Annotated in this window: 38 protein-coding genes and 1 pseudogene; 14 read left to right on the top strand and 25 right to left on the bottom strand. The window is 73.8% G+C overall.

Features of this window, described 5'->3' with window-relative positions; translation table 11 throughout:
* The 4 genes from IG64_RS32590 to IG64_RS32575 form a co-directional block, all read right to left on the bottom strand.
* A partial coding sequence (locus IG64_RS32590) for a flavodoxin-dependent (E)-4-hydroxy-3-methylbut-2-enyl-diphosphate synthase (RefSeq protein WP_037862892.1) occupies nucleotides 1-213 on the bottom strand: 213 nt, incomplete at its 3' end.
* Nucleotides 214-383: 170 nt separating this feature from the next.
* The gene (locus tag IG64_RS32585; protein ID WP_199811696.1) at nucleotides 384-1,676 is read right to left on the bottom strand and encodes a M50 family metallopeptidase; all 1,293 of its coding nucleotides are present in this window, start codon (nucleotides 1,674-1,676) and stop codon (nucleotides 384-386) included.
* Between the two features lie 8 nt (nucleotides 1,677-1,684).
* Complete coding sequence (dxr, locus tag IG64_RS32580) at nucleotides 1,685-2,947, bottom strand: 1-deoxy-D-xylulose-5-phosphate reductoisomerase (RefSeq protein WP_037862886.1); 1,263 nt, start codon at nucleotides 2,945-2,947, stop codon at nucleotides 1,685-1,687.
* 272 nt (nucleotides 2,948-3,219) lie between these two features.
* Entirely contained in the window at nucleotides 3,220-5,163 is a 1,944-nt protein-coding gene (locus tag IG64_RS32575; RefSeq protein WP_037862884.1) for an acyl-CoA dehydrogenase family protein, read from the bottom strand.
* Between the two features lie 389 nt (nucleotides 5,164-5,552).
* Here IG64_RS32575 and IG64_RS32570 point away from each other — a divergent pair, with 389 nt between their 5' ends.
* On the top strand, nucleotides 5,553-6,566 hold the full coding sequence (locus IG64_RS32570) for a LacI family DNA-binding transcriptional regulator (protein ID WP_037862881.1): 1,014 nt from the start codon (nucleotides 5,553-5,555) through the stop codon (nucleotides 6,564-6,566).
* A gap of 22 nt (nucleotides 6,567-6,588) precedes the next feature.
* Nucleotides 6,589-7,077, top strand: a pseudogene (locus IG64_RS43375) (sugar hydrolase); the annotation flags it as partial.
* Between the two features lie 556 nt (nucleotides 7,078-7,633).
* Here the strand turns inward: IG64_RS43375 and IG64_RS32565 are convergent.
* The 3 genes from IG64_RS32565 to IG64_RS32555 form a co-directional block, all read right to left on the bottom strand.
* On the bottom strand, nucleotides 7,634-9,079 hold the full coding sequence (locus IG64_RS32565) for an aldehyde dehydrogenase family protein (protein ID WP_037862873.1): 1,446 nt from the start codon (nucleotides 9,077-9,079) through the stop codon (nucleotides 7,634-7,636).
* Between the two features lie 581 nt (nucleotides 9,080-9,660).
* On the bottom strand, nucleotides 9,661-11,328 hold the full coding sequence (locus IG64_RS32560) for a PucR family transcriptional regulator (protein WP_037862870.1): 1,668 nt from the start codon (nucleotides 11,326-11,328) through the stop codon (nucleotides 9,661-9,663).
* Between the two features lie 269 nt (nucleotides 11,329-11,597).
* On the bottom strand, nucleotides 11,598-14,114 hold the full coding sequence (locus tag IG64_RS32555) for a hypothetical protein (protein WP_037862867.1): 2,517 nt from the start codon (nucleotides 14,112-14,114) through the stop codon (nucleotides 11,598-11,600).
* Nucleotides 14,115-14,426: 312 nt separating this feature from the next.
* Between IG64_RS32555 and gabT the strand changes: the two genes are divergently transcribed.
* On the top strand, nucleotides 14,427-15,761 hold the full coding sequence (gene gabT, locus IG64_RS32550; protein WP_037862865.1) for a 4-aminobutyrate--2-oxoglutarate transaminase: 1,335 nt from the start codon (nucleotides 14,427-14,429) through the stop codon (nucleotides 15,759-15,761).
* 506 nt (nucleotides 15,762-16,267) lie between these two features.
* On the top strand, nucleotides 16,268-16,849 hold the full coding sequence (locus IG64_RS32545) for a phosphatase PAP2 family protein (protein ID WP_051813574.1): 582 nt from the start codon (nucleotides 16,268-16,270) through the stop codon (nucleotides 16,847-16,849).
* Here IG64_RS32545 and IG64_RS32540 read toward each other — a convergent pair.
* The 8 genes from IG64_RS32540 to IG64_RS32505 form a co-directional block, all read right to left on the bottom strand.
* Nucleotides 16,788-18,623 carry a chitinase gene (locus IG64_RS32540; RefSeq protein WP_037862862.1) on the bottom strand — a complete coding sequence of 612 codons (1,836 nt, stop codon included), beginning with the start codon at nucleotides 18,621-18,623 and terminating at the stop codon, nucleotides 16,788-16,790. The two genes, IG64_RS32545 and IG64_RS32540, sit on opposite strands and share 62 nt — an antisense overlap.
* 104 nt (nucleotides 18,624-18,727) lie before the next feature.
* Nucleotides 18,728-19,180, bottom strand: a complete 453-nt coding sequence (locus tag IG64_RS32535) for a hypothetical protein (RefSeq protein ID WP_037862860.1) — start codon at nucleotides 19,178-19,180, stop codon at nucleotides 18,728-18,730.
* 165 nt (nucleotides 19,181-19,345) lie between these two features.
* Nucleotides 19,346-20,764 (bottom strand): NAD(P)/FAD-dependent oxidoreductase, encoded by a 1,419-nt coding sequence (locus tag IG64_RS32530; RefSeq protein WP_037862858.1) that lies wholly within the window; start codon nucleotides 20,762-20,764, stop codon nucleotides 19,346-19,348.
* Between the two features lie 29 nt (nucleotides 20,765-20,793).
* Nucleotides 20,794-21,594 (bottom strand): ABC transporter permease, encoded by an 801-nt coding sequence (locus tag IG64_RS32525; RefSeq protein WP_037862856.1) that lies wholly within the window; start codon nucleotides 21,592-21,594, stop codon nucleotides 20,794-20,796.
* Nucleotides 21,595-22,524 (bottom strand): ABC transporter permease, encoded by a 930-nt coding sequence (locus IG64_RS32520; protein ID WP_037862854.1) that lies wholly within the window; start codon nucleotides 22,522-22,524, stop codon nucleotides 21,595-21,597.
* The gene (locus tag IG64_RS32515; protein WP_037862853.1) at nucleotides 22,524-23,690 is read right to left on the bottom strand and encodes an ABC transporter ATP-binding protein; all 1,167 of its coding nucleotides are present in this window, start codon (nucleotides 23,688-23,690) and stop codon (nucleotides 22,524-22,526) included. The genes IG64_RS32520 and IG64_RS32515 overlap by 1 nt, the downstream gene beginning before the upstream one ends.
* 2 nt (nucleotides 23,691-23,692) lie before the next feature.
* Nucleotides 23,693-24,940, bottom strand: a complete 1,248-nt coding sequence (locus IG64_RS32510; RefSeq protein WP_037862852.1) for an ABC transporter substrate-binding protein — start codon at nucleotides 24,938-24,940, stop codon at nucleotides 23,693-23,695.
* 51 nt (nucleotides 24,941-24,991) lie between these two features.
* Nucleotides 24,992-26,527, bottom strand: coding sequence for a gamma-aminobutyraldehyde dehydrogenase (locus IG64_RS32505; protein ID WP_037862850.1), 1,536 nt, complete (start codon nucleotides 26,525-26,527; stop codon nucleotides 24,992-24,994).
* Nucleotides 26,528-26,734: 207 nt separating this feature from the next.
* On the opposite strand from IG64_RS32505, the gene IG64_RS32500 reads away from it, so the two are divergent.
* Nucleotides 26,735-27,295 carry an NADAR family protein gene (locus IG64_RS32500; protein WP_037862849.1) on the top strand — a complete coding sequence of 187 codons (561 nt, stop codon included), beginning with the start codon at nucleotides 26,735-26,737 and terminating at the stop codon, nucleotides 27,293-27,295.
* Nucleotides 27,296-27,509: 214 nt separating this feature from the next.
* On the opposite strand, the gene IG64_RS32495 is transcribed toward IG64_RS32500, so the two are convergent.
* Nucleotides 27,510-27,968 carry a DUF4190 domain-containing protein gene (locus IG64_RS32495; protein WP_037862846.1) on the bottom strand — a complete coding sequence of 153 codons (459 nt, stop codon included), beginning with the start codon at nucleotides 27,966-27,968 and terminating at the stop codon, nucleotides 27,510-27,512.
* 328 nt (nucleotides 27,969-28,296) lie between these two features.
* On the bottom strand, nucleotides 28,297-29,028 hold the full coding sequence (locus IG64_RS32490) for a DUF4190 domain-containing protein (protein WP_037862844.1): 732 nt from the start codon (nucleotides 29,026-29,028) through the stop codon (nucleotides 28,297-28,299).
* A 401-nt stretch (nucleotides 29,029-29,429) separates the two neighbouring features.
* Here IG64_RS32490 and IG64_RS32485 point away from each other — a divergent pair, with 401 nt between their 5' ends.
* Nucleotides 29,430-30,479 carry an adenosine deaminase gene (locus tag IG64_RS32485; RefSeq protein WP_037862842.1) on the top strand — a complete coding sequence of 350 codons (1,050 nt, stop codon included), beginning with the start codon at nucleotides 29,430-29,432 and terminating at the stop codon, nucleotides 30,477-30,479.
* Nucleotides 30,480-30,540: 61 nt separating this feature from the next.
* Nucleotides 30,541-31,224 carry a glycerophosphodiester phosphodiesterase gene (locus IG64_RS32480; RefSeq protein ID WP_199811695.1) on the top strand — a complete coding sequence of 228 codons (684 nt, stop codon included), beginning with the start codon at nucleotides 30,541-30,543 and terminating at the stop codon, nucleotides 31,222-31,224.
* A gap of 18 nt (nucleotides 31,225-31,242) precedes the next feature.
* On the opposite strand, the gene IG64_RS32475 is transcribed toward IG64_RS32480, so the two are convergent.
* The 4 genes from IG64_RS32475 to IG64_RS32465 form a co-directional block, all read right to left on the bottom strand.
* Nucleotides 31,243-32,292: a cytochrome P450 gene (locus tag IG64_RS32475; protein WP_037862837.1), complete on the bottom strand. Its 1,050-nt coding sequence runs from the start codon at nucleotides 32,290-32,292 to the stop codon at nucleotides 31,243-31,245.
* A gap of 148 nt (nucleotides 32,293-32,440) precedes the next feature.
* Entirely contained in the window at nucleotides 32,441-32,521 is an 81-nt protein-coding gene (locus tag IG64_RS43370; RefSeq protein ID WP_366727432.1) for a tryptorubin family RiPP precursor, read from the bottom strand.
* Nucleotides 32,522-32,699: 178 nt separating this feature from the next.
* The gene (locus IG64_RS32470; protein ID WP_037862835.1) at nucleotides 32,700-33,230 is read right to left on the bottom strand and encodes a hypothetical protein; all 531 of its coding nucleotides are present in this window, start codon (nucleotides 33,228-33,230) and stop codon (nucleotides 32,700-32,702) included.
* A 627-nt stretch (nucleotides 33,231-33,857) separates the two neighbouring features.
* Nucleotides 33,858-37,046, bottom strand: coding sequence for an AAA family ATPase (locus tag IG64_RS32465; RefSeq protein ID WP_234438685.1), 3,189 nt, complete (start codon nucleotides 37,044-37,046; stop codon nucleotides 33,858-33,860).
* A 269-nt stretch (nucleotides 37,047-37,315) separates the two neighbouring features.
* Between IG64_RS32465 and IG64_RS32460 the strand changes: the two genes are divergently transcribed.
* The 3 genes from IG64_RS32460 to IG64_RS32450 all read left to right on the top strand — a co-directional run bounded on the left by IG64_RS32460 (nucleotide 37,316) and on the right by IG64_RS32450 (nucleotide 41,135).
* Nucleotides 37,316-37,984: a helix-turn-helix transcriptional regulator gene (locus tag IG64_RS32460; RefSeq protein ID WP_037862833.1), complete on the top strand. Its 669-nt coding sequence runs from the start codon at nucleotides 37,316-37,318 to the stop codon at nucleotides 37,982-37,984.
* Nucleotides 37,985-38,283: 299 nt separating this feature from the next.
* Nucleotides 38,284-38,973 (top strand): DUF4255 domain-containing protein, encoded by a 690-nt coding sequence (locus tag IG64_RS32455; protein WP_037862831.1) that lies wholly within the window; start codon nucleotides 38,284-38,286, stop codon nucleotides 38,971-38,973.
* Nucleotides 38,970-41,135 (top strand): ATP-binding protein, encoded by a 2,166-nt coding sequence (locus tag IG64_RS32450; RefSeq protein ID WP_037862828.1) that lies wholly within the window; start codon nucleotides 38,970-38,972, stop codon nucleotides 41,133-41,135. The genes IG64_RS32455 and IG64_RS32450 overlap by 4 nt, the downstream gene beginning before the upstream one ends.
* 99 nt (nucleotides 41,136-41,234) lie before the next feature.
* Here IG64_RS32450 and IG64_RS32445 read toward each other — a convergent pair whose 3' ends face one another.
* Nucleotides 41,235-42,686, bottom strand: coding sequence for an RICIN domain-containing protein (locus IG64_RS32445; RefSeq protein ID WP_037862826.1), 1,452 nt, complete (start codon nucleotides 42,684-42,686; stop codon nucleotides 41,235-41,237).
* 8 nt (nucleotides 42,687-42,694) lie between these two features.
* Nucleotides 42,695-42,832, bottom strand: coding sequence for a hypothetical protein (locus IG64_RS41325; RefSeq protein ID WP_158771698.1), 138 nt, complete (start codon nucleotides 42,830-42,832; stop codon nucleotides 42,695-42,697).
* Between the two features lie 306 nt (nucleotides 42,833-43,138).
* Between IG64_RS41325 and IG64_RS32440 the strand changes: the two genes are divergently transcribed.
* The 4 genes from IG64_RS32440 (at nucleotide 43,139) to IG64_RS41735 (ending at nucleotide 45,933) form a co-directional block, all read left to right on the top strand.
* Nucleotides 43,139-44,749 carry a phage tail sheath subtilisin-like domain-containing protein gene (locus tag IG64_RS32440; RefSeq protein WP_037862825.1) on the top strand — a complete coding sequence of 537 codons (1,611 nt, stop codon included), beginning with the start codon at nucleotides 43,139-43,141 and terminating at the stop codon, nucleotides 44,747-44,749.
* A gap of 64 nt (nucleotides 44,750-44,813) precedes the next feature.
* Nucleotides 44,814-45,257: a phage tail protein gene (locus IG64_RS32435; protein ID WP_037862822.1), complete on the top strand. Its 444-nt coding sequence runs from the start codon at nucleotides 44,814-44,816 to the stop codon at nucleotides 45,255-45,257.
* The gene (locus tag IG64_RS32430) at nucleotides 45,257-45,778 is read left to right on the top strand and encodes a hypothetical protein (RefSeq protein WP_037862821.1); all 522 of its coding nucleotides are present in this window, start codon (nucleotides 45,257-45,259) and stop codon (nucleotides 45,776-45,778) included. Before IG64_RS32435 ends, IG64_RS32430 begins: the two co-directional genes overlap by 1 nt.
* Entirely contained in the window at nucleotides 45,775-45,933 is a 159-nt protein-coding gene (locus IG64_RS41735; RefSeq protein ID WP_018568006.1) for a DUF6760 family protein, read from the top strand. The genes IG64_RS32430 and IG64_RS41735 overlap by 4 nt, the downstream gene beginning before the upstream one ends.
* Here the strand turns inward: IG64_RS41735 and IG64_RS32425 are convergent.
* Nucleotides 45,882-47,114 (bottom strand): hypothetical protein, encoded by a 1,233-nt coding sequence (locus IG64_RS32425; protein ID WP_037862820.1) that lies wholly within the window; start codon nucleotides 47,112-47,114, stop codon nucleotides 45,882-45,884. The genes IG64_RS41735 and IG64_RS32425 overlap by 52 nt on opposite strands.
* Before the next feature lie 111 nt (nucleotides 47,115-47,225).
* A complete protein-coding gene (locus tag IG64_RS42945) occupies nucleotides 47,226-48,641 on the bottom strand; it encodes a hypothetical protein (protein WP_158771697.1) in 1,416 nt (471 codons plus the stop codon).
* Between the last annotated feature and the right edge of the window lie 730 nt (nucleotides 48,642-49,371).

The following is a 49,371-nucleotide window of genomic DNA, read 5'->3' as shown; positions in this document are numbered from 1 at the left end:
CGCGACGCGGACGATCTGGCAGCCCGACGCGGTCAGCTCCGCGATCTGCTGCAACGTCGCACCGATGTCCGACGTACGCGTCGTCGTCATCGACTGCACGGAGACCGGCGCGTCCCCACCGACCGCCACGGATCCGACCTGGATCTGCCGGCTCCTGCGGCGCTCGGCGAGCTTGGTCGGAACGGACGGCATGCCGAGAGAAATCGCAGTCATCTGCTGTGCAACCCCAAGTCGTGGATCAAGGTCCGGCCCCGTTCTGCGGCGGGCTCCAGGCTTCGAGATTACGGCACCGCCCCGATCATCGGCACATCCCACCCGGCAAACCCACTCAATGGGAGGCGGCCGGACAGGACACCTGCCCGGCCGCCTCGAACAGCGGGTTGCTACGTGATTTTGACGGGGTTAACGACGTCCGCGATGAGGACGAGGATGGTGAAGCAGATGAAGACGCTGGCCACGACGTAGGCCACCGGCATCAGCTTCGCCACGTCGAACGGGCCCGGGTCCGGGCGGCGCAGCACCTTGGCCAGGTGGCGGCGCAGCGACTCCCACAGGGCGCCGGCGATGTGCCCGCCGTCCAGCGGCAGCAGCGGCAGCATGTTGAAGAGGAACAGGGAGAGGTTGAAGCCGGCGACCAGCATCATGGCCATGGCCAGCTGCTGGGTGGGCGGGATGTCCAGGGTGAAGATGTCGCCGCCGACGCGGGCCGCGCCGACCACGCCCATCGGGGAGTCGGGCTGGCGGGGGGCGCCGTCGAAGGCCGCGTCCCACAGGGCCGGGATCTTGCCGGGCAGGCTCGCGATGGAGTCGACGGCCTCGCCGAGCCGGTCGCCCATCCAGGTCACGGACTGGCCGAAGTCCTGGCGGACGATGCCGGTGGCCGCGCTGAAGCCGAGGAACCCGGCGGTGACGTACTGGCCCTGGACGATCTGACCGTGGGAGTCCTTCTTGGCGACCTGGTTGGTGGCGATCTTCGCGTGCAGGGTGACGTCATGGCCGCCCCGGTCGACGACGATCGGCACCTGCTTGCCGGGGTTGGCGCGGATGAGGTCGGACAGGCGGTCCCAGTCGTCGGTCCTGACGCCGTCGAAGGCGACGATCCGGTCCCCGGCCCGCATCCCCGCGGCGGCGGCCGGGGAGAGCGCGTCGCCCTTCTTGCACGTGTCGCGGTTCTCGCTCTGCGCGATGACGCACTGCGAGACGGAGCTGACGGAGGTCGTCTGCTGCGAGATGCCGAAGCCCATCAGCACGATGAGGAACAGGGCCACCGCGAGGACGAGGTTCATGAAGGGGCCGGCGAACATGACGATGACCCGCTTCCACGGGGCGCGCGTGTAGAACATGCGCTTCTCGTCGCCGGGCTCCAGCTCCTCGTACGCGGCCGAGCGGGCGTCCTCGATCATGCCGCGCCAGGGTGAGGTGGAGCGGGCGGTGACCCGGCCGTCGTCGCCCGGCGGGAACATGCCGATCATGCGGATGTAGCCGCCGAACGGGATGGCCTTGATGCCGTACTCCGTCTCGCCCTTCTTGCGCGAGAAGATCGTCGGGCCGAAGCCGACCATGTACTGCGGCACGCGGATGCCGAAGAGCTTGGCGGTGGACAGATGTCCCAGCTCGTGCCACGCGATGGAGACCAGCAGGCCGATCACGAAGACGACTATGCCGAGGATCATCATCAGGGACGTCATGCACGCGCCTCCGCGGTCGCCGTCTGCGCTGTCAGTTCCCGGGCGCGGGAGCGGGCCCAGGTCTCCGCTTCGAGGACGTCCGGCAGGGTCAGCGTAGTTCCCGTGCGGGGTGTGCCGTGCTCCTCGACCACTTGTGTCACGGTCTCCATGATCCCGTTGAAGGGCAGTGCGCCGCGCAGGAACGCGTCGACGCACTCCTCGTTGGCCGCATTGAACACGGCCGGGGCGGTGCCCGCGAGCCGGCCGACGTGCCGGGCGAGGCCGACGGAGGGGAAGGCTTCGGTGTCGAGGGGGAAGAACTCCCAGGTGGAGGCCTTGCTCCAGTCGAAGGCGGGGGCGGCGTCGGGAACCCGTTCGGGCCAGCCGAGGCCGATGGCGATGGGCCCGCGCATGTCGGGGGGCGTCGCCTGCGCGAGGGTGGACCCGTCGGTGAACTCGACCATCGAGTGGACGTACGACTGCGGGTGGACGACGACCTCGATGCGGTCGAAGGGGATGTCGTACAGCAGGTGGGCCTCGATGACCTCCAGGCCCTTGTTGACGAGGGTCGCGGAGTTCACCGTGATCACCGGACCCATCGCCCAGGTGGGGTGGGCGAGGGCGTCCTCGACGCCGACGTCGGCGAGTTCTTCCTTGGTACGGCCGCGGAAGGGGCCGCCGGAGGCGGTGACGACGAGCTTGCGCACATCCGCCCGGGTCCCGCCGGCCAGGGCCTGGAAGAGCGCGGCGTGCTCGGAGTCCACCGGGATGATCTGACCCGGCTCGGCCACTGCCTTGACCAGCGGGCCGCCGACGATGAGCGACTCCTTGTTGGCGAGCGCGAGGGTGCGGCCCGCCTCAAGGGCGGCGAGGGTCGGGGCCAGGCCGATGGATCCGGTGATGCCGTTGAGGACGGTGTGGCACTCGGAGGCGGCGACGTGGGTGGCCGCGTCGGGCCCGGCCAGGATCTCGGGGAGCGGCCCGGCGCTCCCGTACTGCGCGGCCAGCGCCTCGCGCAGGGCGGGTACGACGTCCTCGCGGGCCACGGCCACGGTCCGCGCCCGCAGCCGGAACGCCTGCTCGGCGAGGAGACCGACCCGGCCGCCGTTGGCGGAGAGCGCGGTGACCCGGAAGCGGTCCGGGTGGCGCAGCACGAGGTCGACGGCCTGGGTGCCGATGGACCCGGTGGACCCGAGGACGACCACGTCCTTGGGTCCGTCCCCGCTGACGGGGTCGAAGACGAGATGCGGATCGGCGAGAGGGGCTGGACTGTCGCTCATCCCCCCATTGTGGCCGCACCGCCTGTGTCTCAGGACAGCGCGTCCGCCGGGCGGGTTCGGGGCGCCCCGGATCGCGCGCCGGCGCATGCGCGCCGGCGCGCGCCGCGGGGGCGCCCGTCCCGCCCGTGCGGGGCCAGGCACGGGACCGCCCCGGGACAGGCCCGCCTGACGGCAGGCCCGGCGCGGGACCGCCGCGCCGCGGGGCAGGCGGCGGTCGCCGTGGGGCGGGGCGGGGGCCTGCAGGGCCGCCGCTGGACCGGCGGGGCGGGTGGTCAGCGGATCGGGCGGTGCACGTTCTCCTGTGCGCTGGGGCCCGGTTCCGGCTCGGCGATCCACGGGCCGTCGTCCGAGGGGTCGATGATTCCTTGCTCCAGCCACTCGTAGGCCCCGCCGAGGACGCCCTTGACGACCTTGCGGTCCAGGTCGTCGGTGTTGTTCCACAGGCGGTCGAAGAGTTCGCCCACGCGGATGCGGGCCTGGCGGCAGAAGGCGTCGGCCAGTTGGTAGGCCTCGCGGCCGTTCTCCCCGCGGGTGCGCAGGAGTTCGGCGCGCACGCAGGCCGCGCTCATCGCGAACAGTTCGGCGCCGATGTCCACGACGCGGCCCAGGAAGCCCTGCTTGGTCTCCATCCGGCCCTGCCAGCGGGACATGGCGTAGAAGGTGGAGCGGGCGAGCTTGCGGGCGTGGCGTTCGACGAAGCGCAGGTGCCCGGAGAGGTCGGCGTGCCCGCGCGGGTGGAACTCGGCGTACGAGCGCGGCAGTTGCCCGGGGCCCGCGACCAGCTTCGGCAGCCACTTCGCGTAGAAGACGCCCGCGTTCGCGCCCGCCCTCGCCTTGTCCTGGAGGGACTTGCCGGGGTCGATGAGATCGCCGGCGACCGAGAGGTGGGCGTCGACGGCCTCGCGGGCGATCAGGAGGTGCATGATCTCGGTGGAGCCCTCGAAGATGCGGTTGATGCGCAGGTCGCGCAGCATCTGCTCGGCGGGGACGGCGCGTTCGCCGCGGGCGGCGAGGGAGGCGGCCGTCTCGAAGCCGCGTCCGCCGCGGATCTGGACCAGTTCGTCGGCCATCTTCCAGGCCATCTCCGAGCCGTAGAGCTTGGCGAGGGCGGCCTCGATGCGGATGTCGTTGCGGTCCTCGTCGGCCATCTGGGAGGACAGTTCGAGCACGGCCTCCAGGGCGAAGGTGGTGGCGGCGATGAAGGACATCTTCGAGCCGACCGCCTCGTGCAGCGCGACCGGCTTGCCCCACTGCTCGCGGACGGCGGACCACTCGCGGGCGATCTTCAGGCACCACTTGCCCGCGCCCGCGCACATGGCCGGCAGGGAGAGCCGGCCGGTGTTGAGCGTGGTCAGGGCGATCTTGAGGCCCTGGCCCTCCTCGCCGATGCGCTGGGCGGCCGGGACGCGGACCCGGTGGAAGCGGGTGACGCCGTTCTCGATGCCGCGCAGGCCCATGAAGGCGTTGCGGTGTTCCACCGTGACGCCCTCGGCGGCGGCCTCGACGACGAAGGCGGTGATGCCGCCCCGGTGCCCCTCCGACCTCGGTACGCGCGCCATGACGACGAGCAGGTCGGCCACCACGCCGTTGGTGGTCCACAGCTTCACGCCGTCCAGGACGTAGTCGCCCCGCTCGTCGGGCACGGCCGTGGTCGCCAGGCGGGCCGGGTCGGAGCCGACGTCCGGCTCGGTGAGCAGGAAGGCGGAGATGTCGGTGCGGGCGCAGCGGGGCAGGAACGTGTCCTTCTGCTCCTGGGTGCCGAAGAGTTTGAGCGGTTGCGGTACGCCGATCGACTGATGCGCGGAGAGCAGGGCCCCGATGGCGGGGCTGGCGGAGCCGGCCAGGGCGAGGGCCTTGTTGTAGTACACCTGGGTGAGTCCGAGACCGCCGTACCTGGTGTCGATCTTCATGCCGAGGGCGCCCAGCTCCTTGAGCCCGGTGACGACCTCGTCGGGGATCCGCGCGTCGCGCTCGATCCGGGCGGAGTCGACCTTCGTCTCGCAGAAGTCGCGCAGCTTGGCCAGGAACTCCTCGCCGCGCTGCACGTCGTCGTCGGCCGGGAGCGGGTGGGGGTGGATGAGGTCGAGCCGGAAGCGGCCCAGGAACAGTTCCTTGGCGAAGCTGGGTTTGCGCCAGTGCTGCTCCCGGGCGTCCTCCGCCACCTGCCGGGCTTCGCGCTCGCTCACGGTGGGTCTGCTGGTCGCTGGTGCGGACATGAGGCTCACCTCACCGCGGGAACGCGCCCCGCGAATAGGGATCTTGGGTGTTTTCTTCACCGACCGGTGCCACTGGTTCGTATGTACCCGATACCGGACGGTGCCACCACCCCTGGCGTGCGGGCCGCCGAGCGTGCGGGCGGCCGGTGCGGCCGCGGGTGTCCCGGTGTGGTGTCATGCGGGGGGAGCATGTGCGCAGGGGTCCGCCGGGGCGGGGGCGCAAGGGGGCGTCCGGGTCCAACGGGGATTGCCGGGCGGGAAACCTGTCGAAGCGCTTCGACAGGCTATGGACACCTACTGGGAACTGGGGATACTGTCGAAACCAACCTCACAATCAACCCTACCGGTCAGGCGCACTGTCGAAGCGCTTCACCCAGCTTGGAGAGCTGATGGTCACCCTCGCCGAGGTCGCGCGGCACGCCGGAGTCTCGGCGAGCACGGTGAGCTATGTCCTCAGCGGCAAGCGGTCCATCTCCGCGAGCACCCGGGAGCGGGTCGAGCACAGCATCCGCGAACTGGGCTACCACCCGAACGCGGGCGCCCGCGCGCTGGCCAGCAGCAGGTCGAACATCATCGCCCTGATGATCCCGCTGCGTACGGACATGTACGTGCCGGTGATGATGGAGATCGCCATCGCCGTGGCGACCGCCGCCCGCGCCCACGGGTACGACGTCCTGCTGCTCACCGGCGAGGAAGGCCCCGACGCCGTGCGCCGGGTGACGGGCAGCGGGCTCGCCGACGCGATGATCCTGATGGACGTCGAGCTGGAGGACGAGCGGCTGCCCCTGCTGCGCGGCACCCACCAGCCCTGCGTCCTCATCGGACTGCCCGCCGACGCCACCGGACTGACCTGCGTCGACCTCGACTGGGGCGCGACCGGCGCGCTGTGCGCGGAACACCTGGCGAAGCTCGGCCACCGCGACATCGCTGTCATCGGTGAGGCGCCCGCCGTCTACGAACGGCACACCGGCTTCGCCGAACGCACCCTGGACGGGCTGCGCTCCCGGGCGCGCGAGCTGGGCCTGAAGGTACTGCACCGCCCCTGCGAGGGCGGCTACGACGCGATGGCGGCGACCCTGGCCCGGATCTTCGACGAGCGGCCGGGCACCACGGGCTTCGTCGTGCAGAACGAGTCCGCGGTCGAGCCGCTGCTCGCCCTGCTGCGCCAGCAGGGCCGGGCCGTGCCCGAGGACGTGTCGGTGGCCGCCATCTGCCCCGAGCAGGTGGCCGTCCAGGCCTCCGTCCGGCTCACCTCGGTCGCCGTCCCCGCCCAGGAGATGGGCCGGCACGCCGTCGAGCGCCTGGTGGCCAAGCTCGACGGGCGCGAGGGTGCCGAGGTGGTCCTCATCGCGCCCGAGCTGACCGTGCGCGCCAGTTCCGGACCGGCGCCGACGGCCCCCTGACGGACGCCCTCCCCCGCGCCCGGCGGGGGTGTCCACCGCGGTGCGCCGCCAGTTCTCGGTCCGCTTCCGGCTCGGCGGGTTCGGCCCGGACCGCGACCCGCGGAGCCGGCGGCCCCGGCGCCCCCCGCGCCCCGGCCCGCGAAGCCGCCGAGCAGGGGGCCGTCCCGCTCAAGAACGACGGTCTGCTCCCGCTCGACCCCACCGCCCGGACCGCGGTGGCCGGCCCGCCGGCCGACGAGTGCGGACTCGACCGGTACAGCGGCACGTCGATGCACCGCTCCACCCCGCTGGACGGCCTGCACGAGCGGTTCGGCGCGGACCGGGTCGACTTCGCCGAGGGCGTGGACCGGGTGCTGCTGCGCACCGCGTCCGGCGCCTTCCCGCGCGTCCCGCCCGCCGGCGCGGCCGGCGAGGAGGCGCGGCGCCGGAGGCGCCCTCGACCCGGCCCTGCCTGCCGGCCGGCCGGCCGCACCGGCCTCCCCCGCTCACCACCGGCGCCGAGGGCACCGAACGCTTCGACCGGGAACCGGGAGCGTACGAACTCCTCGCGGGCGCCTCCAGCGAGGACATGGGCCTGCGCACCACCCTCGCCCTGGACGGCGAGCCCGCGGCCCCGCGTCCCGTGCGCGAACACGGCCTGGACGCCGCCGGCTTCGACGAGCAGACGGGCGCCGGGACCGCCGGCCGCACGAAGCAGGCGGGCGACGCGGTGACCCCCGTCCCGGGCGGCACCGACGGACTCCCCTACCGTTCCCGCGACTTCGGGGACGCGGTCGCCGAGGTGACCGCCGAGCCGGCGGGCGAGGGCACCGTCGGGATCCTGTCGGACGACGACGCGGCGGCCGTGCTCACCCTGGCCGCGCCCGCCTCGGGTCCGTACGACCGCACGGCGGTCCGGGCGGCGTTCGCCGCCGACGGCGTGCACGGCGTCCGCCCCCGGCGGCACGGCCCGGTGCGGCTCGCGCACGTCGGCTTCGTCGGCCGAGGCCCGCGGGGGACGGCGAACGGCGACGGCCGGAGCCCCCGCACAGTGGGCTCCGGCCGCCGCCGGTGGAGGACCGTCCCGCCTACAGGGCCAGACCGGTCAGCACGAGGACGCGCTCGTAGGTGTAGTCGTCCATCGCGTAGCGCACGCCCTCACGGCCGACGCCGGACTGCTTGGCGCCGCCGTAGGGCATCTGGTCGGCACGGTAGGACGGCACGTCGCCGACGACCACGCCGCCGACCTCGAGGGCCCGGTGGGCGCGGAAGGCGGTCTGCACGTCGTGGGTGAACACGCCTGCCTGAAGGCCGTACTTGGAGTCGTTGACCGCGGCGAACGCCTCGGCCTCGCCGTTCACCTTCTGCACGGTCAGGACCGGGCCGAAGACCTCCTCGCGGGCGATCGTCACGTCGGCCGGCACCTCGGCGAGGACGGTCGGCGCGTAGGACGCGCCGTCGCGCTTGCCGCCGGTGAGCACAGCGGCGCCGGCGTCGGCGGCCTCCTGCACCCAGGACTCCACGCGGCGCGCGGCGTCCTCGCTGACCAGCGGGCCGACGTCGGTCTTCGGGTCCGAGGGGTCACCGGTGACCTGGGCCTCGACGGCGGCGACGATGCGCGGCAGCAGCCGGTCGTACACGGCGGCGTCGGCGATCACGCGCTGCACGGAGATGCAGGACTGGCCGCCCTGGTAGTTGGAGAAGGTGGCGATGCGGCTCGCCGCCCAGTCCAGGTCCTCGTCGCTCGCCCAGTCGCCGAGGACGACGGCCGCGCCGTTGCCGCCCAGCTCCAGGGTGCAGTGCTTGCGCGGCACCGAGTCCATGATCGCGTAGCCGACCTTCTCGGACCCGGTGAAGGAGATGACCGGCAGCCGCTCGTCCTGGACCAGGGCGGGCATGCGGTCGTTGGAGACCGGCAGGATCGACCAGGAACCGGCGGGCAGCTCCGTCTCGGCGAGCAGCTCACCGAGGATCAGGCCGGACAGCGGGGTGGCCGGGGCCGGCTTGAGGATGATCGGGACACCGGCTGCGATGGCCGGGGCGACCTTGTGGGCGCACAGGTTCAGCGGGAAGTTGAACGGCGCGATACCGAGGACGACGCCCTTGGGGAAGCGGCGGGTCAGCGCGAGGCGGCCCTGGCCGCCGCCGTCGGTGTCCAGGCGCTGGGCCTCGCCGCCGTTGAACCGGCGGGCCTCCTCCGCGGCGAACCGGAACACCGACACCGCGCGCCCGACCTCACCGCGCGCCCACTTGACGGGCTTGCCGTTCTCGGCGGAGATCAGCTGGGCGATCTCCTCGGCGCGCTCGCCGAGCCGCTTGCCGACGTGGTCCAGGGCGGCGGCGCGTACGTGGGCCGGGGTGGCGGCGAACTCGTCCAGCACGGCGTGCGCGGCGGCCACGGCCTCCTCGACCTGGGCGTCGGTCGGCAGGCTGACCTGCCCGACGGTCCGGCCGTCCCACGGGGAGGTGACGTCGAAGGTGTCCTCGCCGGTGGCCTGGCGGCCGGCGAGCCAGAAGGCGGTGGTGGATGTCATTGGACGAGTCCCGGCCCTTCCGCGTTGGAGGTGAGGTGAGTACTTGCGTCGACAACGGTAGGCCGGGGACGACCGGGCGGCGTTTGTCCGGCGTGGAGCAGTGACGACGGGGTGTGCGCCGGTTTGGCGCAGGTGGGGGCCGGGCGTGGGCGGGCCGTCTCAGAGCTGCGGACGAAAGCGGGTTCCGGTCAGCTCGCGGCGTCCGGCGCGCCTGCGGTCGCAGGGCGCCGGAGGGTCCTTGCGGCGGAGGGTCCTTGCGGCGGAGCCACCAGGGCCTTCCGGCGCCGCCGCGAGGGCGCGTGCCGGGTGCCCATTTGTTCGCAGCTTTTTGGTGCTGTGAACGGAAAGGTTCACCGGCCCGCGACGCCCGGCATCTTCCCGGCAGACCTTTCCGGCCAGAGCAGCAGGTCCTCTCGTCCAATTCTCGTCGTCGCCCTGAAGGCGGCCCCGCGGGCGTCCGGTGCGTGCTCCCGGCGTGCCGGCGGAAGTCCTCCGAACTGGGCGTGCTCGGGCTTTCGTCCGGTGCGGCGAGAGGGCGTGCCGGGCGCCGGGGGGAGGCGGGAATGTGACGACAGGACCTCCTAGTCGGTCGCCGTCGCTTTGAGGGCCAGCCACAGTTCCATCCGTACGTCCGGGTCGTCCAGGGAACGGCCGAGGATCTCCTCCACGCGCCGCATCCGGTAGCGCAGGGTGTGGCGGTGCACGCCGAGGTCGGCCGCCGCCGCGTCCCACTGGCCGTGCCGCGACAGCCAGGCCCGCAGGCTGGCCACCAGGTCCCCGCGGCCGGTCGCGTCGTGCTCGTACAGCGCCCGCAGCAGCCCGTCCGCGAACGCGCGCACCGCGTCGTCGGCCAGCAGCGGCAGCACGGACCCCGACGCCAGCTGCTCGTGCTCGACCAGCACCCGCCCGCGCCGTCGCGCCACGGACAGCGCCTGCTCGGCCTGCTTGAACGCGGCCGCGGCGGCGATCGGACCGGCCGGGGCCGACAGGCCCACGACCAGTTCGTCCTCCTCGCCCGCCGTCTGCTCGGACACCGCGGCCGCCCGCGCGGCCTCCAGGGCGCCCGCGTACTCCGCGCAGGCGGAGACGGACGTGCCGCCGTCCCCGGCCAGTACCACCAGGCGTGCCCCGTCGGGCACCACGAGCACGGCCTCCCCGGAGCGTGCCGCGGCGGCCTCCACCACCTCGGCCAGGCCCGCAAGCGGGTCGCCCCCGGTGCCGACGGCGGCCGGCACGGCGGCGGGGGCGGGCTTGGCGGCCTGCACCCGCGCGTGCGCGTCGGCGTGCGCCCGCGCGGCGGACGCGGAGGCGGACTCGGCGACGATCACCCGGAACGGCGCGTCCAGCAGGCTGCCGTACAGGTCCCCGGCGACGGCCCGCGCGTGGTCGGGCTGACCGGCGAGCAGCATGCGCAGCACGGCCGCGCCGATCCGCTGCTCGGCGGCGTGCAGGGAGCGGGAGCGCTCGGTGGTGAGGGTCAGCAGGGCGATGGCGGAGTGCACGGCGTACCGCTCGGCCGTGCCGAGGGCGGCGGCGGTGCCGACGGCGAGCGCGGCGCGCGGGCGGCGCCCGGTGCCGATGGAGTGCAGTTCGACGCGGTCCTCGGTCTCGGGTCCGCCGACGACGGCGGAGGCGGGCGCGGGGCGGTCGCGCAGCCGTTCGACGTCCGCGGTGAGCCGGGCGGCCCTGCGGACCGCCCATTCGGGTGCGGTGGCGACGACGGCGCCCGAGGCGTCGTAGAGCGCCGCCCAGCCGTCGACCTGCGCGGCCAGGGCGGTGAGCAGCCCCTCGGGGCCGGAGTTGAGTGCTTGCCGGGTCAGTTCGCGCTGGGCGGCGAAGCCCGCCGTGACCGCCCGGTACTGGTCGGCGGCGATGGCGGCCGAGACCGCCTTGCTGATCGCGAGGAAGGGGGTGCGCCGCGGTACCTCCAGCAGGGGCAGGCCCTCCTCCTCGGCCGCCGCGACGAGCGCCTCGGGGATCTCCTCGTAGTTCACCCCGACGGCGAAGCCGAGTCCCACCACACCGGCAGCGACCAGCCGCTTCACATAGCGGCGCATGGCCTTGGGATCCTCCGCGTCCAGTTTGAGCGCGGTGATCAGCAGCAGCTCGCCGCCCTCCATGTACGGCACGGGGTCGGCCAGCTCGCTGACGTGCGCCCAGCGGACGGGCACGTCCAGGCGGTCCCCGCCCGCGCGCACGGTCAGTTTGAGCGCGGAGTGGTGGACGAGTGAGGCGAGCGTCGGGGGCATGGGACCTTCAGGTCTGCGGAGGTCTGGGTGAGCTTGGTCAGCCGGGTCGTCCGAACGATCCGGTGACTGTGACCGTGACCGGTGACCGGTGAACCGGAGAGCGTCGATCTGTGATCTGGTGAACTGGTGATGGTTGCGGTGTTTTGGCCGTCGCGTATGAACGGCCTGTGTCGATTCTGCCTCACTGTACGGTCGGCGCGAACCGGACGGCCGTCCGGGGCCGTCCGGTTCACTTGGCGGTGGGATCCGGTGCGGGGCAGGGGCGGGGTTCAGCCGCGCAGGTCCACCAGGAGCGGCGGGGCGTGCTCGCCCGCCACGCTGGTCAGCGACAGCACGGCGTGCCCGGGCGGCACCTCGTGGGCCAGCTGCGAGGCGGACCAGCGTTCGCGCTCGACCTGCTTGGTGGTGACGGCGTCGGTGGTCACCGCCTTGCCGGTGACCAGCTTGCGCAGGGCGTGGAGGGCCCGGGTCATCGGCTGGTCGGCGAAGACGGTGTGCTTGGCGACCTCCTTGGTCTCCACCCACTCGGTGCCCCAGGCGTGCGCGAACCGGCTGCCGTCCCAGGTGGTCACCCCGGACAGCGCCATGCGGCAGCCGACGGCCCCCAGCAGCGGACCGTGCAGGGCCTCCGGCACGTCCGCGACCGAGCGGAGCGCGAGGACGACCCCGGCGTCGTGCGCCCGCAGCCGCTGGATGCGGCGGACCGACTCGGCCGTGACGGTGCCGGTGGCGTCGTCCAGGACCAGGCAGGCGAAGTGCGGGCGGCCGGCCTCCCGCGCGACGCCGTGGAACTGGGCCAGGACCAGCCGGGTGATGATCCGGGAGGCCTCCTCGTGTCCGCGCTCGGGCAGCTCGACGCGGACCCGCAGCGGGTGGTGGGCGACGGCGCGCAGCGAGAAGGGCCGGTCGCCGGTGGCGGCGCTGCCGAAGAAGCCGGCGAAGACGGGCCGGTCCAGCAGGGCGAGCCGGTCGGCGAGGGCCGGCCCGGCGTCCGTCGCGCCGCCGGCCTGCCGCATCCGGGCGTCCAGCTCGCGGCGCATCACGGCGTGCGCGTCGGCGCGCCCGCCGGTGCCCTCGGGAGCGCGCTCCCCCGCGGCCAGGCCCGCGCGCAGGGCGGCCAGGGCCCCGGGGTCGCCCTCCAGCAGTTCGCGCAGCACCGGCAGCGCGGGGAAGCGGCCGTGCACGGCGCGGTACGGGCCGAGCAGCTGGGAGAGCGCGGTGGCGGCGCTCTGCGTGCTCACGGTGTCGAGGTCGCCGACCAGCGCCTCGGCGAGAAAGGCGGCGGCCTCGTCGGGGTCCTCGGACTCGGCGTACGGGTCGAGGTCGTGCGCGGAGGCGGGGTCGCCGATCCGCACGACGACGTCGTAGGCGCTGTCGGAGCCGAGCGGCGTACCGGCGGCGCAGACGGTGACGACCGCGCACCGGCCGGTCAGGGCCTGGAGGGTGAGTGCCTCGGTGACCGGCCCGACGACGTGCCGGGTCTTGCCGGAGCCGGGCGGTCCGATCACGAGCAGGGAGGTGCCCAGCAGGTCCGGGCCGAGGGCCGCGCCGGCGTCGTGGTAGGCGCGCGGCGCACGCTCCCCCGCCACCCAGCGCCCGAGCCGCACCTGACCCTCCAGCAGGTCGTGCCGGGCGGCTCGGGCGGGCAGGTCGCGCTGCCCGGAGGGGTGGGTCCAGGCGGCGCCGCCGTGGCGCAGCACGGTGTCCGCGAAGACGGCGGGCCGCGCCTCGCGCCGGGCGCCCTCCCAGGCGCGCTCGACGCGGGCGCAGTCGACGTCGTTCATCCGCCCTGCGGCCACCTCTGCGGTGAGCACGTCGGCGGCCTGGTGCTGGCCCGCGTGCCGCAGCCCGGGCCACTGGGAGCGGGGCAGGTCGGCGGGCGGCGGCGCGGCCGGATCGGCGGCGGCCCGGCGCCGCGCGACCAGCTCCCGCCCGTACGCCCACCAGCCGCCGAGACGGGCGAAGGGCCAGACGACCAGGAGGGTGATCAGCGTGTTCAACCCCTCGTTGACGAAGTCATGGGTGAACAGTTGGTAGCCGCCGGAGATTAGGGCGACGAGCGAGATCACCGGGTCGACGACGGGCACCCGGTCCCAGTTGACCAGGGGAAAGGCCGCCGGGAAGACCAGGCTCAGCACGCCGAGTGCGCCCACCGCGGCGTACAGGGCACGGGCCGGCTGCGGGCGGCGGCCCACGTAGTGCCGTACGACCTCGGTCCAGCTGCCGAGCCGGGCCACGGCGTAGACGAGGATGCCGAAGAAGAGACCGTCGTAGAGGATTCTGGCCTCACGTCCCTGCCAGCCCCGGGGGGAGACCGTGCCTCCCCACCACCAGTCGTCGGGCGTGAACAGCTTCAGCGGCGCCGACTCGTAGGGTACGGCGCCCTGCCGCCACAGAGACCATACGAGCAAGGCCGCCACCAGAGGGATCAGCAGGCCGACGGCAGTGATCGCGGGCAGTCGGCCCGAGGTGGGCTCACTGCCCTTGGGCGACCGGTGCCCGAACCGCCAGATGCCGGGCGCGGCGGCGGGGCGAGGGGTGTCGAGCCAGGCGGCGACCGCAGAACGGGGACCGGCACCGAAGGCTGTCGGCGCACCCGGCACGACCGGCGCATGCGCGGCCGGCGGGGCCGGCGGCCGCGGCGGCATCGCTGGAGCCTCTCGCGGCATGGCCGGGCGCAGCCCCGAACCGGGGTACTGCTGCGGTACCGGGCCGCCCTGCCCGGGCACCGGGTCCGCATGCTTCGGATGCGTGCCCCGCGCGTCCTGCGTCCCGCCGTCGTCCATCGCCGTCGCTCCCCGGCCAGCCGTTCGTCCACCGTCACCATCAGCGAGTCAATCTAACCCTCGGCGAAGGGGAGTTCACCGATCGCGCGGCGAGGCGGCACGTGAGGGTGCCGGTGCCCGCGTCGCCCGGTGCGTACCCCTCCCCGTCCACCTCTATATCCACCGCGGACAACCCCGACCGCCGACAACGCCCACATGGAGCATGCCCACCCCCCTTCCGCCGTCCTAACCTGCGAGAAAAGAAGGAAAAGCGTCCGAAAAACGCCGTCCTCGAACAAGCCCCCCAACGCATGATCTCTTCAGGGAGCCCCCATGACCGCACTTGAGCAGGAGCGCCGCGTCGTCACCGCCATCCCCGGCCCGAAGTCGCAGGAGCTGCAGGCCCGGCGTACGGCCGTGGTCGCGCAGGGCGTGGGCTCCACGCTGCCGGTCTTCGTGACGCGCGCCGGCGGCGGCATCATCGAGGACGTCGACGGCAACCGCATCATCGACTTCGGGTCCGGTATCGCCGTGACCAGCGTGGGCGCCTCCGCCGAGGCCGTCGTACGCCGTGCCTCCGCGCAGCTCGCCGACTTCACCCACACCTGTTTCATGGTCACCCCCTACGAGGGCTACGTGGCCGTCGCCGAGGCGCTGGCCGAGCTGACGCCGGGTGACCACGCCAAGAAGTCGGCCCTGTTCAACAGCGGCGCCGAGGCCGTCGAGAACGCGGTGAAGATCGCGCGCGCGTACACCAAGCGGCAGGCCGTCGTCGTCTTCGACCACGGCTACCACGGCCGTACGAACCTCACCATGGCGCTGACGGCGAAGAACATGCCGTACAAGCACGGTTTCGGTCCGTTCGCCCCCGAGGTGTACCGCGTGCCGGTCGCCTACGGCTACCGCTGGCCCACCGGTGCCCAGAACGCGGGTCCGGAGGCCGCCGCGCAGGCCATCGACCAGATCACCAAGCAGGTCGGCGCGGACAACGTGGCCGCGATCATCATCGAGCCGGTGCTCGGTGAGGGCGGGTTCATCGAGCCGGCCAAGGGCTTCCTGCCGGCCATCCGCCAGTTCGCCGCCGACAACGGGATCGTCTTCGTCGCCGACGAGATCCAGTCCGGTTTCTGCCGCACCGGCCAGTGGTTCGCATGCGAGGACGAGGGCATCGTGCCGGACCTGATCACCACGGCGAAGGGCATCGCGGGCGGCCTGCCGCTGGCCGCCGTGACCGGCCGCGCCGAGATCATGGACGCCGCGCACGCGGGCGGCCTGGGCGGCACCTACGGTGGCAACCCGGTGGCCTGCGCGGGTGCCCTCGGCGCCATCGAGACGATGAAGGAACTCGACCTCAACGCGAAGGCCAGGCGGATCGAGGAGGTCATGAAGGACCGCCTGTCCGCCATGGCCGAGAAGTTCGACGTCATCGGCGACGTCCGCGGGCGCGGCGCGATGATCGCGATCGAGCTGGTCAAGGACCGTACGACGAAGGAGCCGCACCCGGAGGCGACCGCCGCGCTCGCCAAGGCCTGCCACGCCGAGGGCCTGCTGGTCCTGACCTGTGGCACCTACGGCAACGTCCTGCGTTTCCTGCCTCCGCTGGTGATCGGCGAGGACCTCCTGAACGAGGGCCTCGACATCATCGAGCAGGCGTTCGCGCGCATCTGAGCGGCGTCCGCGCACAGGTGGCACGGGGGCGGCAGACCGTGTGAAGAAGGTGTGCGGGGTGGATGACAGGACGCCGATCGGACTGTCCTCGCCCCCCGCCCTGCCGTAGGTTCTCTCCCAGATGAGAGATACACCCCGCCCGCAGGAGACTGCGGACGGTATCAGGCCGTAGCCTCCCCAGCTTCGACCTGGTCCGTGCCTCGCGCACACCACCGGGGCCCCCGGGCCCCGGGTCTCCTCACCGATCGGACGGTCGCTCGCCCCAAACCCCCCGGGGCGCGCGACGTTCCGGTCAGGACGGCTGCAATCGCATGGACGGCCGTCCTCCGAAGGGCCGACGCAGAACCCCCCCTTTGCGCCGGCCCTTCGGCATGTCCGGGGCCGGTGCCCGGACGCCACCCGGCCCGGCGGGGCACGGCGGCCCCTCTGCGAAGCTGTGTGCCGTGCCGAATCCTCGAACGACCTGGGTTCCCCTCCTGCTCTTCGTGCTGATCACCTGGCAGGTCATGGACCATGGTCCGCTGCTGCGGGCCGACCGGTGGGTCAGTGCCGGCCTGCTGCACCCGGACCGCTTCTCCGAGGTGCTGTCCGACCTCGGCAACGTGCAGGTCGCGGTGCCGGTGCTGCTGGTGGCGGCGGGCTGGGCGGCCTGGCGGGGGCGGCGGGACGGCGCGGTCCGGTGGTGGACGGTGCCGCTCGCGGCGCTGGTGACGATGGCGGTGCTGCCCGTGCTGCTCGTGCCGCTGAAGGAGTGGATCGCGCGGCCGGGCACCTCCGTCATGCCGCCGGGGACCGGGTACTTCCCCTCGGGGCACACCGCCACGGCGCTGCTCGCCTACGGGGGTGCGGTCGTCGTGCTCCGGCCGTGGCTGGGGACGGCGCCGGCCCGGCGACGGGCGGTCGCCGGGTGCGCCGTGCTGGTGCTCGCGGTGTCGTACGGGCTGGTGCGGCGCGGCTACCACTGGCCGCTGGACGTGGTGGCCGCCTGGTGCCTGGGGCTCGTCCTGCTCGCGCCGCTCGCGGTGCTCAGCCGAAGTACGCGTCGAAGTTCTTCTGGAACTGCCAGTCCCCGAAGCGGTCCCAGTTGATCGACCAGGTCATCAGGCCGCGCAGCCCCGGCCAGGTGCCGTGGGTGGTGTAGGAGCCGCAGCCGGTCTTCCTGGTGAGGCAGTCGAGCGTCCTGGTGACCTCGGCGGGGGCGACGTAGCCGTTGCCCGCCTGGGTGGAGGCCGGCATGCCGATGCCCACCTGGTCGGGGCGCAGCGGCGGGAAGACGCGGGTGGTGTCCCCGGCCACCGGGAAGCCGGTGAGGAGCATGTCGGTCATCGCGATGTGGAAGTCCGCGCCGCCCATGGAGTGGTACTGGTTGTCCAGGCCCATGATCGGGCCGGAGTTGTAGTCCTGGACGTGGAGCAGCGTGAGGTCGTCGCGCAGGGCGTGGATGACCGGGAGGTAGGCGCCGCAGCGCGGGTCCTGGCCGCCCCACTTGCCCGTGCCGTAGTACTGGTAGCCCATCTGCACGAAGAAGGTCTCCGGGGCCATCGTCAGGACGAACTTGCCGCCGTACCTGGCCTTGAGGGTCTTCAGTGCGGAGATCAGGTTGACGATCACGGGCGTGGTCGGGTTCCTGAAGTCGGTGTCGCCGGCGTCCAGGGACAGGGAGTGGCCCTCGAAGTCGATGTCGAGACCGTCCAGGCCGTACCCGTCGATGATCTTCGAGACGGAGGAGACGAAGGTGTCCCGCGCGGCCGTCGTGGTCAGCTGGACCTGGCCGTTCTGGCCGCCGATGGAGATCAGGACCTTCTTGCCCGCGGCCTGCTTGGCCTTGATGGCGGCCTTGAAGTCGGCGTCGCTCTCCACGCCGGGACATTCGGTGACCGGGCAGCGGTTGAAGCGGATGTCGCCGGAGGTGACCGAGGTGGGTTCGCCGAAGGCCAGGTCGATGACGTCCCAGCTGTCGGGGACGTCGGCCATGCGGGTGTAGCCGGAGCCGTTGGCGAAGCTCGCGTGCAGGTAGCCGACGAGGGCGTGGGCGGGCAGGCCGGGGTTCTGGCCGTTGCCGGGGCCGCCCGGGTCCGCCGCCGTCGTCGCGACCGCCGCCGCCGACTTCGCGGACTCGCCGGCCGCGTTCACGGCCGCGACCTGGAAGCTGTACGCGGTGGCGGGCGTCAGGCCGGTGACGGTCGTGCTGGTGCCGGTGGCCGCCTGGACCTTCGTGCCGTCGCGGTAGACGGCGTAGCCGGTCGCGCCCGTCACGGGTGACCAGGACAGGTCCACGGTGGTGGCGGTGACGGTGCCGGTCTTCAGGCCGGCGGGGGTGGCGGGCGGCTGCTGCCCGGGGGTGCCGGGGGGGCCGGTGAGCGAGATGTCGTCGGCGTAGTAGGCGCCGGTGCCGTACCAGCCGTGGGTGTAGACGGTGACCTCGGTGGTGGCGGCGCCGGTGCGGAAGGTCGTGGTGAGCTGCTGCCAGTCGGCGGCGGACTGGGTCCAGGCGGAGGTGTCGGTGGTGCCGGTGCCGCTCGCGCCGAGGTAGACGTAGGAGCCGCGGACGTAACCGGACAGCGTGTACTGGGAGTCGGGCTGGACGGACACCGTCCGGGCGCACTGGGCGTTGTCGCTGCCGGCCGGGGTCGCCTGCAGCGCGGCCGTGCCGCCGTGGACGGGGCTGGTGACCGTCTTGGCGGTCGGCGTGCAGGTCCAGCCGTCCAGACCTGACTCGAAGCCGCCGTTGAGCGCGGGACCGGCGTCGGCCGCACGGGCGGCCGACGAGAGCGCGGTGATGCCGGGCACGGCCAGCAGGGTGGCCGTGAGTCCGGCGAGCAGCCGGCGCACCGCTGGTCCGGATCGTCTGTCGCGTTCCACAAGTGCCTCCGGGCAGGGGGGAGTTTGGAGGGCGGAGCGCGCCCAATTTGGTCCAGACCAATTGGGTTGTCAAGACCTCTGGCGTCGTCCGGCGGTGCGCGGGGTCAGCCCTCGCCCTCCGTGGCCAGGGCCGCCGCCGCCTCGTGCATCGCCAGTTCCAGCAGCGCCGGATCGGTGAGGGTGCCCGAACCGTCGGGCGGGACCAGCCAGCGCAGGGTCCCGGCGGTCCTGCCCGGGCAGGGCGCCACGATCCAGGTGCCGGGCCCGGCGCCGCGGACACCCGTGCCGACCCAGCGGGCCGCGGTGCCCGGCGGTACGAGGAACCCCAGGCGGCCGTCGCCGAAGTCGGCGAGGACCGGGCCGAGCTGGTCGAGCACCCGGCTCAGCACGTCGAGCGTGGGGTAGCCGAGTTCGCCCGGCAGGATCAGGACGTCCCAGGCCCTGCCCGCGGGCAGCAGGGCGACCCCGTAGGGGTCGCGCTCCCATTCCCTGCGGCAGGCACGCGGATCCGGTGCGACGGATGCCAGCCACTCGACCGCCGTCTTCGTCCCGGTCATGGAGAGACCTCCCTCTTCGTCGTGGACGCGCACTGTCGCGCCCACGAACCCAGAGGGAGGTCCGCACCGGGCATTACGCGGGTTCGCGGGCCCTTTTGGAGTGACCCGGGTCACGGTCCGCCCGGGGCACACGGCGGCGGGCCCACCCGTCCGCCCGCCGGCGCCTCAGCTGTCGAAGCCCAGCCCGAGCCGGTCCATGGTCCGCAGCCACAGGTTGCGCCGGCCGTCGTGCGCGTCCGCCCGCGCCAGTGACCACTTGGTCAGCGCGATGCCGGTCCAGGCCAGCGGCTCGGGCGGGAAGGGCAGCGGCTTCCTGCGGACCATCTCCAGCTCGGTGCGCTCGGTGCGCTCGCCGGACAGCAGGTCGAGCATCACCTCGGCGCCGAAGCGGGTCGCGCCGACGCCCAGGCCGGTGTACCCGGCCGCGTAGGCGACCTTGCCCTGGTGGGCGGTGCCGAAGAAGGCCGAGAAGCGCGAGCAGGTGTCGATCGCACCGCCCCAGGCGTGGCTGAAGCGGACGCCTTCGAGCTGCGGGAAGCAGGTGAAGAAGTGCCCGGCGAGCTTGGCGTACGTCCGTGGGCGGTCGTCGTACTCGGCGCGCACCCGGCCGCCGTAGGGGTAGACGGCGTCGTAGCCGCCCCACAGGATCCGGTTGTCGGCGGAGAGCCGGAAGTAATGGAACTGGTTCGCGGAGTCGCCCAGCCCCTGGCGGTTCTTCCAGCCGACGGACTCCAGTTGCGCGGCGGTCAGCGGCTCGGTCATCAGGGCGTAGTCGTAGACCGGGACGGTGTACGGCCGGACCCGCTTGACCAGGCTGGGGAAGACGTTGGTGCCCAGCGCCACCTGCCGGGCGCGGACGCCGCCGTAGGGGGTGCGTACGCTCATGCCCGCGCCGTAGGGCCTGAGCGTGAGGGCGGGGGTGTGCTCGTAGACGCGGACGCCGAGCCGCAGGCAGGCCCGCTTGAGGCCCCAGGCGAGCTTGGCCGGGTGGAGCATGGCCACGCCCCGGCGGTCCCAGAGGCCGGCCTCGAAGGTCGGTGAGGCGACCTGTGCGCGCACGGCGTCCCGGTCGAGCAGTTCGATGCCCTCGGCGAGTCCTTTCTCCTCCAGCTCCGCGTGCCAGTCGCGCAGTTCCCGCGCCTGGTAGGGCTCGGTGGCCACGTCGATCTCGCCGGTGCGCTCGAACTCGCAGTCGATGCCGTGGCGGGCGACCGTCTCCTCGACGGCGTCGAGGTTGCGCGCGCCCAGCGCCTCCAGCTTGTGGATCTCGTCCGGCCACCGGGTGAGGCCGTTGGACAGTCCGTGGGTGAGGGAGGCGGCACAGAAACCGCCGTTGCGGCCGGAGGCGGCCCAGCCCGCCTCGCGGCCCTCCACGAGCACCACGTCGGTGGCCGGGTCGCGCTCCTTGGCGATCAGCGCGGTCCACAGTCCGCTGTAGCCGCCGCCGACGACGAGCAGGTCACAGGTCTCCGCGCCGGTCAGGGCGGCCTCGGGACGGGGGCGGCCGGGGTCGTCCAGCCAGTAGGGGGTGGGCTGTGCCTCGGAAAGTGAACCGGTCCAACGGGTCATGGCGCTCGGGGCCATGATTTCAACTCCCTACCGAGTTATGTGAGTCATGCCTTTTGCTTGGTACGGCGATTGCTGATGGCCATGGAGACCAGGACGAACAGTACGGCGATGACGAACATGGCCGTACCGATGACATTGATCTGAACGGGTGTGCCGCGCTGCGCCGAACCCCAGACGAACATGGGGAAGGTGACGGTGGAGCCCGCGTTGAAATTGGTGATGATGAAATCGTCGAAGGAGAGCGCGAAGGCGAGCAGCGCGCCCGCGGCGATTCCGGGTGCCGCGATCGGCAGGGTGACCCGCACGAACGTCTGGAACGGGCCGGCGTAGAGGTCCTGCGCGGCCTGTTCCAGCCGCGGGTCCATCGACATCACGCGCGCTTTGACGGCGGTGACGACGAAGCTGAGGCAGAACATGATGTGGGCGATCAGGATGGTCCAGAAGCCCAGTCGGGCGCCCATGTTGAGGAAGAGGGTGAGCAGCGAGGCGGCCATGACGACCTCGGGCATCGCCATCGGCAGGAAGATCAGCGAGTTGACGGCACCGCGGGCGCGGAAGCGGTAGCGGACCAGCGCGAAGGCGATCATCGTGCCCAGCAGCGTGGCGCCGAGGGTCGCCCAGACGGCGATCTGGAGGCTGAGCGAGAGCGATCCGCACATTCCGGCGACACCGCACGGGTCTTTCCACGCGTCGGTGGAGAATTTCTGCCACTCGTAGTTGAAGCGGCCCTTCGGTTTGTTGAAGGAGAAGACCGTGACGACGATGTTCGGCAGGAGCAGGTATCCGAGGGTCAGCAGTCCCGCGATGACGACGAGATGGCGCTTGAGCCAGGTGACGAAGGGCATTTAGACGAGATCCTCCGTCCCGGACCGGCGGATGTAGACGGTGACCATGACGAGAATCGCGGCCATGAGGATGAAGGAGAGGGCGGCGGCCGTCGGATAGTCCAGGATCCGCAGGAACTGCGACTGGATGACGTTGCCGACCATGCGGGTGTCGGTCGAGCCGAGGAGGTCGGCGTTGACGTAGTCACCGGCGGCCGGGATGAACGTCAGCAGGGTGCCGGAGACCACGCCGGGCATGGAGAGCGGGAAGGTGACCTTGCGGAAGGTGGTGACGGGCCTGGCGTACAGGTCGCCGGCCGCCTCGTGCAGCCGCCCGTCGATCCGCTCCAGCGAGGTGTACAGCGGAAGGATCATGAAGGGCAGGAAGTTGTACGTCAGTCCGCACACCACCGCGAGCGGGGTGGCCAGCACGCGGTCGCCGGAGGTCCAGCCGAGCCAGTTGGTGACGTCCAGGACGTGCAGCGCGCCGAGGGCGCCGACGACCGGGCCGCCGTCCGCGAGGATCGTCTTCCAGGCCAGGGTGCGGATCAGGAAGCTGGTGAAGAACGGCGCGATCACCAGGATCATGATCAGGTTGCGCCAGCGGCCCGCGCGGAACGCGATCAGGTACGCGAGCGGATAGCCGAGCAGCAGGCACAGGATCGTCGCGGAGGCCGCGTAGAGCACCGAGCGCAGGAACTGCGGCCAGTACTCCGACAGGGCGTCCCAGTAGGTCACGAAGTGCCAGGTGACCTTGTAGCCCTGTTCCAGGGAGCCGGTCTGCACCGACGTGGAGGCCTGGTAGATCATCGGCAGCGCGAAGAAGACGACCAGCCACAGGATGCCGGGCAGCAGCAGCCAGTACGGGGTGAGGCGGCCGCGCCTGCGCGGCGGCTTCGCCTGGGGTGCGGTGGGCGCGAGCGGGGGCGGCGCCTCGGTGACGGCGGACATCAGGCGGCGTCCTCCTCGGCCGGCCCGGCACCGGCGGCGGCGTCCTGGGCGGCGTCCAGGCCGAAGGTGTGGGCCGGGTTCCAGTGCAGGACGACCTCGGCACCGGGCACCAGGCGCGGGTCGCGGTCGATGTTCTGGGCGTACACCTCGAAGCCGGTGCAGACGGGGCTGTCGATCACGTACTGCGTGGAGACCCCGATGAAGCTGGAGTCGGCGATGCGGCCGGTGATGCGGTTGCGGCCCTCGGGGACGTCGCCCGCGTCGTCGGCATGGGTGAGGGAGATCTTCTCCGGGCGGACTCCGGCCAGCACCCTGCCGCCGGCGCCGGCCGGTGCGGAACATCGCGCCCTGGGCAGGGCGAGCTTGCCGCCGCCGGCGCTGAGGACGATCTCGTCTCCGCTGACCGTGTCGACCTCGGCCTCGATGAAGTTGGAGCTGCCGAGGAAGTTGGCGACGAACGTGGTGCGCGGGTTCTCGTAGAGGTCGGTGGGCGAGCCGAGCTGTTCGACGCGTCCGGCGTTCATCACGGCGACCGTGTCGGCCATGGTCATGGCCTCCTCCTGGTCGTGGGTGACGTGCACGAAGGTGATGCCGACCTCGGTCTGGATGCGCTTGAGCTCCAGCTGCATCTGGCGGCGCAGCTTGAGGTCCAGGGCACCGAGCGGCTCGTCGAGCAGCAGCACCTTGGGGTGGTTGATCAGGGCGCGGGCCACGGCGACGCGCTGCTGCTGGCCACCGGAGAGCTGGTGCGGCTTCTTGCGGGCCTGTTCGCCGAGCTGGACGAGGTCCAGCATCTCCTCGACCTGCTTCTTCACGCTCTTGACGCCGCGCCGGCGCAGGCCGAAGGCGACGTTCTCGAAGATGTCGAGGTGCGGGAAGAGGGCGTAGGACTGGAAGACCGTGTTCACCGGGCGCTTGTAGGGCGGCAGATGAGTCACGTCCTGGTCGCCGAGGCGGACACTGCCCGCGGTGGGCTCCTCCAGCCCGGCGATCATGCGCAGGGTGGTGGTCTTGCCGCAGCCGGAGGCGCCGAGCAGGGCGAAGAAGGAGCCCTGCGGCACGGTCAGGTCGAGCGGGTGCACGGCGGTGAAGGCGCCGTAGCGCTTGCTGATCTGCGAGAGGCGCACGTCACCGCTGTGTTCCGTCGCGTCTGTTGTGGTCTTCATCGTCACGCCCCTGTGAGCTTCGCGTACTTCTCTTCAAAGGCCGCCTCTTCCTTCTCGCTCAGCAAGCGGAAGGCGTGCGACTTGGCGGCCGTGGCCTTGTCGGGCAGGATCAGCGGGTTCTCCGCCGCGGTCTTGTCGATCTTCGCAAGGTAGGGCCGCACACCGTCGACCGGAGACACGTAGTTGGTGTACGCGGCGAGCGCGGCGGCCTGTTCCGGCTCGTAGTAGAAGTCGATCAGCCGCTCGGCGTTCGTCTTGTGCCGGGCCTTGGCGGGGACCAGCATGCAGTCGGTGCCGGTGATGTAACCGGCCTGCGGGATGAGGTAGTCGACGTCCGGGTTGTCGGCCTGGAGCTGGACGACGTCGCCGCCCCAGGCCAGGCAGGCGGCCAGGTCGCCCTTGGTGAGGTCGGAGGTGTAGTCGTTGCCGGTGAAGCGGCGGATCTGCCCCTTGTCGACGGCCTTCTGGATCCGGGCGATCCCCGCGTCGAAGTCGTCGGCGGTGAACTTCCCGGGGTCCTTGCCCATGTCCAGCAGGGTCATGCCCATGCTGTCGCGCATCTCGGAGAGGAAGCCGACCCGTCCCTTGAGCTTCGGGTTGTCCAGCAGGTCGGAGACCGACTTCACCTCGACGCCGTCGAGCGCCTTCTTGTTGAAGGCGATGACGACGGAGACGCCCTGCCAGGGGTAGGAGTAGGCGTGCCCCGGGTCCCATTCGGGGGCGCGGAACTGCTCGGCGAGGTTGGCGAAGGCGTGCGGCAGGTTGGCCGGGTCCAGTTTCTGCGCCCAGCCGAGCCGGATGACCCGCGCGGCCAGCCAGTCGGTGAGGACGACGAGGTCCCGGCCGGTGTCCTGGCCGGCGGCGAGCTGCGGTTTGATCTTGCCGAAGAACTCGTTGTTGTCGTTGATGTCCTCGGTGTACGCGACCTTGATCCCGGTGCGCCGGGTGAACGTCTCCAGCGTCGGACGGTGCTTGCCGCTGTCGTCGACGTCGATGTACTCGGGCCAGTTGGAGAAGTTCACCGTCTTCTCCCGCGCCGAGTGGTCCTCGGACGCGGCGCCGTCCTGCGTCCGGCCGGCCGCCGGGATGCCGCAGGCGCTCAGCGCCCCGAGGGCTCCGAGGAAGAACGCGCCGCCCGCGCCGGCGCGCAGCAGCGAACGGCGGGTGAGGGCGGCCCTGCCGCCCGGCAGGTGCCGCCCGGTGACGGCCGGGCGGGCCGGTGACGGGCGGTCGGGCTCGTACTGCTCCATGCGCGTGGTGCCCTTTCGGGAGGGTCCGGCCGGGCGCGGGCCGGAGTTCGGCTATCGGTCTCCGAAGATCGTGCGGTGCCAGTCCTTGCGGACCACCGCGGTGTTGTCGAACATGACGTGCTTGACCTGGGTGTACTCCTCGAACGAGTACGCGGACATGTCCTTGCCGAAGCCGGAGGACTTGTAGCCGCCGTGCGGCATCTCGCTGATGATCGGGATGTGGTCGTTGACCCACACGCAACCCGCCTTGATCTCGCGGGTGGCCCGGTTCGCCCGGTAGACGTCCCGGCTCCAGGCGGAGGCGGCCAGGCCGTAGGGCGTGTCGTTGGCCAGCGCGATCCCCTCGTCGTCGCTGTCGAAGGGCAGGACGACCAGGACGGGGCCGAAGATCTCCGACTGGACGATCTCGCTGTCCTGCGGGGCGTCCGCGACCAGGGTGGGCCGGTAGTAGGCGCCGCTCTTCAGGTCGCCCTGCGGTGCCTCTCCGCCGGTGACCACGCGCGCGTAGCCACGCGCCCGCTCGACGAAGCCGGCGACGCGGTCGCGCTGGGCGTGCGAGACCAGCGGGCCGAGGTCGGTGCCGGCGGCGAACGGGTCGCCGAGCCGCACGCTCCCCATCAGGGCCGCGGTCCGCGCCACGAACTCCTCGTACAGGGGGCGCTGCACGTACGCGCGGGTGGCGGCCGTGCAGTCCTGGCCGGTGTTGATGAGCGCGCCCGCGACCGCGCCGTTGACCGCCGCGTCCAGGTCGGCGTCGTCGAAGACGACGAAGGGTGCCTTGCCGCCCAGCTCCAGGTGGAGGCGCTTGACGGTGGCGGTGGCGATCTCGGCGACCCGCTTGCCGACGCCCGTGGAGCCGGTGAAGGACGTCATCGCCACGTCGGGATGGGCGACCAGGTGCTCGCCGGCCTCCCGGCCGGTGCCGGTGACGACGTTGATCACGCCGTCCGGGATCCCCGCGTCGGTGGCCGCCTGGGCGAACATCAGGGAGGTGAGCGGGGTCAGCTCGGCGGGCTTCAGGACGATGGTGTTGCCCGCGGCGACCGCCGGGAGGATCTTCCAGGCGGCCATCTGGAGTGGGTAGTTCCAGGGCGCGATGGAGCCGATGACGCCGATGGGCTCACGGCGCACGTAGGAGGTGTGGTCGCCGGAGTACTCGGCGGCGGCCTGGCCCTGGAGGTGGCGGGCGGCGCCGGCGAAGAACGCGGTGTTGTCGATCGTGCCCGGCACGTCGAACTCGCGGGTCAGCTTGAGCGGCTTGCCACACTGCAGGGACTCCGCGCGGGCGAAGTCCTCGGCGCGCTCGGCGAGCACGGCCGCGAAGCGGTGCAGCGCGTCCGACCGCTCGCCCGGAGTGGCGCCCGCCCAGCCGGGGAACGCGGCGCGCGCGGCGGCGACCGCGGCGTCGACGTCGTCCGCACCGGCCGGCTCGTAGCTGAGGACCTCCTCGCCGGTGGCCGGGTCGACCACGGCGTGCGTCCCGCCCGAGGTGCCCTTGCCGAGACGTCCGGCGATGAACTGCGCGCCGCGGGCGAAACGGTCCCGGGCGGGGAATCGTTCCGGGGTGGCGGTGTCCGGCTTGTGCATGTCGCTCTCCTCCGCCCCCACCCCCGTTCAGGGGCCGGTGGCGTAGCTCCGGCTCGAATTGAGTGCCGATCCTGACAGAGCACAGGGGCACCAACAAGTGATTCCGTTGTTGCCTTTTGGTTACGCGACGGAATCTGTCGACCAGGTGTCGAGTCGGCACGGAAAAGGCGGGACGGAGTGTCAGTGGTGCGTGCCACACTCGCGTGCATGGGGAAGATCGATTCACGGGAGTCCCTGATCAGGGAGGTCCGCGCGGGGACGAGGATCAAGTACCTGTGCTTCTGGGGGCACCGGCCGCGGCCGGACGGCCAGGTGGGCGCGGGCTGCCTGAGCCAGTGGTGGCCGTCGCCGTTCACCGTGGACGGCGTGACGTACGCGACCGCCGAGCACTGGATGATGGCGGGCAAGGCGCGGCTGTTCGGCGACGCGGAGGCGGAGCGGCGGGCGCTGGCCGCGCCGCATCCGGCGCAGGCGAAGAAGGCCGGGCGGCTGGTGCGCGGTTTCGACGACGCCACGTGGGCGCGCGAGCGCTTCGGGATCGTGGTGGAGGGCAGCGTCCACAAGTTCGCCGCCCACCCCGGACTGCGGGAGTTCCTGCTCGCCACCGGCGACCGGGTTCTGGTGGAGGCTTCCCCGGTGGACCGCGTCTGGGGCATCGGCCTGGCCGCCGACGACGAGGCGGCGTCGGACCCGGAGCGCTGGCACGGGCCGAACCTGCTGGGCTTCGCGCTGATGGCGGCCCGGGAGCGGCTGCGGGAGGCTGCGTAGGGGCTGCGCGAGGCGCGGCGTGGGAGCCGCGGGTGGCTGCGCAGGGGCCGCGCGAGGCGCCGTTGGGGGCGGGGCCGGCGTGCCCGCGCGCACCGCGGTCTCCGCGCGGAGAACGGGCATGCGCGCGCATGGTCTCGGTGGTGCGGCCGTGGCGAGGGCCGGCCGGTGGGGGGGCGGGCACTGCCCGCCACGGCCGGCCCCGCCGTGCGGGTCCTCAGAACGTACTGGCGCTGCCCATGATGCTGGCGAACACCAGGATGCCCAGCAGCGGCAGGACCACCGTGGCGATGATGCCGCAGACCAGGCCGCCGGTCGCGGCGCCCTTGTTGGTGGCCTCCCCGCGGTTGGCCTTGCCCCGCCCGATGGCGCCGAAGATGATCCCGAGGATGCCGAGGATGATCCCGAAGAACCACAGGAAGAAGGTCAGGCTGCAGACGACGCCGATGATGCCCAGCACCAGTCCGGTGGTGCCCATGCCGTTGCTCGGTTGCATGGGCATGCCGTACCCGGGTGCCTGCGGGTAGCCCACGGGCGGCGCGGCCGGGTAGGAGGGACCGGCCTGCGGGTAACCGTAGTTGGGGTTGGACTGCGGGTAGCCGTAGCCCGGCGCGGGCTGCTGCGGCGGCTGGGACGGCGGTCCGAAGCCGTCGGGTGCGGGCTGGGTGTTGGACATGGTGTGGTTTCCCCTCCGTTGACAGTCAAGGCATCGTAATGCCCTGCTCGGCGCGCCGGTCGGGGTCGGTCGGCGCCGCCTGCCGGGCAGTGGGCGGGGACGGCCGGCCTTCGTCGCGGGCGCGGTGACCGGACGCGGGGCACCGGCGTCTTCGGCGCGGTGCACGGGGGCGGGAACCGTCGTCCTGCGGACGGCCGGGGCCGCCGTACGCGGGCGGCCGGGTCCGGCCACCGGTCTCAGCGGTCATCGGCCGACGGCCTGCGGTCAGCCGTCAGTGACCTGCGGGTCTGCGGTCAGTGGCCTGCGGCCTGCGGCCTGCGGTCAGTGGTCAGTGGTCGGCGAGGACCGTCGCGGACGGACGCGCGGCGCCGTCGTAGTAGTACGGGTCCGTGGTGTGGGACTCGTGGACGGCCGTCGTGATCAGCACGATCCACACGACGATCATCGCGACGCCCAGGACGATCCCGATGACGCCGGTGACGAAACCGGCCTGTGCCTGGCCGCGGTTGTCGGCCTGGCCCTGCTCGGCCCGCCGGCGCCCCTTGATGCCGAAGACCACCGCGAGGATGCCGAGCACCACCGAGACCACGCCGTACAGGCAGAACAGGCAGCAGGACAGGATGCCCAGCACCATGGCCGCCGTGCCCATGCCGTTCCGCGGGGCGGGGAGCATGCCGGGCCAGCCGTAGGCCGGGTAGCCGGGGTAGCCGGGGTAGCCGGCGCCCGGGTGACCGGGACCGCCCGGGAAGCCGTAACCGCCGGGGTCGGCGGAGACCCCGGGGCCGGTGGGCGCGACGGGCGGCGGAGGCACGGCGAAGTCACCGGGGGGTGCGGCGGGCGGGGCGTCCGCGGGGATGCCCTGGCCCGGCGGCGGGAAGCCGGGGGCCGGGGGCTGGGCGGGCATCGAGGCCATGGTGGCCTGGTCGTGCACGGACGGCGACGGCACCGGGGGCTGCTCGGGCGCGGGGGGACGCTTCTCCAAGGAGGGGCCACTCTCCGGCGGCGCCCACGGATTGTCGCCGGAAGCGGCGTCGCCGCCCGCCCGTGTTCCGTCCGTCATGTTCTACGGTCCCCCTCGGTCGATCGTCAGGACATGCTAAGGCCTGCCCCTGCGCCCACGGGCCCCGGGCGGATCTTGCTCCGCACCCCCGGACATGCCGAGCCGGCCGCCGCGCCCGCTCCCGCGCAGACGCCGGGACCGAGGCCGACGTAGACGCCGACGCCGGCGTCGGCGCCGGCGCCGGCGCGTGTGCCGACCACGTGCCCGACCCCGTACCCCCGCCGCCGCCGCCGCGCCCGCTCATGCCCCCACCCGCACCGCGCCCCCACCACCGCCCACGTCCCCGCCTGCCCCCGCACCCCCGCCGGGCCTGCGCCTACGATGGCCGTGCTCACCGATCAGCCGATCACCCGCGCCGCGCGCCCCCGGGCCCCGCGGTGCCGTTCCCGGGGAGGGACACCTTGACCGACCTGCACGCACCCCGCGATCCGCACGCCTTCATCGCCGGACTGCCCAAGGCCGAACTCCATGTGCACCACGTCGGCTCCGCCTCCCCGCGGATCGTCTCCGAACTGGCCGCCCGCCACCCCGACTCGAAGGTGCCCACGGACCCCGAGGCGCTGGCCGACTACTTCACGTTCACCGACTTCGCCCACTTCATCCAGGTGTACCTGTCGGTCGTGGACCTGGTCCGCACCCCGGAGGACGTCCGTCTGCTGACGTACGAGGTGGCCCGGGACATGGCCCGCCAGCAGGTGCGCTACGCCGAGCTGACCATCACGCCGTTCTCCTCCACCCGGCGCGGGATCGACGAGCGGGCGTTCATGGACGCCATCGAGGACGCCCGCAAGGCGGCCGAGGCCGATTTCGGGACCGTGCTGCGCTGGTGCTTCGACATCCCCGGCGAGGCCGGGCTGCAGTCCGCCGAGGAGACCGTCCGGCTCGCCACCGACGACCGGGTGCGCCCCGAGGGGCTGGTCTCGTTCGGGCTCGGCGGCCCCGAAACAGGCGTACCGCGGCCCCAGTTCAAGCCGTACTTCGACCGGGCGATCGCCGCCGGGCTGCACTCCGTCCCGCACGCCGGGGAGACCACAGGACCCGGGACCGTGTGGGACGCGCTGACCGAGCTGCGCGCCGAACGGATCGGCCACGGCACCAGCTCCGCCCAGGACCCGAAGCTGCTCGCCCACCTCGCCGAGCACCGCATCCCGCTGGAGGTGTGCCCGACGTCCAACATCGCCACCCGGGCCGTGCGCACCCTGGACGAGCACCCGATCAGGGAGTTCGTGCGGGCCGGGGTGCTCGTCACGGTCAACTCCGACGACCCGCCGATGTTCGGCACCGACCTCAACAGCGAGTACGCCGTCGCCGCCCGGCTCCTCGGCCTGGACGAGCGGGGCATCGCCGAGCTGGCCAAGAACGCGGTGCACGCCTCCTTCCTCGACGAGGCGGGCAAGGCGCGGATCGCCGGCGAGATCGACGCCTACACCGAGCGGTGGCTCGCGCCCTGACCGGGGCGCGGCACGGGACGCGCCCGGGGCACGGGAAGCGGTCCGGGACACAATGGGGCCCATGCAGACCGTGATGGCCGTGGCGCACCGCGGCGACCCCTACCGCTTCCGTGAGAACACCCTCGCATCGCTCCGCTCCGCGCTCGACCGGGGCGCGGACGCGGTCGAGATCGACGTACGGCTGACCCGGGACGGGATCCCCGTGCTGCTGCACGACGACTCGCTGAAGCGGCTGTGGGCGCACGAGCGGACGCTGCGGTCGCTGTCCGCCGAGGAGGTGCGCGACCTCACGGCCGGCGGGGTGCCCACGCTCGCGGAGGCGCTCGCGGCGACGGAGGGCCACCGCGTGATGATCGACCTGCCGGGCGCGCCCGGCCCGCGGGCGGTGGGGCGCATCGCCGGGGTGGTGCGGGAGTGCGGGGCCCAGGACCGTGTCTACTACTGCGCGGGCGCCGAGGCGATGCTCGCGGTGCGGGCGGCGGTGCCGTCCGCGGAGATCGCGCTGACGTGGACCTCGCTCGCGCCGCCGCGGGCCGGGCTGCTGGAGGCGGTGCGGCCCCGATGGCTCAACTACCGTTTCGGCCTGGTGGACCGGGACCTGGCGGCCCGGGTCCACCACGGCGGGCACCTGCTGTCGGTGTGGACCCCGGACACCCGGCGCTCGCTGCGGCGTCTCCTCGCCCTGGGGGTCGACTCCGTGACGACGAACCGCGTCGACGTGCTGTGCGCGCTGCGCGGCCGGTGAACGCGCGGCGGCCCGGCGTCAGCCCCGTCGGACGAGGCGCACGTCCTGCACGCCCAGCAGCCCGAGCAGCGGCACGTTCCCGGTGCGCTGACCGGGGTCGACCACGAGGCCGGCGCCCCGTACGAGGTCCAGCAGGAGTTCGGCGAGCGGCATGACCATGTGCCGTCCCCAGCAGCGTTCGGAGGAGTGGCCGAAGGGCAGGTAGCCGGGGGTGTCGTCGGGGTCGAGCGTGTCCCAGCGCTCCGGGCGGAAGGCCTCGGGGTCCTCCCACAGCGCCGGGTCGCGGTGGGAGAGCAGGGGCAGCAGCAGGACGTCGTCGCCCGCGCCGATCCTGTCGTCGAGGGCCGGGTACTCCGGGGAGGCGTTGCGCAGGATGTTCCAGGAGGGCGGCAGCAGGCGCAGCGACTCGTGGATGATGTTGCGGTTGGACATGCCCTCGTCGAAGGGGGAACCGAGCCAGAGCGCGTTGGCCACCAGGGTGGAGATGGTGAAGCACACCGGGGCGGCGGCCCTGCGGTACATGCCCATGGCGTACCGGCGTTCCTGGTAGCCGGTGGCGTTCGCCGCCCGCTCCCCCAGTGCGGTGAGCCGGCCGCGGCCGGGGCGGGGCCAGCCGGGGAGCGCGGCGCCCAAGGCGATCACGGACCAGGTGAGTTTCGTGGTCAGTTCGAGGTTGCGGCTCATCAGCATGCGCAGCCGGTAGGGATCCTGACCGAGGATCAGGTCGCGCAGGAACATGTGCCCGGTCAGGGGCCAGGACCCGGAGAGGTCCACGTTCTCGGGCAGTGGCCTCTTCAGCGCCTCGCGTACGTCGCTGCCGATGGTCCGGGTGACCGAGGAGGCCTCGGTGCGGGAGATGGACCGGCCGTGCAGCGGTTTGAACGTGGGGCGTTCGGTCTCCGTGGCGCGCCGGGCGGCGAGGATCCGGTCCGCGACCTCGTGTCCGGCGACGCCGACGGTGTCGGGTTCGAGCCGGAAGACGTCCTGGCCGAGGTGGTCGTCGAGGAGGGCGGCCAGCCGGGGGGCGAGGACGGTGGTGCGGGTGCGCGGCACGGATGACAGGGGCATGGGTTCTCCGGGAGGGCGGTGGGAGCCGGGGCGGTGCCCCCGCCGTACGGCGAGGCCGGTGTCCGGGTGCGCGCTCGCCCGCGGGGCGCGGGTCACACGGCGGACAACGATGTCCTCGGGGCCGTACGGCGGGGGCTGGGGCGCCGGATCAGTACCAGATGTACCAGGCGCTGTTCTTCAGGCTCTTGCGGGCGGAGACCTTGTTGCGGACGGCGAAGAGAAGCTTCATCGGTGCACTTCCTCTCTGAGGGGCTGAGGCACGCGGCCCTGCGGCCCGGTGTCCCGGGAGAACCCGTGAAGATCGCGTGCGGTGGCTCGGGAAGCCTTGCCCAGGAAGATGAGCGGATAATCACCGCGCGGGCAGGAAGATGACCTTCGGGTGCGGGCCGCGCCCGGACCGACGGGCCTCAAGCAGCGGGGAGCGGGGTGGAGTTCGCGCTGCTCACCGGCAGTCCCTCCAGCCGCTTGATGCGCCTGCGCAGGTCGTGGAGCGGGATGATGCCGAACACCCCGAAGGCCATGTCGATCAGCGACCACCAGAACGGGATCCCCCGCAGCGGCCCGCAGACGAGGGCGAGCGGGACGATGCCCACGCACGCGATCATCCCGAACTCCACGACCCAGATGTTGCGCACCGGGTCGCGGTAGGGACCCCAGAAGGCGACCGCGATGACCAGGTGGGCGAAGGCCAGCCAGTCCGTGCCGTACAGCAGGAACGGGTGGTCGGCGTCGGCGGTGTCGAGGCCGTGGCGCACCCGCTCGATCCAGTCGCTGAGGGCGGGCAGGTGCTCGGGCACGGACAGGGCGCGCGACGCGCTGTCGAGCCAGTGCAGTTCGTGGACGAGCGGGAAGGCGGTGACTCCGCTGAGCACCAGGCAGACGACGAACACAGCAAGCCGGACACGGATGCCCTTCAGCAGGGCGGCTCTGTCGCTCATGGCAGGAGCGTACGCCCGTGTTGAACGTGTTCAAAATCTGGGATGGACGTGTCCCGTCCCGGCGGGCCGGGACTCATCGCCCGGTCATCAGAGCGCTCATACAGTGCTGTTGGGCCGGGAGCCCGTATCGCCGGGGCCGTCGGAGCGCCCTTGCAGGGCTGTTGAGCCGGGGCGCGTATCGCCGGGGTCGTCAGAGTGCTGTCGCACGGCCGTTGGGCCGGTGGCTCTCGTGTGGTGGGCGCGGCGGGCTGTCGCGTCTCCGGCGCCTCGGCCCGTAGGCCGTCGGGCGAGGGGCCGTCAGACGTGGGGCCGTCACGCCGTCAGGCGCGGGACCGTCGGGACCGTCACCGTCAGGCGCGGGGCCGGCGTTCATGACGGCGGGTGAGTCATGGCGGGCGGCGCGGCCCGGACCCCCGCCCGCCCACGGCCACACCGGACCACGCCCGCCCACGGGCCCTCCCGCCGCCGCACAGCCCCCGGCACCGCCGGGACCCGTCCGCGCGGTCGCCGGACATCGCGCCCGCGACCGGGGCGGTCCGGCTGGGCGGGCGGTTCCTCGGTGGTGTGCCCGACCGGCGCTGCCCGGCGGCGGGTCGGGGTGGTCCGTACGGGGGTTGCGGTGCGCCCTCACTCCCCGGCCAGGGCCTGGTTCAGTTCGCCGCGCCGCCGGATGCCCAGCTTCTTGTAGGTGCTGGTCAGGTGGGTCTCGACGGTGCGCCGGGCCAGGTGGAGCAGGTCCGCTATCTCGGTGTTCGTACGGCCGTCGGCGGCCAGCCGGGCGATGCGGCGTTCGCTGCCGGTGAGCGAGTCCGACCCGCTGCGGGCGAGCGTGGGACGGCGGGCGCCGCCCGCGCGCAGGGCCTCCTCCGCGAGTCTGCGCAGCCGTGGCGCGCCCAGGCGCTCGGCGCGCTCGACGGCCTCGCGCAGACAGGCGCGCGCCCGCACCCGCTCCCCCGCGGCGGTCAGCTGCCGTCCCTGGGTCAGCAGCGCGGCCACCAGTTCCGGGCCCGCGCCGTCCGGAGCCTGCCGCAGCAGCCCCACGGCGTCCTCGGCCAGTTCCAGGCCGCGCCGCCCGCCGGTGGCCGCGCCCAGCACCCGCAGGGCCCGGCCGACCGTCCGCGGGGTGTCCCACACGCGGGCCAGCCGCAGCTCCTCCTCGGCCAGTTCGAGCGCGTCCAGCGGGCTGCCCAGCGCCAGCCTGCACTCGGCCGCGGCCGAGCGCCACGGGGTGACGACGGGGCTGACCACGTCGCGTGCCGTCTGGCGCCGGCCGCACTCCAGGAAGTCGTGCAGCGCGCCCGCCGTGTCCCCGTCGGCGGCGCGCTGCACGCCCCGGGCGTACAGGAACCGGTTCAGCTCCCAGGAGTCGGGCACGCTGGTCAGGTCGAACCCGTCCGCCAGCCGCCGCGCCTCGGCCGTGCGGTCCTGCGCGACGAGGGCGAGCAGGGTGTGGGCGTGCACGTTGCCCGGCCCGGTGACGTGCACGGCGGGCGGCTCGGCCGGGAGCCGCCCGAAAGTCCCGCGCGCCGCCGCGATGTCGGCCCGGGTGTTGAGCAGCGCCTCCTGCATGGGGTGCAGCAGGCCGGGCCGCTGCCCGGACAGGCCCCGGTCCACCAGCCGCTCCGCCTCGTCGAGTTCGTCGGCCCACTGGGCGACCGCCGCGGCCGTGCCCAGCAGGAACGGCTCGGTCAGCGGGTGGGCGGGCTCGGCGAGCAGCTCGCGCACCTGCCGCATGGCGTCACCGGCCGAGGTGAGCCCGGCGGAGGCCGCGTACCGCACGAGCAGCACCCGGGCGGCCGTCCCGGCGGGGTCGGGCGAGTGGCCGGCGTGCTCGCGCAGCAACTGGTAGACCTCGCCGCGGACCGTCTGGTCGCGGTCGGCCAGCAGCGCGGAGGCGCTGTGCAGGGTGGCCACCAGGTCCGGGCGGTCGGCGAGCTGGCCGACCGCCGCGCACAGCACCTCCACCGCGGCGCGCGGCCGGCCGCGCCCGGCGAGCGCGGTGCCCAGGGCGACGGCGGCGCGGGCCCGGTCCTGCGGGGCGCCCGGCAGCCGCAGCGCCTCGGTGAGCCGGGGTATGCCGGAGGCGGACTCGTTCCCGGCGCACTCCAGGGAACCCAGCTCGGTCAGCAGCCGTTGCCTGCGGGTGCCGGGCAGGGGCTCGTCCAGGGCCCGCCGCAGGAAGGCCATGGCGTCGCCGGGGCGGCCCTCCCCCAGGGCGAGGGAGGCGGCGTCCTGGAGCACGCCCGTCGCCCAGGACGCGCCGACCGGTCCGGACAGCAGCAGTTGCCCGGCCACCGTCTCGGTGGGCGCGCCGCGGTGCAGCATCGCCTCCGCGACCGCCTGGTGCGCGGCGCGCCGCCGGGTCTCGGGCACGCCGGCGAGCACCGCGTCGCGCAGCAGCGGGTGGGCGTAGCCGCGCCGGCCGCCAGGAGCGGTGCGCAGCAGTCCGAGTCCGGTCATGGCGGTGAGCCAGCCCGTCACCCGCACCGGATCGGCGCCCGAGAGGTCGGCGAGCAGCGCGACCTGTTCCGCGGCGGCGGCCGTGCCGGTTCCGGTCCGGTGCCGCCGGGGGCCGAGGGCGGTGCCGCCGTGGTCCCGGCCGTCGTCGAGGACGGCCAGGGCGCGCGCCACCTCGGCCGTGCCGGGTCCGGCGCTGTCCAGCCACCACGACACGGCGGCCGGGTAGGCGCCCGGGTACAGCGCCGCCGACGTGTCGGGCACGACCGGGTGCCGGTCGGGGCCGCCGAGGTCCTCGAGGAGGGCGCGCAGCAGCAGCGGGCTGCCCGCCCCGGCCCGTACGCAGTCCTCGGCCCAGGCGGCGGGCGCACCGGGGAACCCGGCGCGCACCAGGCGGGCCGCCGCCTCCGGGGTGAGCGGGGCGAGGGTGTGGGTGCGCACGAGCGCGGGCGAGAGGGTGTGGGTGAAGCCCGGCCGGGGCGGATCGACGTCGTACTGGCTGCGTTCGGTGACGGCCAGCAGGACCGGCAGCGCTAAACGGTCCAGGTGCCGCGCGGTCTCCACGAGCCAGCGGTGCGAGGGGCCGTCGGCGAGGTGGACGTCGTCCACCGCCACCAGCAGCGGGGACTGGGCGGCGTACGCGCTCAGGGCGCGCCGCAGCAGCTCCCCCCGGCCGCGCTCGTCACCGCCGTGCCCGTCGCCGCCGCCGGACGCGTCCGGGCCGCCGTCCCGCTCGAATCCGGGTACGGGGCCCAGGAGCTGGAGGGCGGTGGCGTACGGGACGGTGGCGTCGGCGGGGGCGCAGCGGGCGCGCAGCACCCGCATGCCGTGCGCGGCGGCGGACCGGGCGGCGGCCTCCAGGACCGTGGTGCGTCCGGTGCCGGTCGCCCCGCGCAGCAGGACGAGGCCGCCCGCGCCGGCCCTGGCCCGCTCGGCTCCGGCCGCCAGCAGCGCGGCGGCCTCACGGTGTTCGGGCGGCAGGTCGCACCACTGGCCGTCGGCCGGTGCGGACCGCCTGCCGGGGCGCTGGTCGCCCGGCCGGCCGGCCGGCGGGTCGGGCAGCCGGGCCGACCGGTGGTCGGAGGGCCGGTCGGGCAGCCGGGCCGCGGAGGGACCGGGAGGCCTGGCCCCGGGAGGGCCGGCGGACCGCGTCGCGGAGGGGCCGGAAGGCCTGGCCGCGGAGGGAGCGGAGGGCCGGGTCTGCGAGGGCTCGGGGGACCGTACCGGGGTGCGGTCGGGCAACCGGGCGGAGGCCTGTTCGGGCACGTGGCCCGCCAGGTGCCCGGACGGACGGTCGTACGGACGCGCACGCAACTGCTCGCACGGGTGCTCCCGTTGCGGTCCCGGCATCCCTGCCATCCCTGCCTCCTTGCTCGGACGTCACGCGCTCCGCCCACGAGGACGGTCCCCACCGGCCGCCGGTGACGTGACAAGTCCCACTGCACCCGGCGGCCGGGCACCGGGAACCGCCCGGACGGTCACCCTCGTGGTGTACGTAAGGCTGTTCTCGTGGTCCTGTTCGTGGTGCTCCACGATTGCGCGGGCCCCCGCGACCACAGGAGTGTGGTGGACACACGCCTGCCACCGCCCCCACAGAGGTGACGGGCACGTGGACATAGGGGAAACCGTTGCTCAGCTCATCGCGGACCACGCACCCCGGCACCGCCGGTTCCGCCGACCGCATCCCGGTCGCGGTGCACGCCACGGACCCGATCCTGCGCGAGGGGGTGCTGAGCCAGCTGCGCCGCTTCCCCGAGGTCGAGTTGCGGGAGGAGGCCGGTTCGGGCCCCGGCACGGTCGCGCTGCTCGTGGACGACACCCTCGACGAGGCCGCGCTGACCCGGCTGCGCCGGGTGGTGCGCAGCGAGGGCGCGCGGGCCGTGCTCGTCGTCAGCTCGCTGCGGGAGGCCGAACTCCTCGACGTCATCGAGTGCGGGGTCGGCGCCATCGTGTGGCGCCACGAGGCCGGCGCACACCGCCTGGTGCAGGCCGTGCTCGCCGCGGCGCGCGGCGAGGGCGACCTGCCCGCCGACCTGCTCGGCCGGCTCATCGACCAGGTGGGCACGCTGCACCGCAACGCGGCCGGCCGGCCCGGGGCGCCGGGCTCCGGCCTGACACCGCGTGAGGTCGACGTGCTGCGCCTGGTCGCCGAGGGGTTCGACACCGGGGAGATCGCCGGCAAGTTGTCCTACTCCGAACGGACCGTCAAGAACGTCATTCACGGGCTGACCACCCGGCTGCACCTGCGCAACCGCGCGCATGCCGTCGCCCATGCCCTGCGGGAAGGCTACATCTGATCGAACGGGCATCCGGAACCGGCCCCCGGGGCAGCCCGGTCTGCCTCCCGCGCGTCCCCGGCGCTCCTGCGGGGACGGGCCGGGGCCGGGGCATGATCAAAGGACGGCGCGGCGGAGACCGGGTGACGGACTCAAGCCCCTCGGCGCGGCGCGGGCGCGAGGGCGGACGCGGCGGTCCGGGGCCCGCGCCCGCACACGGAAGCGCGGACTTCCGGCGACCGCGGACACGCGCAGCGCGGACCCGGCGGACGTGGACACACGGAACGCGGAACAGAGCACGGCAGGGCGGGAGCACGACGGTGATCCACGAAGTGGACGAGGTCCTCAAGAGCCTGCTCGGCGGTGGCGCGCTGGCCGGTTCCGGTATCGAGGTGGTCCTCGACGCCCCCACCCGCGACTGGGCCGCCCGGCGCAACGCGCCCACGATCAACGCCTACCTGTACGACATCCGGGAGGACGTCAACCGCCGCCAGCGCGGCCACATCCCCGTGACCGACGAGCGGGACGTGGTCGTCAAGCGGCGCCAGCCGCCGCGCTGGTTCCGGCTGTCGTACCTGGTGACGGCGTGGACCCGGCAGCCGCAGGACGAGCACCGGCTGCTGTCCGCGGTCCTGGCCACGCTGATCCCGCGCGAGGTGATCCCGGCCGCCGACCTCCCCGGTGCGCTGGGCGCGCTGGGCATGAGCGTGCCGGTGTCGGTGGCCGGCACCCAGACCGAGTCCCGTTCGCTGGCCGAGATCTGGTCCGCGCTCGGCGGCGAACTCAAGCCGTCCCTCGACGTGGTGGTCACCGCGCCGTTCCCCGCCTACCCCGAGTACGACGCCGGACCGCCCGTCACCGAGGGCGTCGCGGTCCGCGTGCGCGCCCTGGACGGGGCCGGCACCGAGACCGGGACGGAGGAGCGCGCGCACCGGCCGCAGCAGGTCGCCGAGGCCCGGGCCGCGCGTGCGGCGGCCCGGCGCGAGCGGGAGTCGGGGAAGACGTCGTGACCGTCACCGACCAGGTGGAAGCGGAGCCGGCGGCGGCACCCGCCGACGCGCTCCTGGACCGCCTCGCCGCCCTGCGCGACCGGGTCGCCCTGCTGGTCGGCCGGCGTTCGGCCGACGACCCCACGGCCACCGACCCGCTGCGCGGCCTGTACCTGTCGGACGACGCGGTACGGCACCTGCTGCGCCCGGCGCAGTCCGTGGACGGTCCTCCCGCCGGCCCCGTGGCCGGGGACGGGCCCGGCCACGCCGGACGGGCCGGTGACCGGCTGGCCGGGCTGGCGGCGCGGTGCGGGCTCGGCGATCTGGACACCGCCCTCCTCCTCGTCGCCCTCGCCCCCGACCTGGACCGTTCCTTCGAGCCGCTCTACGGCTACCTCAACGACGACGTCAGCCGCCGGCGGGCCACCGTGGCCCTCGCCCTCGACCTGTGCGGTGTGCCCGTCCACTCGGCACCCGCACGCTCCCGGCTGCACCCCACCGCCCCGCTGACCGCGCTCGGACTGCTGGTCGTCGAGGAGCCCGAACGCCCCTTCCTCAGCCGCTCCCTGCGGGTACCGGACCGGCTCGTCGCCCATCTGCTCGGTGACGACACCCCCGACGCCGCGCTCGCCGGCCACCTGCGCTCACTGCCCGCGCCCCCGTGGCCGGACAGCACGGACGGCGGCGCGGGCGGCGGCACGGACGGTGACGCGTCCGGTGGTACGGACGGTGACGCGGCGGGAGACACGGCCGGCGCGGACACCGCGGACGGCGCGGGCGTCACCCGCGGTCCCGGCGGCGCCGACGGTGAGTTCGTCCGCTTCGCCCGGCGGCTGGGCGCCCGGCTCGCCGCCGGGCCGCCGCTCATCGCCTACCTCCGGGAGGCCCGCGAGGGCGACGCCCTCACGTGCGCCGCCGCCGCCCTGCGCACCGCTGGCCTGGCCGCCCTGCACTTCACGGGCCCCGAGGACCACGTGCCCGACCTGCTGCGCGAGGCCCGGCTGAGCGGCGGCGTGGTCGTGGTCTCCGCCCTGCCCGAGCACCCGGCCCCGACCGTGCGCATGCTGGCAGCCGCCACCGACGTCCCCGTGCTGATCACCGGCTCGCGGCCCTACGACCCGCTCTGGAGCGACGGGGACCTGGGCGACCCGCTCGTCCTGGAGGTGCCCGGGCGCCGTGCCGGATCCCTGCGCTCCTGGTCGGCCGCGCTCGGTGAGGAGCCCGGCTTCGACCTGGCCGCCACCGTGGCCCCGTACCACCTGGCCGACGACCGGATCGTCCGCGCCGCCCGCACGGCCCGTGCCCTCGCCGCCTTCGACGGCGTCCCGCTGTCCCCCGCCCACCTGCGCGTGGCCGCCCGCAGGCAGTCCGCGTCCGGGCTCGAACAGCACGCGCGCCGCATCCGGCCCGCCGTCGACTGGCGCGACCTGGTCCTGCCCGAACGGCCCCTGACCCAGCTGCACGAGCTGGCCCTGCGGGCCCGCCACCGCGACCGGGTCCTCGGCGACTGGCGGCTCAGCGCGGGCGGCGGGCGGGGGCGGGGCGTCCTCGGGCTGTTCGCCGGCGAGTCCGGCACCGGCAAGACGCTGAGCGCGGAGGTCGTCGCCGCCGAACTGGGCCTCGACCTGTACGTCGTGCAGCTGTCGTCCATCGTCGACAAGTACGTCGGCGAGACGGAGAAGAACCTGGAGCGCATCTTCACCGAGGCCGACCGCACCGACGCGGTGCTGCTGTTCGACGAGGCCGACGCCGTGTTCGGCAAGCGGTCCGAGGTGAAGGACTCGCACGACCGGTACGCCAACATGGAGAGCGCCTACCTGCTCCAGCGGCTGGAGTCGTTCGACGGCATCGCCCTGCTCACCACGAATCTGCGCGCCAACATCGACGAGGCGTTCACCCGGCGCCTGGACCTGGTCGTCGACTTCCCCTTCCCCGACGCCCGGCAGCGCCTGGCGCTGTGGCAGCACAGCCTGTCCCACGTGCCCTGCGCCGAGAACATCGAACTCGGACCGGTGGTGGCGGGGTTCGAGCTGGCGGGCGGCTCGATCCGCAGTGCCGTGGTGACCGCCGCCTACCTGGCGGCCGGCCGGGACGGGCTGGTCACCTCGGCCGACGTGCTGGAGGGCGCCCGCCGCGAGTACCGCAAGGCGGGCCGGCTGCTGCCGGACGAGGGTTCCTGGTAGCGGGAGACGGAGCGGGAAGGGGGGTGGGTGGCCCGCGGGCCACCCACCCCCCTTCCCGCTCTCCGCGTCTTCGCGGCTATCTCCCGGCCGGCACGATCCTCACTCGCCGTCCTTCTTCTGCGGGATGATCTGCCACTCCTGGTCGTCGGTCGTGGTGCAGTAGTAGAGCGTGAGGTTGGTGTCGTTGACGCCGTCGCTGTCGCCCGCCACGTCGAGGCACAGGTTGTTGCTGGCGAAGTTGCGGATCCAGTAGGCGCCGCTCGCCTGCTTGTCCACCCACCACAGCTGGTTGTCGTGCGTGGTGCCGGCGCACGGGTACTCCATGATCTGGGACCGCACAGGGGCCGAGTCGTAGCCGGTCAGGTCCATGCAGAACTGGTCCTTGACGTTGCGGATCTGGAAGAGCGGGGCGCTGCCGGGGCCGCCCTTGGGGTACTTCACCTCCAGGTCCCACAACTGGTTGTCGTGCGAGGTCCCGTCGCAGGTGTACTCGCGCACCGGACCGGCCGACGTGCCCTTGTCGTAGCCCGGGATGTCCGCGCACTTCTTGGTGGTGGTGTTGCGCAGCACCACGTTCTGGGCGGGGACCACCGGCTTGGGCTTCTTCTTCTGGTTGCCGCCACCGCCACCACCGCCGCCACCACCGCCACCGCCGCCGCCCTTGGCCTCTTCGGTGTTCTGCGGCGGCGCCGCGGGCTGCTGCGGCTGCTCGGGGGCCGGGGGCGGCGGCGCCGCCGACAGGGCCGGGCTCGCACTCGGCGACGGTGCGAGCGTGGTGCCCGCCTCGGCGACCTTCTCGTTGGCCCCGGTGCCGAACCGGGGCTTGTAGGCGATCCAGAGCATCGCGAAGGTGATGGACAGGGCCAGCAGCACGCCGAAGAAGGTGGCGAGCCAGCGGGGCAGGAAGCCGCGCTGCACGTACGTGCCCTCGACCGGCTGCGGGTTCGTGCCGGAACGCTGGACGGCGAGGGTGTAGGGCCGCTGCTCCTTGGACCCGAACCAGATGATCTTCCGTGGCTTGAGGGTGGCCTTGACGAAGGCGGCCCGCCCCGGCTCGATCTGCACGTTGCTCGGGTGCAGGTCGTAGGAGAGCTGGTCGCCGTTGTCGCTGCCGCTGAGGGAGGCGGTGACCTTGGTGTTGCCGAGGTTGTCGACCGCGAGACGGGGGCGCCCGCGGAAACGGCCCTTGACGACGGGCGGGACGAGTTCGGCCCGGATCTCGGTGAAGGGCGTGATGGTGAGATTGCCCTCGGGGACGGTGACGGCCTCGGGGTGCTCGGTGGGGATGATGCGGACCGCGTACGGGTTCGGTCCCGCGGTGGCGTCGGGTGTGCGGGGCGGGGAGAAGGTCAGCTCCACCGTCCCTGTCGTCCCCGGGTAGAGCCGCAGCGTCTGCGGTTCCACGACCGTCCAGGGCGCGATGTCCCCGACGGGTTCGAAACGGTACTCGTCGACGACGTCACCGGTGTTGCGCAGCCGCAGCCGCACGCGGGTGCTGCCCCCCGGGTCGACGGTCGCGGAGGAGGGTTCCAGAGAGGTCCAAAGGCTCATCTGTCAGGTCACTGCTCCGGGGTCTTCGTGGCGTGGTACTCGGCGAGGCCGCCGGCTGCGGACGGCACGGCTGCCGGTGGCGCGCCCCGGCGGGCGCCGTCCCGGCCGTCCGCTGCGTCGTCGCGTCCCACTTCCCGTACGCGCACCGCGCTCCCCTCCGCTGCCGGCGGCACCAGATCCTGTCGCCGTCCCCGGACCGCCCGCCCGGAGGGCGCGGCGGGCGGGAGAATGACGACGGACACCAGCGTCGTCCGCGCGCGCGGGCGGGCGGAAGGGACATGGGGGCAGTCACGCGGGCAGCGGGGCCGGCCGCACGGGCAGCGGGGCCGGCCGGACTGCCCGTCAGGGCAACCGGCGTGCCCGCGAAGAGGTACCGCAGGACGTTTCGAACGACGCGCTTCGCGCGTGAGGGTGGACTCCGTTCCTGTCTCGTACCCCGAGGAGAGCAGAGCATGCCGTCCTACCTGTCGCCCGGCGTCTACGTCGAGGAGGTGGCCAGCGGTTCGCGCCCGATCGAGGGCGTCGGCACCTCGGTGGCGGCCTTCGTGGGCCTGGCCCCGGCCGGGCCGCTCAACGAGCCGACCCTGGTGACCAACTGGAGCCAGTACGTGTCGGCCTTCGGTGAGTTCACCGACGGGTACTACCTGGCCCACTCGGTGTACGGGTTCTTCCAGAACGGCGGCACGGCCGCCTACGTCGTCCGTGTGGGCGGCGCCGCCGAGGGCTCCGACGGCGCGGTGGGCCGCGCCTCCTCGGCGCCCGCCGCGGTGAGCGGTTCCGCCGCCCCGGCCGCGCTTCCTGCCGGTGAGCCGCGCCAGCTCGGCACGTTCACGGTGACCGCCATCGCCAACGCCAAGGGCGGGCTGAGCGTCGAGGTCGCCGACCCGGAGGGCGAGGGCCCCGCCGAGCGGTTCAAGCTGGTCGTCAAGGACGGTGACAAGGCCGTCGAGACCTTCGACGTCACCGCCAAGAAGGGCGGCCGCAACTACGTCGTCACGCAGGTGAAGGAGCGCTCGAAGCTCATCACCGTGACCGAGGCCGTACCGGCCGCGCAGCTGGCCCGCCCGGAGAACCAGACGCTGGCCCTGCCGGCCCCGGCTCCCGTCGCGGTCCCCGCCACGCCGCCGGCCCAGGAAGCGGCGCCCGACCGGCACCCCGGCCCGGCCGAGTACCTCGGCGACTCCGCGGACCGCACCGGCTTCGGCGGCCTGGAGGCCGTCGACGAGGTCTCCATGGTCGCCGTCCCCGACCTGATGGCCGCCTACCAGCGCGGCGCGATCGACCTGGAGGCCGTCAAGGCGGTCCAGCTCGGTCTGATCGCGCACTGCGAACTGATGGGCGACCGGGTCGCCGTCATCGACCCGCCGCCGGGCCTGAACGCCCAGCAGATCCGGGTCTGGCGCCAGGAGACGGCCGGCTACGACTCCAAGTACGCCGCCCTGTACTACCCCTGGATCAAGACGTTCGACCCGAGCAGCGGCCAGAGCCGGCTGATCCCGCCGAGCGGCCACGTCGCCGGCGTGTGGGCCCGCAACGACGCCGAGCGCGGCGTCCACAAGGCGCCCGCCAACGAGGTCGTGCGCGGCGCGATCGACCTGGAGAACCAGATCACCCGCGGCGAGCAGGACCTGCTCAACCCGATCGGCGTCAACTGCATCCGCGCCTTCCCGGGCCGCGGCATCCGCATCTGGGGTGCCCGCACCCTCTCCTCCGACCCGGCCTGGCGCTACCTGAACATCCGCCGGTACTTCAACTACCTCGAGGAGTCCATCCTCATCGGCACCCAGTGGACGGTGTTCGAGCCGAACGACCACGCCCTGTGGGCCCGTATCCGGCGCAACATCTCCGCGTTCCTGGTCAACGAGTGGCGCAGCGGCGCCCTGTTCGGCCAGCGGCCCGAAGAGGCGTACTACGTCAAGTGTGACGAGGAGACCAACCCGCCGGAGTCGGTCGACGTCGGCCGGGTCGTCTGCGAGATCGGCATCGCGCCGGTCAAGCCGGCCGAGTTCGTGATCTTCCGGCTGGCCCAGTTCTCCAGCGGCAGCGGCGAGCTGGAGGAGTAGGCCCCGCGCCCGCCCCTCGGCTCCTCTTCCCCCCAGCTAGGTCTTCGAGAAGGACAGCGAACACATGAGTCTCCAGCCGGGTGACGCCCTCACCTCACACAATTTCGGCCTGCAGATCGACGGCGTCATGGTCGAGTACCTGGCCGAGGTCAGCGGTCTGAGCATCGAGCAGGACGTCATCACGTACCAGCAGAACACCCCGGGCGGCCAGAACGTCGTCAAGAACCTGCCGGGCGTGAAGAAGAACGGCACCTGCACGGTCGTGCGCGGCATGACCCAGTCGGCGTCGTTCACCCAGTGGATCAACCAGTCCATCAGCGGGCAGATGACCACGGCCCGCAAGAACGCGTCCATCATCATGATGGACTTCCAGAACAACCCGGTGAAGCGCTACCACCTGCGCAACGCCTGGTGCAGCAAGATCGACGCGAGCACGGTCAAGGCGGGCGAGGCCGCCGCGCTGACCGAGACCGTGACGATCGCGTTCGAAGAACTGGTCATCGAGTAATGCGGCGTACGGCCGGCCGGGCCGGCGGCGCCGTCGCGTACGCCGGCCAGGACGCGGCGGAGCCCGCCCCGGAGACCGGAGAGCAGGCACCGCCGGCGCAGCAGTCCGCCGCACCGCAGCCGGCGGTGCAGCAGCCCCTCCAACAGGAGGTGCTGCGTACCGAGTTCCCCTTCCAGCTGCCCCGCGGCTACGTCGACGAGTCGGGTACCGTCCACCGGGACGGCACGATGCGGCTGTCGACGGCACGGGACGAACTCGTCCCGCTGCGGGACGTGCGGGTGCAGGAGAACCCGGCGTACCTGTCGGTGGTCCTGCTGGGCCGGGTCATCACCCGGCTCGGCACGCTGCCGCTGGTCCACGACGGCATCGTGGAGAACATGTTCGCCTCGGACCTGGCGTTCCTGCAGGACTTCTACCGGCAGATCAACGCCGAGGGCCACACCCGCGCCGCCGTCCGGTGCCCGCACTGCTCGGAACCCTTCGAAGTGGAACTCGGCGGGAGCCGCCTGGGGGAATCGTGACGTACGCGACCGACCGGCTGCAGGAGGAGATCGCGTACGTGGCCTACCACTTCCACTGGAGCCTGGAGGAGATCCTGGACCTGGAACACCACGACCGCCGCCGTTACACGGAGGCCATCGCGTCCTTGGTGACGCGGGCCGGGGCGGAGGGCTGAGCTGTGGGATTCCTGGACCGGCTGGACCCGCGCGACCGTGCCCGCAGACGGGGTTCCGCTCCGCGCGGCGCGACGGCGGGCGGTGCCGTGACCGACGCGCGCGCCGCTGAGACGGTGCAAGCGGCGGGCGTCACGGACGGTGCGGACGGGGGCCCGGACGGCTCCCCGTCCGCCGCTCCGGCCACGCCCGCGGCGGTGGCGCCGGCCTGGACGGCGCTGCCGCCGATCCAGCGTGCCCTCGCGCCCGCCCCGGGCGGTGTCGCCGACTCCGCGTTCGGCGGGCGGCTGCCCACGTGGCAGAACCCGTCGTTCGCGGCCTCGGCCTCCCACGCGGTGCTGGACGGCCGGTCGAGCACGGTGCTCGGCGGCGCGGTCCACCAGGGCACCGCCCGTCCGGTCACGGGCCTGGAGCGGCCCGCCGCCGCCCTGCCCGCGGCGGCCGCCGCGGGCCAGGAGCCGGTGGTCCAGCGGGCGCCCGCGGTGCCGCTGCGGTTCATCCCGCCGCGGCTGCCGGGCGGGGCGGGTGGCACGCCGGGCCGGGGCACGGGCGGCGGACCGGGTGCCCGCCGTACCGCCACGCCCGCCGCACGCACCGGCACTTCCGCGCCGGCCGGACCGGTACGGCCCGTACCGCCGTCGGGACCCGCCGGCACCGGGACACCGGCGCCCGCGCCTCGCACGTCCGCGTCCGGCCTGCCCGCGTCCTCGTCCCCGTCCTCGCCGGCCTCACCGGCCTCACCGGTCGTGCCCGGGCGGGCTGCTTCGGCTGCCGCGACACCTGTGGTGCAGCGTGCGGGCGCGGCGGGGTCCGTTGCGGGGCCGGACGCAGGGGCGGCACCGGGCGGGGGTGCCGATCCGCGTACGGACACCACCGCGCCGACCGGTGCGACCTCCGCCGGAGCCGCTCCCGCTCGCTCCGGTCCGTCCGCCGCGCCGGTGAGCACTCCCCCGGTACAGCGGTCGGCGGCGGGCGCCGCCTCCGCGTCGGCGTCGGCATCGACATCAGTGGCGGCAACGGGGGCCGCCGGGCAGGGGGCCGCCGGAACGTCCTCGTCGCCGGGCATCCCCGTGGTGACGCCCCAGCCGCCGTCGCCCGGGGCCGCGGTCGCGCCGCTGCCCGTGTCCGGCCCCCGGCTGACTCCCGTCGCGCCGGGTGCGCCGTCGCGTCCGGGGTCGCTCACGCATGCCCGGCGAGGGGCACCGGCCGTGCAGCGGCGCTCGCTTCCCGTGGCCCCGCGGATCGCGACGGCCCCGGCCGGTGACGCACCCGCCGCGCAGAAGGCACCGGCCGTTCAGAAAGCACCCGCCGGGACCGCCTCCGGTGGCAGGGGCGGTACGGCGGACACACCCGCGCCGGCGCCCGCGGTCCAGGGCGGCCAGGAAGGCGGCGCGGGTGCCAACGCCACGGCCGCCGTGGCGGGGACCGCGGAACCGACGGGTCCCACCGGTCCTGCGGCTCCGGTCCGCGCCGCCGCGACGGCGGCGGCACCCGCCGCCGCTCCCCGCGCCGAGCGCACGACGCCGGGTGCCCCGGCGGTACCGGCCGTCCAGCGGTCGGTGAGCGCGGACGGTGCTCCGCGGCCGGGCGGCACCGACACGTCTTCGGGTGTCCCCGCCGCCCCGGCGGCGACGCGGCCCGGCGGGAGCGTGCCGTCCGGCGGCTCACCGGCGACGGCCGCACCGGGCACCCCCGTCACCCCTCCGCCGAGCAGGACCACGGCGACGGCGGCAGGCGCGGCCCCTGCCGTCCCGCCGAGCCGGACCACGGGAACGCCCGCGGCCTCCGCCGCGAGCCCGGCGGCCGCCGGTACGGCTCCCGGGCCGGCCTCCTCGTCACGTCCGGTGCAGCGTGCGGCCGCGGCTCCCGCCCCGGCCAAGGCCCCCGCGCCCGGCCCGGCGGCCCGTCCGGCCACGGGACCGGCGTCCGGCCCGGCGGCGGGCCCGGTCTCCCCGTCGGCACCGGTCCCGCCGGGGACCGCGGTCTCCCGGTCGGCCACGGCGCCGGGCCGGACGCCGGTCACCGGCCCGGCCACCACCCCGACTTCGGCCCCGACTTCGGCCCCGGCTGCGGCAGTCACTTCAGCATCGGCTGCCGCACCTGCTTCGGCTGCCGCACCTGCTTCGGCTTCGGCTTCGGCCCCGAGCACGGCCTCTCCCTCCGCTTCGGCCCCGGCCTCTCCGCCCGCTTCGGCTTCGGCCTCTTCGTCGGTCGTGCCCCCCAGCTCCGGCTCGGGTGCGGGCCCGGCGGCGGCACCGGCACCGGCACCGGCACCGGTCCAGCGTTCCGCCAGGGCGTCCCGCCCGGCCACCGCTCCTACCGGCTCCCCGGCTGCCCCTTCTCCTTCTCCCTCTCCTTCTTCTTCTCCCACGGCGTCCGCGCCGCCCACCGCCTCCTCGTCCGCGCCCTCTTCTTCGTCCTCCCCGGCCGGGGCCTTCGCACCGGGCCCTGGTTCGGGTACGGGATCCGGGTCGGCGTCCGGCGCACGGGCCTCCAGCGCACCCGTCTCCGGTGGTACGCAGGGCGCGGTACAGCGCCGAGCGGCGTCCGACAGCAGCCGTACGGTCTCCTCCGCCGCGCCCGCCGCGCCCTTCACGCCCGCCCTCGGCGCCCCCGTGCAGCGCGCCGCCGGGAGCCCGGCGAGCCCGGCCCCCTCATCCTCGCCCGCCCACCCGACCACGGCCGCGCCCGCACCCGCATCCACACCCACAGCCGCACCCGTGCAGCGCGCCGCGTCCGCCACCCCGCGCCCGGCAGCCGCACCCGTCGGCCGTGCGCGCCGCCCCGGTCTCGGCGCCCCGGTCTCCTCACGCCCCGCCGTCCCGGCGGCCCCGGCGGCCGGGACGAACCCTCCGGCAGGCCCCGCGGCACCGACCCCGCCCGCGCCCCCGGCCACCGCGACGCCTCCCGCCCCCTCCGCAGCCGCACCCGTACCGGCGCCGGAGCAGAATCCGCCCTCGGCACCGGCACCGGCACCGTCGCCGGCCCCCTCGCCCACCGGCACCACCACCCCCGCTGTCCAGCTCCGCCCCGCCGCCACGGGCCCGGCGGCGGCCCCGGCCGCCCCGGCGCGCCGCTCCCCGGTGGGTGCACCCCTGAGCACGCCGCCCACCGACGCCGGGCCGGTGGCCACCGCATCCCCGCGGTCCGCCGCTCCCGCAGCCGGGGCCCCGGTGCGGTCCTCGCTCCCGGCCGCGCTCCCCGTGCCGCTCCCGCCCACCGTGCAGCGCAGCCTCCAGCAGCCGAGCCCGCCCGCCCCACCCACCCCGTCCACGCCCGCATCCGCACCGACGCCCTCCGTCCCCGCCGACGCGATCCCCCGCCCCCTGCCCGTCGCCCGTCTCACCTCGCAGCGGGCCCCCGGGCAGGACGCACCCTGTCTCTTATACACATCTCCGAGCCCACGAGACTCCTGAGCATCTCGTATGCCGTCTTCTGCT

Origin of the sequence: Streptomyces sp. NRRL S-340, assembly GCF_000720185.1 — a bacterium.
Taxonomy (GTDB): Bacteria; Actinomycetota; Actinomycetes; order Streptomycetales; family Streptomycetaceae; genus Streptomyces.
This window is presented reverse-complemented; position numbering and strand designations above follow the sequence as displayed.

Bases quoted from the DNA above. Each gene is read 5' to 3' on its own strand.
- IG64_RS32585 (WP_199811696.1), bottom strand. From the start codon at position 1,676: ATGATGATCCTCGGCATAGTCGTCTTCGTGATCGGCCTGCTGGTCTCC.
- dxr (WP_037862886.1), bottom strand. From the start codon at position 2,947: ATGAGCGACAGTCCAGCCCCTCTCGCCGATCCGCATCTCGTCTTCGAC.
- IG64_RS32575 (WP_037862884.1), bottom strand. From the start codon at position 5,163: ATGTCCGCACCAGCGACCAGCAGACCCACCGTGAGCGAGCGCGAAGCC.
- IG64_RS32570 (WP_037862881.1), top strand. From the start codon at position 5,553: ATGGTCACCCTCGCCGAGGTCGCGCGGCACGCCGGAGTCTCGGCGAGC.
- IG64_RS32565 (WP_037862873.1), bottom strand. From the start codon at position 9,079: ATGACATCCACCACCGCCTTCTGGCTCGCCGGCCGCCAGGCCACCGGC.
- IG64_RS32560 (WP_037862870.1), bottom strand. From the start codon at position 11,328: ATGCCCCCGACGCTCGCCTCACTCGTCCACCACTCCGCGCTCAAACTG.
- IG64_RS32555 (WP_037862867.1), bottom strand. From the start codon at position 14,114: ATGGACGACGGCGGGACGCAGGACGCGCGGGGCACGCATCCGAAGCAT.
- gabT (WP_037862865.1), top strand. From the start codon at position 14,427: ATGACCGCACTTGAGCAGGAGCGCCGCGTCGTCACCGCCATCCCCGGC.
- IG64_RS32545 (WP_051813574.1), top strand. From the start codon at position 16,268: ATGGACCATGGTCCGCTGCTGCGGGCCGACCGGTGGGTCAGTGCCGGC.
- IG64_RS32535 (WP_037862860.1), bottom strand. From the start codon at position 19,180: ATGACCGGGACGAAGACGGCGGTCGAGTGGCTGGCATCCGTCGCACCG.
- IG64_RS32530 (WP_037862858.1), bottom strand. From the start codon at position 20,764: ATGGCCCCGAGCGCCATGACCCGTTGGACCGGTTCACTTTCCGAGGCA.
- IG64_RS32525 (WP_037862856.1), bottom strand. From the start codon at position 21,594: ATGCCCTTCGTCACCTGGCTCAAGCGCCATCTCGTCGTCATCGCGGGA.
- IG64_RS32520 (WP_037862854.1), bottom strand. From the start codon at position 22,524: ATGTCCGCCGTCACCGAGGCGCCGCCCCCGCTCGCGCCCACCGCACCC.
- IG64_RS32515 (WP_037862853.1), bottom strand. From the start codon at position 23,690: ATGAAGACCACAACAGACGCGACGGAACACAGCGGTGACGTGCGCCTC.
- IG64_RS32510 (WP_037862852.1), bottom strand. From the start codon at position 24,940: ATGGAGCAGTACGAGCCCGACCGCCCGTCACCGGCCCGCCCGGCCGTC.
- IG64_RS32505 (WP_037862850.1), bottom strand. From the start codon at position 26,527: ATGCACAAGCCGGACACCGCCACCCCGGAACGATTCCCCGCCCGGGAC.
- IG64_RS32500 (WP_037862849.1), top strand. From the start codon at position 26,735: ATGGGGAAGATCGATTCACGGGAGTCCCTGATCAGGGAGGTCCGCGCG.
- IG64_RS32495 (WP_037862846.1), bottom strand. From the start codon at position 27,968: ATGTCCAACACCCAGCCCGCACCCGACGGCTTCGGACCGCCGTCCCAG.
- IG64_RS32490 (WP_037862844.1), bottom strand. From the start codon at position 29,028: ATGACGGACGGAACACGGGCGGGCGGCGACGCCGCTTCCGGCGACAAT.
- IG64_RS32480 (WP_199811695.1), top strand. From the start codon at position 30,541: ATGCAGACCGTGATGGCCGTGGCGCACCGCGGCGACCCCTACCGCTTC.
- IG64_RS32475 (WP_037862837.1), bottom strand. From the start codon at position 32,292: ATGCCCCTGTCATCCGTGCCGCGCACCCGCACCACCGTCCTCGCCCCC.
- IG64_RS43370 (WP_366727432.1), bottom strand. From the start codon at position 32,521: ATGAAGCTTCTCTTCGCCGTCCGCAACAAGGTCTCCGCCCGCAAGAGC.
- IG64_RS32470 (WP_037862835.1), bottom strand. From the start codon at position 33,230: ATGAGCGACAGAGCCGCCCTGCTGAAGGGCATCCGTGTCCGGCTTGCT.
- IG64_RS32465 (WP_234438685.1), bottom strand. From the start codon at position 37,046: ATGGCAGGGATGCCGGGACCGCAACGGGAGCACCCGTGCGAGCAGTTG.
- IG64_RS32445 (WP_037862826.1), bottom strand. From the start codon at position 42,686: ATGAGCCTTTGGACCTCTCTGGAACCCTCCTCCGCGACCGTCGACCCG.
- IG64_RS32440 (WP_037862825.1), top strand. From the start codon at position 43,139: ATGCCGTCCTACCTGTCGCCCGGCGTCTACGTCGAGGAGGTGGCCAGC.
- IG64_RS32435 (WP_037862822.1), top strand. From the start codon at position 44,814: ATGAGTCTCCAGCCGGGTGACGCCCTCACCTCACACAATTTCGGCCTG.
- IG64_RS32430 (WP_037862821.1), top strand. From the start codon at position 45,257: ATGCGGCGTACGGCCGGCCGGGCCGGCGGCGCCGTCGCGTACGCCGGC.